At 62.4% G+C, this 57671-nt stretch carries 48 protein-coding genes (1 of these 48 running past the window's edge); 27 read left to right on the top strand and 21 right to left on the bottom strand.

The window, feature by feature from the left end:
• Positions 1 to 393 carry the 5' portion of a hypothetical protein gene (locus BTW08_RS14770; RefSeq protein ID WP_075563291.1) on the bottom strand. It extends 15 nt beyond the left edge of the window, so 393 of the gene's 408 nt are visible here — the first part of the coding sequence; the start codon lies at positions 391 to 393; the stop codon falls past the left edge of the window.
• Between the two features lie 359 nt (positions 394 to 752).
• Between BTW08_RS14770 and fabV the strand changes: the two genes are divergently transcribed.
• The 9 genes from fabV (at position 753) to BTW08_RS14725 (ending at position 12347) form a co-directional block, all read left to right on the top strand.
• Positions 753 to 1952, top strand: a complete 1200-nt coding sequence (gene fabV / locus BTW08_RS14765; protein ID WP_075563290.1) for an enoyl-ACP reductase FabV — start codon at positions 753 to 755, stop codon at positions 1950 to 1952.
• A 33-nt stretch (positions 1953 to 1985) separates the two neighbouring features.
• Positions 1986 to 2972 (top strand): GlxA family transcriptional regulator, encoded by a 987-nt coding sequence (locus BTW08_RS14760; RefSeq protein ID WP_210403258.1) that lies wholly within the window; start codon positions 1986 to 1988, stop codon positions 2970 to 2972.
• On the top strand, positions 2969 to 3580 hold the full coding sequence (gene ampD / locus BTW08_RS14755; RefSeq protein ID WP_075563289.1) for a 1,6-anhydro-N-acetylmuramyl-L-alanine amidase AmpD: 612 nt from the start codon (positions 2969 to 2971) through the stop codon (positions 3578 to 3580). The genes BTW08_RS14760 and ampD overlap by 4 nt, the downstream gene beginning before the upstream one ends.
• Before the next feature lie 382 nt (positions 3581 to 3962).
• Positions 3963 to 6653, top strand: coding sequence for a pyruvate dehydrogenase (acetyl-transferring), homodimeric type (aceE, locus tag BTW08_RS14750; RefSeq protein ID WP_075563288.1), 2691 nt, complete (start codon positions 3963 to 3965; stop codon positions 6651 to 6653).
• 112 nt (positions 6654 to 6765) lie between these two features.
• A complete protein-coding gene (gene aceF / locus BTW08_RS14745; RefSeq protein ID WP_075563287.1) occupies positions 6766 to 8931 on the top strand; it encodes a dihydrolipoyllysine-residue acetyltransferase in 2166 nt (721 codons plus the stop codon).
• 242 nt (positions 8932 to 9173) lie between these two features.
• On the top strand, positions 9174 to 9830 hold the full coding sequence (gene adk / locus BTW08_RS14740; protein WP_075563286.1) for an adenylate kinase: 657 nt from the start codon (positions 9174 to 9176) through the stop codon (positions 9828 to 9830).
• A gap of 193 nt (positions 9831 to 10023) precedes the next feature.
• Entirely contained in the window at positions 10024 to 10713 is a 690-nt protein-coding gene (tsaB, locus tag BTW08_RS14735) for a tRNA (adenosine(37)-N6)-threonylcarbamoyltransferase complex dimerization subunit type 1 TsaB (protein WP_075563285.1), read from the top strand.
• Positions 10714 to 10764: 51 nt separating this feature from the next.
• Positions 10765 to 11562: an undecaprenyl-diphosphate phosphatase gene (locus BTW08_RS14730; RefSeq protein ID WP_075563284.1), complete on the top strand. Its 798-nt coding sequence runs from the start codon at positions 10765 to 10767 to the stop codon at positions 11560 to 11562.
• Positions 11550 to 12347 (top strand): class I SAM-dependent methyltransferase, encoded by a 798-nt coding sequence (locus BTW08_RS14725; protein WP_139313675.1) that lies wholly within the window; start codon positions 11550 to 11552, stop codon positions 12345 to 12347. Before BTW08_RS14730 ends, BTW08_RS14725 begins: the two co-directional genes overlap by 13 nt.
• A 58-nt stretch (positions 12348 to 12405) precedes the next feature.
• Here BTW08_RS14725 and BTW08_RS14720 read toward each other — a convergent pair whose 3' ends face one another.
• Positions 12406 to 12831: a copper resistance protein NlpE N-terminal domain-containing protein gene (locus tag BTW08_RS14720; RefSeq protein WP_075563283.1), complete on the bottom strand. Its 426-nt coding sequence runs from the start codon at positions 12829 to 12831 to the stop codon at positions 12406 to 12408.
• A 231-nt stretch (positions 12832 to 13062) separates the two neighbouring features.
• Positions 13063 to 13950: a DMT family transporter gene (locus BTW08_RS14715; RefSeq protein WP_075563282.1), complete on the bottom strand. Its 888-nt coding sequence runs from the start codon at positions 13948 to 13950 to the stop codon at positions 13063 to 13065.
• Between the two features lie 180 nt (positions 13951 to 14130).
• On the opposite strand from BTW08_RS14715, the gene BTW08_RS14710 reads away from it, so the two are divergent.
• The 4 genes from BTW08_RS14710 to nspC all read left to right on the top strand — a co-directional run bounded on the left by BTW08_RS14710 (position 14131) and on the right by nspC (position 17564).
• Positions 14131 to 14382, top strand: coding sequence for a CsbD family protein (locus BTW08_RS14710; RefSeq protein ID WP_075563281.1), 252 nt, complete (start codon positions 14131 to 14133; stop codon positions 14380 to 14382).
• Positions 14383 to 14542: 160 nt separating this feature from the next.
• On the top strand, positions 14543 to 14866 hold the full coding sequence (locus BTW08_RS14705; RefSeq protein WP_083627902.1) for a YnfA family protein: 324 nt from the start codon (positions 14543 to 14545) through the stop codon (positions 14864 to 14866).
• Positions 14867 to 15184: 318 nt separating this feature from the next.
• Entirely contained in the window at positions 15185 to 16384 is a 1200-nt protein-coding gene (locus BTW08_RS14700) for a saccharopine dehydrogenase family protein (protein ID WP_075563280.1), read from the top strand.
• A 7-nt stretch (positions 16385 to 16391) separates the two neighbouring features.
• The gene (gene nspC / locus BTW08_RS14695; protein ID WP_075563279.1) at positions 16392 to 17564 is read left to right on the top strand and encodes a carboxynorspermidine decarboxylase; all 1173 of its coding nucleotides are present in this window, start codon (positions 16392 to 16394) and stop codon (positions 17562 to 17564) included.
• 52 nt (positions 17565 to 17616) lie between these two features.
• Here nspC and BTW08_RS14690 read toward each other — a convergent pair whose 3' ends face one another.
• The 5 genes from BTW08_RS14690 to BTW08_RS14670 form a co-directional block, all read right to left on the bottom strand.
• Positions 17617 to 18558, bottom strand: coding sequence for a LysR family transcriptional regulator (locus BTW08_RS14690; RefSeq protein ID WP_075563278.1), 942 nt, complete (start codon positions 18556 to 18558; stop codon positions 17617 to 17619).
• 119 nt (positions 18559 to 18677) lie between these two features.
• Positions 18678 to 18947 (bottom strand): DksA/TraR family C4-type zinc finger protein, encoded by a 270-nt coding sequence (locus BTW08_RS14685; protein WP_075563277.1) that lies wholly within the window; start codon positions 18945 to 18947, stop codon positions 18678 to 18680.
• Positions 18948 to 19051: 104 nt separating this feature from the next.
• Positions 19052 to 19555, bottom strand: a complete 504-nt coding sequence (locus BTW08_RS14680; protein ID WP_075563276.1) for a universal stress protein — start codon at positions 19553 to 19555, stop codon at positions 19052 to 19054.
• Between the two features lie 188 nt (positions 19556 to 19743).
• Positions 19744 to 20850 (bottom strand): L,D-transpeptidase, encoded by a 1107-nt coding sequence (locus tag BTW08_RS14675; RefSeq protein ID WP_075563275.1) that lies wholly within the window; start codon positions 20848 to 20850, stop codon positions 19744 to 19746.
• A 183-nt stretch (positions 20851 to 21033) separates the two neighbouring features.
• The gene (locus BTW08_RS14670) at positions 21034 to 21750 is read right to left on the bottom strand and encodes a murein L,D-transpeptidase catalytic domain family protein (protein WP_210403257.1); all 717 of its coding nucleotides are present in this window, start codon (positions 21748 to 21750) and stop codon (positions 21034 to 21036) included.
• A gap of 316 nt (positions 21751 to 22066) precedes the next feature.
• Here BTW08_RS14670 and BTW08_RS14665 point away from each other — a divergent pair, with 316 nt between their 5' ends.
• The gene (locus tag BTW08_RS14665) at positions 22067 to 23563 is read left to right on the top strand and encodes a carbon starvation CstA family protein (RefSeq protein ID WP_075563274.1); all 1497 of its coding nucleotides are present in this window, start codon (positions 22067 to 22069) and stop codon (positions 23561 to 23563) included.
• A 123-nt stretch (positions 23564 to 23686) separates the two neighbouring features.
• Here BTW08_RS14665 and BTW08_RS14660 read toward each other — a convergent pair whose 3' ends face one another.
• From BTW08_RS14660 to BTW08_RS14650, 3 genes are all read right to left on the bottom strand, one after another.
• Positions 23687 to 25924, bottom strand: coding sequence for an NADP-dependent isocitrate dehydrogenase (locus BTW08_RS14660; RefSeq protein WP_075563273.1), 2238 nt, complete (start codon positions 25922 to 25924; stop codon positions 23687 to 23689).
• A 345-nt stretch (positions 25925 to 26269) separates the two neighbouring features.
• Entirely contained in the window at positions 26270 to 27343 is a 1074-nt protein-coding gene (locus BTW08_RS14655) for a beta-propeller fold lactonase family protein (protein ID WP_075563272.1), read from the bottom strand.
• Positions 27344 to 27586: 243 nt separating this feature from the next.
• Complete coding sequence (locus BTW08_RS14650) at positions 27587 to 28597, bottom strand: DNA topoisomerase IB (protein WP_075563271.1); 1011 nt, start codon at positions 28595 to 28597, stop codon at positions 27587 to 27589.
• A gap of 157 nt (positions 28598 to 28754) precedes the next feature.
• Here BTW08_RS14650 and BTW08_RS14645 point away from each other — a divergent pair, with 157 nt between their 5' ends.
• Positions 28755 to 29996 carry a DUF2254 domain-containing protein gene (locus BTW08_RS14645; protein ID WP_210403256.1) on the top strand — a complete coding sequence of 414 codons (1242 nt, stop codon included), beginning with the start codon at positions 28755 to 28757 and terminating at the stop codon, positions 29994 to 29996.
• A 142-nt stretch (positions 29997 to 30138) separates the two neighbouring features.
• Here the strand turns inward: BTW08_RS14645 and efeO (BTW08_RS14640) are convergent, their stop codons facing one another.
• The 4 genes from efeO (BTW08_RS14640) to efeU form a co-directional block, all read right to left on the bottom strand.
• A complete protein-coding gene (gene efeO / locus BTW08_RS14640; RefSeq protein ID WP_139313674.1) occupies positions 30139 to 30996 on the bottom strand; it encodes an iron uptake system protein EfeO in 858 nt (285 codons plus the stop codon).
• 95 nt (positions 30997 to 31091) lie between these two features.
• A complete protein-coding gene (gene efeB, locus BTW08_RS14635) occupies positions 31092 to 32390 on the bottom strand; it encodes an iron uptake transporter deferrochelatase/peroxidase subunit (protein ID WP_075563269.1) in 1299 nt (432 codons plus the stop codon).
• Positions 32391 to 32534: 144 nt separating this feature from the next.
• Positions 32535 to 33629 (bottom strand): iron uptake system protein EfeO, encoded by a 1095-nt coding sequence (gene efeO / locus BTW08_RS14630; protein ID WP_168170667.1) that lies wholly within the window; start codon positions 33627 to 33629, stop codon positions 32535 to 32537.
• Between the two features lie 64 nt (positions 33630 to 33693).
• Positions 33694 to 34539, bottom strand: a complete 846-nt coding sequence (gene efeU, locus BTW08_RS14625; RefSeq protein ID WP_075563267.1) for an iron uptake transporter permease EfeU — start codon at positions 34537 to 34539, stop codon at positions 33694 to 33696.
• A 427-nt stretch (positions 34540 to 34966) separates the two neighbouring features.
• Here efeU and BTW08_RS14620 point away from each other — a divergent pair, with 427 nt between their 5' ends.
• A complete protein-coding gene (locus BTW08_RS14620) occupies positions 34967 to 36088 on the top strand; it encodes a GlxA family transcriptional regulator (protein ID WP_075563266.1) in 1122 nt (373 codons plus the stop codon).
• A 137-nt stretch (positions 36089 to 36225) separates the two neighbouring features.
• On the opposite strand, the gene BTW08_RS14615 is transcribed toward BTW08_RS14620, so the two are convergent.
• Together BTW08_RS14615 and BTW08_RS14610 are read right to left on the bottom strand one after the other, a co-directional pair.
• Complete coding sequence (locus BTW08_RS14615) at positions 36226 to 36573, bottom strand: AzlD domain-containing protein (protein WP_075563265.1); 348 nt, start codon at positions 36571 to 36573, stop codon at positions 36226 to 36228.
• Positions 36570 to 37259 carry an AzlC family ABC transporter permease gene (locus tag BTW08_RS14610; protein WP_246837761.1) on the bottom strand — a complete coding sequence of 230 codons (690 nt, stop codon included), beginning with the start codon at positions 37257 to 37259 and terminating at the stop codon, positions 36570 to 36572. The genes BTW08_RS14615 and BTW08_RS14610 overlap by 4 nt, the downstream gene beginning before the upstream one ends.
• A 385-nt stretch (positions 37260 to 37644) precedes the next feature.
• On the opposite strand from BTW08_RS14610, the gene BTW08_RS14605 reads away from it, so the two are divergent.
• The 6 genes from BTW08_RS14605 to BTW08_RS14575 all read left to right on the top strand — a co-directional run bounded on the left by BTW08_RS14605 (position 37645) and on the right by BTW08_RS14575 (position 45838).
• The gene (locus BTW08_RS14605) at positions 37645 to 38622 is read left to right on the top strand and encodes a dipeptidase (RefSeq protein ID WP_075563263.1); all 978 of its coding nucleotides are present in this window, start codon (positions 37645 to 37647) and stop codon (positions 38620 to 38622) included.
• A gap of 38 nt (positions 38623 to 38660) precedes the next feature.
• Positions 38661 to 39191: a DUF5943 domain-containing protein gene (locus BTW08_RS14600; protein ID WP_075563262.1), complete on the top strand. Its 531-nt coding sequence runs from the start codon at positions 38661 to 38663 to the stop codon at positions 39189 to 39191.
• A 97-nt stretch (positions 39192 to 39288) separates the two neighbouring features.
• The gene (gene dgcA / locus BTW08_RS14595; protein ID WP_075563261.1) at positions 39289 to 41346 is read left to right on the top strand and encodes a dimethylglycine demethylation protein DgcA; all 2058 of its coding nucleotides are present in this window, start codon (positions 39289 to 39291) and stop codon (positions 41344 to 41346) included.
• A 277-nt stretch (positions 41347 to 41623) separates the two neighbouring features.
• Positions 41624 to 43633 (top strand): (Fe-S)-binding protein, encoded by a 2010-nt coding sequence (locus tag BTW08_RS14585; RefSeq protein WP_075563260.1) that lies wholly within the window; start codon positions 41624 to 41626, stop codon positions 43631 to 43633.
• Positions 43630 to 44967 carry an electron transfer flavoprotein subunit alpha/FixB family protein gene (locus tag BTW08_RS14580; RefSeq protein ID WP_075563259.1) on the top strand — a complete coding sequence of 446 codons (1338 nt, stop codon included), beginning with the start codon at positions 43630 to 43632 and terminating at the stop codon, positions 44965 to 44967. The genes BTW08_RS14585 and BTW08_RS14580 overlap by 4 nt, the downstream gene beginning before the upstream one ends.
• Positions 44954 to 45838 carry a hypothetical protein gene (locus BTW08_RS14575; RefSeq protein ID WP_075563258.1) on the top strand — a complete coding sequence of 295 codons (885 nt, stop codon included), beginning with the start codon at positions 44954 to 44956 and terminating at the stop codon, positions 45836 to 45838. The genes BTW08_RS14580 and BTW08_RS14575 overlap by 14 nt, the downstream gene beginning before the upstream one ends.
• On the opposite strand, the gene BTW08_RS14570 is transcribed toward BTW08_RS14575, so the two are convergent.
• Complete coding sequence (locus BTW08_RS14570) at positions 45832 to 46467, bottom strand: transglutaminase-like cysteine peptidase (protein ID WP_075563257.1); 636 nt, start codon at positions 46465 to 46467, stop codon at positions 45832 to 45834. The genes BTW08_RS14575 and BTW08_RS14570 overlap by 7 nt on opposite strands.
• 158 nt (positions 46468 to 46625) lie before the next feature.
• Between BTW08_RS14570 and BTW08_RS14565 the strand changes: the two genes are divergently transcribed.
• Positions 46626 to 46871: a hypothetical protein gene (locus BTW08_RS14565; RefSeq protein ID WP_075563256.1), complete on the top strand. Its 246-nt coding sequence runs from the start codon at positions 46626 to 46628 to the stop codon at positions 46869 to 46871.
• 166 nt (positions 46872 to 47037) lie between these two features.
• Here the strand turns inward: BTW08_RS14565 and fhuB are convergent, their stop codons facing one another.
• Positions 47038 to 49035, bottom strand: a complete 1998-nt coding sequence (fhuB, locus tag BTW08_RS14560; protein WP_139313673.1) for a Fe(3+)-hydroxamate ABC transporter permease FhuB — start codon at positions 49033 to 49035, stop codon at positions 47038 to 47040.
• Entirely contained in the window at positions 49032 to 49946 is a 915-nt protein-coding gene (locus tag BTW08_RS14555) for an ABC transporter substrate-binding protein (protein WP_139313672.1), read from the bottom strand. Before BTW08_RS14555 ends, fhuB begins: the two co-directional genes overlap by 4 nt.
• Before the next feature lie 270 nt (positions 49947 to 50216).
• On the opposite strand from BTW08_RS14555, the gene BTW08_RS14550 reads away from it, so the two are divergent.
• Both BTW08_RS14550 and BTW08_RS14545 read left to right on the top strand, forming a co-directional pair.
• Positions 50217 to 52241, top strand: coding sequence for a TonB-dependent siderophore receptor (locus BTW08_RS14550; RefSeq protein ID WP_075563255.1), 2025 nt, complete (start codon positions 50217 to 50219; stop codon positions 52239 to 52241).
• A 200-nt stretch (positions 52242 to 52441) separates the two neighbouring features.
• Complete coding sequence (locus tag BTW08_RS14545; protein ID WP_075563254.1) at positions 52442 to 54661, top strand: TonB-dependent siderophore receptor; 2220 nt, start codon at positions 52442 to 52444, stop codon at positions 54659 to 54661.
• Positions 54662 to 54772: 111 nt separating this feature from the next.
• Here the strand turns inward: BTW08_RS14545 and BTW08_RS14540 are convergent, their stop codons facing one another.
• Positions 54773 to 56062, bottom strand: coding sequence for an aromatic ring-hydroxylating dioxygenase subunit alpha (locus BTW08_RS14540; RefSeq protein WP_075563253.1), 1290 nt, complete (start codon positions 56060 to 56062; stop codon positions 54773 to 54775).
• Between the two features lie 73 nt (positions 56063 to 56135).
• On the opposite strand from BTW08_RS14540, the gene BTW08_RS19155 reads away from it, so the two are divergent.
• Positions 56136 to 56294, top strand: coding sequence for a hypothetical protein (locus BTW08_RS19155; protein ID WP_168170666.1), 159 nt, complete (start codon positions 56136 to 56138; stop codon positions 56292 to 56294).
• Between the two features lie 213 nt (positions 56295 to 56507).
• A complete protein-coding gene (locus BTW08_RS14535) occupies positions 56508 to 57614 on the top strand; it encodes a hybrid-cluster NAD(P)-dependent oxidoreductase (protein WP_075563252.1) in 1107 nt (368 codons plus the stop codon).
• Positions 57615 to 57671 lie beyond the last annotated feature (57 nt).

Here is a 57671-nt window from a genome sequence, read left to right as displayed (position 1 = left end):
TCGCTCGCCTCTGGCAACCATGACTCGCATCGCCAGTTCGTTGAACCGGGGGCGGCTCATCATCGTCGTCAGCCCGGAGAACAGCGACCAGCTCACCTTGCGCCAGCCGCCGAGCTTACGGTTATGGCGCACCAGGCGCGTCAGCAGTTCGGTCTCGTCGAACGCACGCCATTCGCCGGCCATGGAGAGCTGATTGCGCGCCATCACCGGTGACATCTCGAGACGATAGACCCACTCCAGCTGTTGCAGCGTCAGTTCACTGGCCTCGATCTCGCGGATCATGCGCGCATAGTCCGACTCGCGAGGATCGCGCTCGAGCCACAGCGGTGACAGCGCCAGCCACAGGGCGCCGCGCCTGACGACCAGCTCTTCGATCTCTTGCTCGTGATGCATGGGATTTTTCTGTCCTCAGGTCTGGCTCGGCTGGTGAGCCATCTTCGAATACCCGCCGCGTCGAGACAAGCCCGGGCTCAGGCAGGCCGGAATCCGTCGCGCAGGACGTCGAGCGTAGCGGGGATCAATCCAGGGCTCGAACGAGAACGGCCGCCCCCCCCGAGTTCCTATCCTTTTTGCCACTCGGTTTTGCCAACCTGTTTTGCCACCCCGTTTTGCCACCCTGCTAGAATGCGCCCAGACAGCGCTAGAGCTGATAACATTCGACCCACGCCATTTCCCGGCGATAGTTCCTCGCGAGAGTTCCTGGCGAGAGTCGTCGGGGCTTTCCGTTTCGGCCCAAGAAGACGAGGTTAGACGTGATCATCAAGCCCAAGGTTCGCGGTTTTATCTGCACCACGACGCATCCGCTCGGTTGCGAGCGCAACGTACTCGAACAGATCGAGACCACCCGTGCCAATCTGAGCGACCGCAAGGCCGGCCCGCGCAACGTGCTGGTCATCGGTGCGTCCAGCGGCTACGGCCTGGCGGCTCGCATCACCGCGGCCTTCGGCTACGGTGCCGATACGCTGGGGGTATTCTTCGAAAAGCCCGCGACCGAGACCAAGACGGGCACGGCAGGCTGGTACAACTCGGCTGCCTTCGACAAGTTCGCCAAGGCCGAAGGGCTCTTCAGCAAGTCGATCAACGGTGATGCGTTCTCGCACGAAGTCCGCGACAAGGCGATCGAGCTGATCCGACAAGACATGGGCCAGATCGACCTGGTGATCTACTCGCTGGCTTCCCCGGTGCGCAAGTTGCCGGATAGCGGCGAACTCAAGCGCTCGAGCCTGAAACCGATCGGCGAGACCTACACCGCGACCGCCATCGATACCAACAAGGACACCATCATCGAGGCTTCCGTCGAACCGGCCACCGAACAGGAAGTGGCCGACACCATCGAAGTGATGGGCGGCGAGGACTGGGAACTGTGGATGGATGCGCTGGACAAGGCCGGCGTGCTGGCCCCGGGCGCCAAATCGGTGGCGTTCAGCTACATCGGCACCGATATCACCTGGCCGATCTACTGGCACGGTGCACTGGGCAAGGCGAAGGAAGATCTCGACCGTGCAGCCGGCGAGATCGACGCACGCCTCAAGGCCAGCGGCGGCGGGGCCAACGTGGCCGTGCTCAAGTCCGTGGTCACTCAGGCCAGCGCTGCGATTCCGGTGATGCCGCTCTACATCTCGATGGTCTACAAGGTGATGAAGGAGCAGGGCGTTCACGAGGGCACCATCGATCAGCTCAACCGGCTGTTCGGCGAGCGTCTGTACGGCGACGGCGAATCCGAGGTGGACGAAGCCGGGCGCCTGCGCCTGGACGACTGGGAACTGCGCGACGACATTCAGCAGGCGTGCAAGGAGCTGTGGCCGCAGGTGACCAGCGACAATCTGTTCGCGCTCACCGATTATGCCGGCTACAAGCATGAATTCCTCAAGCTGTTCGGCTTCGAACGCGACGATGTGGATTACGACGCCGATGTCGACCCGCTGGTCGAATTCGACGTCGTCCGGGTTTGATCGCGTCGATCGCGGTCGCATGAAACATCAGCCATGAACGCCAGCGATACCCCGCGTCGAGTGGGGTTCGTGATGCTGCCGGGCTTTTCCCTGCTGGCCCAGGCCTGCGCCATCGAGCCGCTGATCGTCGCCAATACGCTAGCGGACCGGCGGCTCTATACGGCCACGACCTTCGGTATCGACGGTCGCCCGGTGAAGAGCGTGGCCGAGTTGGCGCTGTCGCCGGAAAGCGTGGCCGGCAGCGATGCGCGCCATCTCGACATGCTGTTCGTCTGCGCCCCCACGCCGGCCTGGCCGGTGGCCGCGGGCGACGACAGCGAGACGCTGATCCATTGGCTGCATCGCCTCGCAAGCCGGGGCGTGATGCTGGGGGGCATCGCCGGCGGTACCCATTGGCTGGCGAGAGCCGGCGTGCTGGACGGCTATCGGGCCTCGATCCCCTACGCCAGTGCCGATGGCTTTGCGCGGACGTTTCCCACGATTCATATTTCCCACCAGTTGTTCGAGATCGATCGCAACCGCCTCACCTGTGGTGGCGGTACCGCAGCGATGGACATGCTGATGACCCTGATCGGCCAGCAGCAGGGCACGGGGCTGGCGCAAAGGATCTCCGAACATTTCGTCTGCGAGCGGATTCGCATGGCCGACGAGCCGCAGCAGATTCCGCTGCGTTCGCGCCTGGGACATGTCCCGCAAAGCCTGATCGATGCGGTGGCGCTGATGGAGGCCAACATCGAGGAGCCGCTGACCACCCATGAACTGTCGGCGCATCTGGGACTATCGCGGCGTCAGCTGGAACGACTGTTCAAGAAGCATCTCCAGGCCGTGCCCAGTCGCTACTATCTCAATCTGCGTCTGCAGCAGGCGCGCAAGCTGCTGCGGGAAGGCGATCAGGCGGTGGGGGAGATCGCGCTGGCGCATGGATTTTCGTCGGGTGCGCATTTTTCCACCGCCTATCGCCACCATTTCGGCATCAGCCCAAGAGATGAGCGGCTGGGCCACGCTGGAGACGAGTCATGACAGCAGAAGTCGCGTTCGGAATCGACAGCGGCGGGGTGGCCGACGATCACTGGCTGCGCGCGGCGCGCCGGGTGGTATCGCCCAACGCCAACGACCGGCCGACGGACGAGATATCCGCGGTGGTGCTGCACGGCATCAGTCTGCCGCCGGGGGAGTTCGGCGGTGATGCCATCGAGAGGCTATTCACCAATACCCTGGAGCCGGACGCGCATCCGGCGTTCGCGGCAATTGCGTCGCTGCGAGTCTCGGCCCATCTGCTGATTCGGCGCGATGGCGAGTGCGTCCAGTTCCTGCCATTCGATCGGCGCGCCTGGCATGCCGGGAAGTCGCGCTGGCTCGATGACGAAAGACCAGATCAAGAACAGCTGCGCGAAGGGCTCAACGACTTTGCCATCGGCATCGAACTCGAGGGCACCGACGAGCGTGCCTATCGCGAGGTGCAATATCGCACGCTGGCGGCCGTACTGAGAGTGTTGATCGCGCGCTATCCGGCAATCACTGCCGAGCGAATCATCGGCCACGCCCATATCGCGCCACTGCGCAAGACCGACCCAGGGCCGGCGTTCGATTGGGCCTATCTACGTCGCTGCCTGACAGAGATCGTTTGAATGCTATGCTTGCCTGTAGCAGGCGTCCCGGCTGTCACCCATGCGCGCGAATTCGCGATGGCGGTAGATTGGCCGCCTAGTTCGATAAACGCTTGCGTTAATGTGGTTGAACGCTAAGCAATTGATTTTGATTGATTTGGGCGCAGATTTCAGCACCATCAATGCGTCCGTGAATTGGCAGATGCCAGCGTTTGCGGTATCTTCTTCGCCTGATTTCTCGCGTCACGCACGCCTGCTGTCATTTCATTACAGCCAATAAATGTCGGAAAGCGGCCCCAAAAGAGCCGCGCCCGCACCGAAGAGCGCATATTCCCAAGCCCCGCTGCGGCTACCCGCCATGGCCGGGCGAATGGCAAACCTTTTCCCATTCGGAGAGTTGTCTATGAGTCTGGAGACACGAGAAGACCTCGATCCGGTCGAAACCACGGAATGGTTGGATTCCCTGGCCTCGGTCGTCGAGCATGAGGGCGAAGAGCGCGCTCGGTACATCCTGACCCGGTTGGCGGACCGCCTGCGTCGTGACGGATCTTCACCGCCGTTTACCGGCACCACACCGCATCGCAACACCATTCCCGTGCACCGTGAAGCCAAGATGCCCGGCGACATGTTCATCGAGCGCAAGATCCGCTCGGCGATCCGCTGGAACGCCATGGTGCAGGTGCTGCGAGCCAACAAGAAGCACAAGGGCCTGGGCGGTCACATTGCCAGCTATCAGTCCAGCGCCACGCTTTATGAAGTCGGTTTCAACCACTTCTTCCGCGCCGACAACGGCGACCACAAGGGCGATCTGCTCTACATCCAGGGCCACGTCACGCCGGGCATCTACGCGCGCTCGTTCCTGGAAGGCCGGCTGACCCAGGAGCAGATGGATAACTTCCGTCAGGAAGTCGACGGTGAAGCTCTGCCGTCCTATCCACACCCCTATCTGATGCCGGACTACTGGCAGTTCCCGACCGTTTCCATGGGTCTGGGCCCGATCCAGTCGATCTATCAGGCCCACGTGATGAAGTACCTGCACTCGCGTGAGCTGGAAGACATGAAGGACCGCAAGGTCTGGGCGTTCCTGGGCGACGGCGAATGCGACGAGCCGGAATCGCTGGGCGCGCTGCACCTGGCCAGCCGCGAGAAGCTCGACAACTTGATCTTCGTCATCAACTGCAACCTGCAGCGTCTCGACGGTCCGGTACGCGGCAACTCGCGGGTCATCGACGAGCTCGAAGGCGTCTTCCGCGGTGCCGGCTGGAACGTGATCAAGGTGGTCTGGGGCGGCCTGTGGGATCCGCTGTTCGAACAGGACACCAAGGGCATGCTGCAGAAGCGCATGGACGAGGCGGTCGACGGCGAATACCAGAACTACAAGGCCCAGGGCGGCAAGTACACCCGCGACAACTTCTTCGGCAAGTACGAAGAGACCGCGGAGATGGTCAAGGACTACTCCGACGAGCAGGTCTTCCGGCTCAATCGCGGTGGCCACGATCCCCAGAAGGTCTACGCGGCGTACCACGAGGCGGTTCACAAGTCGAATGGTCGTCCCACCGTCATCCTGGCGCACACCGTCAAGGGTTACGGCATGGGCGGCGGTCACGGCGAAGCCGACATGGAAGCCCACCAGATCAAGTCGATGGACGTCGATGCGCTGAAGGCCTTCCGCGATCGCTTCGGCATTCCGGTTTCGGACAAGCAGATCGAAAGCGGCGACATCCCTTACTACAAGCCCGAAGACGACAGCCCGGAGATGAAGTACCTGCATCTCCAGCGCGAGAAGCTCGGCGGTTTTCTGCCGGCTCGCAAGGCGGACTTCGAGGCGATGGAGATCCCGGGACTCGACGACAAGATGTTCGCGGCGCAGCTGAAAGGGTCGGGCGATCGCGAGGTCTCGACCACCATGGCCTTCGTGCGCGTACTCAACGGCCTGGTCAAGCACAAGCAGCTGGGCTCCCGCGTGGTACCGATCATCCCCGACGAAGCTCGGACGTTCGGGATGGAAGGGATGTTCCGGCAGCTCGGGATCTACGCGGCCGAAGGCCAGAAGTACGAGCCCATGGATATGGGCCAGATCATGTACTACCGCGAGGACAAGAAGGGTCAGATCCTCGAGGAGGGCATTACCGAAGCGGGTTCGATGTCGGCCTGGATCGCCGCGGCGACCTCCTACGCCAACCATCATCTGCCGCTGCTGCCGTTCTACGTCTATTACTCGATGTTCGGCTATCAGCGTATCGGCGATCTGGTCTGGGCCGCCGGCGATCTGCAGGCGCGTGGCTTCATGGTCGGCGGTACCGCCGGTCGGACCACCATCAATGGCGAGGGTCTGCAGCACCAGGATGGCCACAGCCATATCCTGATGTCGACGGTGCCGACCTGCCGTGCCTACGACCCGTGCTACGGCCACGAGCTGGCGGTCATCGTGCAGGATGGTCTGAAGCGGATGTTCCAGGACAAGGAAAACTGCTTCTACTATCTGACCGTGATGAACGAAAACTACGCGCATCCGGAAATGGCGGAAGGTAGCGAAGAAGGCATCGTTCGCGGCATGTACCTGCTCAAGCCGGGCGAAGCTGGCGGCAAGAAGAAGCAGCCGCGCGTCCAGTTGATGGGTAGCGGCACGATCCTGCGCGAAGTCGAAGCGGCCGCCGTGATGCTGGCGGAAGAGCACGGCGTAAACGCCGACGTCTGGAGCGTGACCAGCTTCAACGAGCTGCGTCGCGAAGCGCTCGAGTACGATCGGCTGCAGTTCCTCGACTACGATGAGAAGCGGGAAAAGCCGTGGGTCGTGCAGCAGCTCGACGGGACCGAAGGTCCGGTCATCGCCTCGACCGACTACATGAAGCTTTACGCCGATCAGATCCGCGCCTGGGTACCGAGCGACTTCCACGTTCTCGGCACCGATGGCTACGGTCGCTCGGATACGCGCGAGCAGCTGCGCCGCTTCTTCGAGGTCGACCGCTACTACGTGACGATTCAGGCACTGCGTGCGCTGGCCAATCGCGGCGAGATCGACGCCAAGGTCGTCAACGATGCCATGAAAAAATACGGCATCGATCCCGCCAAGCCCAGCCCTCTGCTGTCCTGAGTGGGCGGATCACGTCAGGGTGTCGCCGCCGACGAAATGGCGGCGACCAGATTGCCTGAATTAGCCGGCTTGCCCGCTAGGCAGGCTGGTGGATGATTAAAGGAGCGCGACCTTGAGTAGCGAAATCATCAAAGTTCCCGACATCGGCGGCAGCGACGATGTCGAAATCATCGAGATCGCGGTGAGCGTCGGCGATGTCATTGCCGCCGAAGACACCATGATCACGCTGGAATCCGACAAGGCCAGCATGGATGTTCCTGCGCCCAAGGGCGGCAAGGTCGTCAAGATTCTGGTCAAGGAAGGCGACACCGTCTCCGAGGGCGACGATATTCTCGAGCTGGAAGCCGAGGATAGCGGCGACGACCAAGATGGCGATGATGCCGACGGCGAGCCGTCGCAGGACGAGAGCGAGTCATCGGACAAGCCCAAGGCGGACGATGGCGACGAGTCAGACGATAACGGCGGCGATGACGCCGAGCCCCAGAAGGCTGCATCGAAGAAGAAGTCCTCCGGTGGTGGCAAGCGTACCGTCGAAGTGAAAGTGCCGGATATCGGCGGTGGCGACGGCGTCGAGATCATCGAAGTCGCTGTCAGCGAAGGCGACGAGATCAGCGAAGAAGACACGTTGATCACGCTGGAGTCGGACAAGGCCTCGATGGATGTGCCGAGCCCGTACAGCGGCAAGATCGTCTCGCTCTCGATCAAGGAGGGCGACAGCGTCTCCGAAGGTGACCTGATCGGCACCATGGAGATCGCCGGCGAAGGCGATGATGAAGGCGAAGACGAAGAGGACGCTGATGAAGCGCCCGCGGAGTCTGCCGATAGCGCCGAGAATGAAGACGCCGATGACGACGAGGATGAAGGCGGCGAAGGCGAAGACGACGGCGAAGCTAGCCGTCAGGAAATTCGTGTTCCCGATATCGGCGGCGGCGAAGGTGTCGAAGTAATCGAAGTTGCCATCAGCGAAGGCGACGAGATCAACGAAGAAGACACCCTGATCACGCTGGAGTCCGACAAGGCCTCCATGGACGTGCCGAGTCCTTACAAGGGCAAGGTCGTCGAAGTCTCGGTCAAGGAAGGCGACAGCGTCTCGGAAGGCGATCTGATCGGCTATGTCGAGGTTGCGGGTGCCAAGAAGCCGGCGAAGAAGAAATCGTCCCCGAAGAAAAGCGACGAGTCGAAGCCGGCACCGGCCAAGTCCGACGCCGAAAAGACGTCCGACGCCGGAAAGACGTCCGACACCGGAAAGACGTCCAAGGCCGACAAGCGATCCGACGCTCAGGCGCAGAAGGACGTCAGCGGTGAGCCGAGCCCGGAAGCGCGCCACAAGCATGGTGACGACAAGACCGAAGGTGCCCACGTGCACGCCGGCCCGGCCGTACGCAAGCTGGCCCGCGAACTGGGCGTCGAGCTCGGCGAAGTCAAAGGTTCCGGCCCTAAGGGTCGTGTCCTGAAGGATGACGTCGACGGCTTCGTCAAGCAGGTGATGAAGGATCGCAAGAGTGGCGGCGGCGCGGCGAAGGCCGGGGCCACTGGCGGCGCGGGTATCCCTCAGGTGCCGGCGATCGATTTCAGCCAGTTCGGCGAGATCGAAGAGAAGCCGATGAGCCGCCTGATGAAGGCGGGCGCCAACAACCTGCATCGCAGCTGGCTCAACGTACCGCACGTCACTCAGTTCGACGAAGCGGACATTACCGAGCTCGAAGCGTTCCGCAAGTCGATGAAAGCCGAGGCGGAATCCCAGGGTGCCAAGCTGACGCCGCTGCCGTTCATGATCAAGGCGTGTGCCTATGCACTGCGCAAGTTCCCGCAGTTCAACGCAAGCCTGCATCCGGACGGCGACAAGCTGATCATCAAGCACTACGTGCATATCGGCGTGGCGGTCGATACGCCGGATGGCCTGATGGTGCCGGTGATCCGCGATGCCGACAAGAAATCCTTGATCGATCTGGCCAAGGAGTCGGTCGAGCTGGCCAAGAAGGCGCAGAACAAGAAGCTGTCCCGCGACGAGATGAGCGGTGCCAGCTTCACCATCTCGAGCCTCGGTTCCATCGGTGGTACGGCCTTCACGCCGATCGTCAATACTCCGGAAGTGGCCATTCTGGGTATTTCCAAGTCGTCGATGAAGCCGGTCTGGAATGGTAGCGAGTTCGCACCGCGGTTGATGTTGCCGCTGTCGCTCTCCTATGACCACCGGGCAGTCAACGGTGCCGATGCGGCGCGCTTCACCGCCTTCCTGGCGCAGGTGCTGACCGATATCCGTCGTATGCTGGTCTGATCCGACGGTCGATGCGATCGACGCCAACGGCCTCTACGGAGGCCGTTGGCGTTTTCGTCTCTACCACGCCAGCGTGGTAGAAACGAAAGGCCGGATCCCGCGGCGGCGTTAGCCCAAGCGAGTCTTGTGCGCTACCGGATCGGCAGGTATCGTCTTGAGCCATTGACGGTGTCTTCTGCATCCTGTTTTCCATGTCACCGACCATTCCAAGAACCGACATCATTCTTCAAGGAGCCGTATCGATGCGTTTGATCCTCTTGGGCGCCCCCGGCGCTGGCAAGGGTACCCAAGCCCAGTTCATCTGCGAGCATTTCCATATCCCGCAGATTTCCACCGGCGACATGCTGCGTGCCGCGGTAAAGGACGGTAGCGAGCTGGGAGTCAAGGTCAAGGAGACCATGAACAGTGGCGCTCTGGTATCGGACGATCTGATCATTGCGCTGGTCAAGGAGCGCATTGCGCAGGCCGACTGCGCCAACGGGTTCCTGTTCGACGGTTTTCCGCGCACGCTGCCGCAGGCGGATGCGATGAAGGAAGCCGGCATCAAGCTCGATCATGTGGTGGAAATAGCCGTCGACGACGAAGAGATCGTCAATCGACTTTCCGGACGTCGCGTGCATCCGGACTCCGGGCGTATCTATCACGTCGATTACAAGCCGCCCCAGGAAGAGGGCAAGGACGACGTCACCGGTGAGCCGCTGATTCATCGTGACGATGATAGCGAGAAGACCGTACGCCATCGTCTTTCTGTCTACCACGATCAGACCGAGCCGTTGGTCGGCTACTATCAGCAGTGGGCGGCGGAGGATGCCGACGCAGCGCCGGCGTACCACCGTATTGCCGGTATCGGCGGCGTCGACGAGATTCGCGAACAGGTTCTCGCCGCACTCGAGGCCTGAGCATCCGATTCCTTGCCAGCCCGACTCTTTGCTAGCCTGAAACGCCGCTAGCCTGAAACGCCGCTAGCCCGAAACGCCGCTAGTCCGAAAAGTCGTCTCGAAATAGGCTCCGCCTCGTGGCGGAGCGTTCGTTTTGGCGCCGCGATGGCGCTATACTCCCCCCTTCTTTTTGCCGCCATTCCCCGGGACACCGATGCCGACGTTGCTGGCGCTGGACGCCTCCTCTACCGCCTGTTCCTGTGCGCTGATTCAGGATCAATCCATCGTTCAGCGTTTCGAGATCGCCCCGCGCGAACATACCCGCCTGCTGCTGCCGATGATCGACGAGGTTCTGGCCGAGGCCGGTGTATCACTGGAGCAGCTCGATGCGATTGCCTACGGGCAAGGTCCCGGATCGTTTACCGGCTTGCGAATCGCGGCCGGGGTCGCCCAGGGGCTGGCCTATGGCGCCGATCTGCCGTTGATGGGAATCTCGACGCTGGACGCTCTGGCGCTGGCTGCCCATCGCCAATGGCACGCGCGATATGTGATCGCGGCGCTCGACGCGCGCATGGACGAGATCTATGTCGCCGCCTATCGCTGCCATGAGGGGACGCTGACTGCCCTCCTGGAGGAGCGGGTCATGCCGCCTTCGAAACTCTCGCTGCCGCAAGGCGATGACGAACTCGAGTGGCTGGGGATCGGCAGCGGCTGGCAACTTTTATCTGCCATGCCTGTCGATGTACAGGCTGCATTGGTGCAGACCCTCCCCGATGAACTCCCGGCGGCTGAGGATATTGCACGTCTGGCCGCTGCTTCGTGGCAGCGTGGCGCCCGCGGTGGCTCCCCCCATGAAGTTATCCCCGTCTATCTGCGTGACGAGGTGGCGTGGCGTAAGACGTGAAAGGTCGAGGCTAACGGTGGCGACCTCTTTACATAAGGATATTGAACGATAATGGATGTTTTTCAGCTGGCCGCGCTCGCCATCATCCAGGGCTTGACGGAATTTCTGCCCATCTCTTCTTCCGCGCATCTGATTCTACCTTCGCAGCTGTTTGGCTGGTCCGACCAGGGGCTGGCCTTCGATGTCGCCGTCCATATCGGCTCGCTGGGGGCCGTGCTGTTCGCGTTTCGCCACGAAGTCTGGCGCATCCTTCACGCCTGGTTTACCCAGTTCGGCGAGCGCGGGCCGACCCCGGAAAGCCGTCTGGGGTGGGCGATCATCATCGCCACCATCCCGGCGGTGATCGTCGGTCTGTTGATCGAAGGCTGGGTCGAGAGTGCGGGGCGCTCGGTGCTCGTCATTGCCACGACGACGATCCTGTTCGGGGTGCTGCTGGGCGTGGCCGACAAGCGCGGTAGCCGGGTCAAGCCGCTCGAAACTCTGAGCCTGAAGAGCGCGCTGCTGATCGGCCTGGCCCAAGCCATTGCCCTGATTCCCGGCACTTCGCGCTCGGGCATTACCATGACGGCGGCTTTGATGCTCGGCTTTAGCCGGCAGGCCTCGGCACGTTTCTCTTTCCTGCTGTCGATTCCGCTGATTCTGGCGGCAGGGTCGTTGAAAGGATTCGAGCTGGTTCAGTCGGGTACCGCAGCCCAGTGGCACGAGATTCTGCTGGGCGTGGCGCTGTCGTTCGTGGCGGCCTGGATCTGCATCAAGCTGTTTCTGGCAGCACTGGACAAGATCGGCATGATGCCGTTCGTGATCTATCGTCTGCTGCTGGGCGTGGCGCTGTTCGTATGGGCGACGTGAATCCCGGCTCTCGGATGGCAGCCAGCGAGCCGCTGACCGTGGTCGGCGACTCCCTGATCGATCTCGCCGCGCGCTATGGATTGCCCTGGGCTTCGTCGGCGCCCGTCGGCGGGCTCGTCTTGCAATGTGGCGAGAACGGACTGGAAATCGGCGGTGACGTCAGACTCTACGGTCATCCGATACGTGCGGATTTCGTGACCGGAGCCGCGGCGCATCGCCGGCGTCACGGCGGCGGGCGCAGGCAGCTCGTCGCCAGAGCCTGCGGCTTCGGTAAGGGTGTGGTGCCGCAGATCGTCGATGCCACCGCAGGCCTGGGTCGGGACGCTTTCGTGCTGGCCTCTCTGGGGGCCGAGGTGTTGATGGTCGAACGCGTGGCGGCGGTCCACGCGTTGCTGCAGGCGGCTCTGCGGCAGGCGTCGAGCGACGACGAGGTGGCACAGATCGTCGAACGCCTTTCACTGAGACACGCCGACAGCGCAACGGCACTGGCGAAAGCAGTCGGCGACTGGCCGCACCAGCCCCAGGTCGTGCATCTCGATCCTATGTTTCCGCATCGGGAGAAGTCCGCCATGGTCAAGAAGGAGATGCGGCTTTTCCGCGAGCTCGCGGGCGATGATATCGATGCCCCGAGCCTGCTGTCGGCGGCGCTGGATGTCGCCACGCACCGCGTCGTGGTCAAGCGCCCACGCAAGGCGCCGCCTATCGAGGGCCCCGCGCCCAAGCACGTTCTGGAAGGCAAGACCAGCCGATACGATCTGTATGTGCATCGTTCGCTGAAGACTTGAGCCCTTTAAACGAGCGAACCGGGCATGAGCCCGGTTCGTCGGTTGGTCCTGGCTGAACTTACTGACGTTTCAACGTCATGTCGGCGCCGGACTGGATCGTCTGCATGTGAGTATCGAGGACTTCGAGATCGCCGTTGTCGAGGGGGCGTAGATAGTAGATCGTATTGCCGCCGGCGCCCTTGAGCTCGTAGATCGTCGGAATCTGCTGCGGTCCGGCATCCTTGAGCACCAGGAAATTGCCCTTGGTGATCATCGGCTCATCGCTTCGTCCCTGGTAGAGGCTGTTGAGCGAATAGGCGCCACCGGTGTCATCCATGTTCATCATTTCCAGATCGACCTGGATGCCCGAGCAGTTCGCGCAGGGCAGGACGCCTTCGTATTCACCGGCCGCCTTCTCGTAAGGGGACGGCGGCGTCCCGGCACAACCTGCGAGTGTCAGAGTCAAACCCAGCAGCCCTGCACCCATCAAACCTGAAGTACGCATTGCTTATTCCTTTTTTAGCAGAATGCGTTTCTCAGTATAGTTCGAAAATCCAGAGGCGGGAGATTCGCTGATGCGCTCTCTCGCTGCAGGTCGGTGGATGATGTTCTGCCGGCGACGTCCGCTCGCCAAGGATCTGTTGCCGCTGTTCCATCACCAACGAGCTATCACCCACGAGCTATCGCCAACCAGCTATTGCCAACCAGCTATTGCCAAAGAGCTGTCGCTAAAGAGCTATCGCTGGCGCCTGAACAGAATCAGCCACAGGGCTCCCGCGATCAGCAGTCCGCCGACAGCGTGCGCCCAGGTGACCCGCTCGCCGAGGAACAGCGCGCCCCACAGCACGCCGAACAGGGGGACCAGCATGGTGACCGTTAGTGGTTTGATCGGACCGAGATCCTCGACCAACCGAAAGTAGAAGAGGTAGGCCACCGAGGTGCAGGCAAGGCCCAGTGCCAGCATTGCCCACCATACACCGAGGTCGTTCCATACCAGCGCGTGTGGCGCGAGTGCGACCTGCCCCAGCATGAAGGGCGCGAGTAACAAGGTCGCCCCCACCTGTGAGCCCATTGCGATCAGCCGCGAATCGAGCCCGCCGCGCTCGGCTATCCAGCGTCTGACGGCGAAGCCGCTCAATCCATAGCAGCCAGCGGCGACCAGGCAGGCGCCGGCACCGATCAGCAGACCCCGGCTTAACGCGACAGGGCCGGTCCCCACCAGCACGCTGACGCCCAGCACGCCCAGCGCCACGCCGATCAGACGATCCCGCGTAAGCCGTTCCTGGAAGAACGTGGCGCCGATCACCACGCCCATCAGTGGCGTCGAGGCGTTGAGCATGGCGGAGTAGCCGGCAGGCAGATACTGGGCCGCGATACAGAACATCGCGAACGGAATGCCGGAGTTGACCATGCCGATCGCCAGTGACGTCTTGAACTTGCCATCGAACTGCCAACGCACGCCCAGTACGGCGAGAATCGCCACCAGCCCCAGCGCGCCGAACAGCACGCGGAAAAACGCGGTGGGAAACGCCCCCAGTGCCGGAGTGGCAATTCGCATGAACAGGAAGCTGGCTCCCCAAAGCGCGGATAGCAGAAGCAGACGGAGCAGCGACGGTAGCGGCATGGCATTTATCCTTGGTCATGATCGCCACGCAGCGTAAACCGGTTCGGCGGCGATGTCCGGCAGTTTTCGGCGTTCGAGCTCGACCGAGATACGCGAATTTTGTCGAGAACGCGCAAGCCAACTATGCTCAAGGGCCAGTGGAGTGATTCTGCTGTAAAGTCAGTCATCAAGGAGATCGACATGTACGAAGATCAAGTGAAAGGACGCACCGAGGAACTCAAGGGTCGCACTCAGGAAGCCGTTGGCGCTTTCACCGAAGACGACGATCTGCGCAGCGAAGGCAAAGCGCGTCAGACAGTAGGCAAGGTACAGGCCAATTACGGCGAGAAGCTCGACGAAGTCCGTGAGGCAACGGTCAAGAATCCGATCAGCGCGCTGGCGATTGCAGGCGGTGTTGGTGTGTTTCTGGGTATTATTCTCGGCCGTCGTTGAAGTTCGTTCGAACTTCTCGGCCAAGAGCGTTTCTCGATCCCGGCTTCAGGCCGGGGTCGTTGTTTTGGCTCGTGGAGACGTCTTGATCGGTAGCGTTGGAATGGCGCCTGTCAGGTGAGGCGATACCTTCGGATCCTACGGTTTTAGACAGGCCCACATCTTGTTGACCCCCCTTATCTACCTCGCCGCCGCGCTGGCGGAAATAGCCGGTTGCTTCGCATTCTGGGCGTGGTGGCGACTGGACAAGTCTGCACTGTGGCTTGGCCCGGGCGTCGCCAGCCTGATGCTGTTCGCGTGGCTTCTGACGCTGGTCGACAGCGATTACGCAGGGCGTGCCTACGCTGCCTACGGCGGCGTCTACATCGTCACGTCGGTGGTATGGCTATGGCTGGTCGAGCAGCGCCTGCCGGATCGGTGGGACGTGATCGGCGCGACGATCTGTCTGATCGGCGCCGGTGTCATTCTGTTCGGGCCTCGGGGTTGAAGGGCGTCGAAAGAGGGAAAGACACTGGAGGGCGATGTTTAGTCTGATGGTAACGAATCTATCCTAAACTCGGCCGGAATTTGACGCGAAAAAGTCTTGAGGCCAGTCTCAGACGAGGTCATTATCTGCGGCCTCTCGCCGGTTCCCGGGTCGGTGCGAGACCAAGACCGGGGTGGCATCGGGTCGGGACGCGCTGAATCTTCTGAGAAGTTAGTTGCACACTCATTCGACAAGCCCTTGACCACTGATTTGACTCGCCTTGGCCACTAGCGATAAGACCTTATCACTGTTGACTTTTCCCGATCTGGAAGCGAATTCATGAGCAAAGTCCTGATTGTTGGCGCCGGTGGCGTCGGTGGTGTCGTTACTCACAAGTGCGCCCAGCATCCCGAGGTATTCAGCGAGATCTGTCTCGCCAGCCGTAACGAAGCCAAATGCAAGGCGATCGCCGAGCAGTTGCCGCGTCCGATCCAGACCGCCCAGGTCGATGCCGACAGCGTCGAGGCGCTGGTCGCGCTGATCGAGTCGTTCAAACCGGATATCCTGATCCATGTGGCACTGCCGTATCAGGATCTGACCATCATGGAAGCGTGCCTGCAGACCGGCGTGCCGTATCTCGACACCGCCAACTACGAGCACCCCGACGAAGCCAAGTTCGAGTACAAGGAACAGTGGGCGTTCCAGGATCGCTACGCCAAAGCCGGCGCGATGGCCACGCTGGGCTGTGGTTTCGATCCGGGCATGACCAATATCTACTGCGCCTATGGCCAGAAGAATCTGTTCGACGAGATTCACCGAATCGATATCCTCGATGCCAATGGCGGCGACCACGGCTATCCGTTTGCGACCAATTTCAATCCGGAAATCAACATTCGCGAGATCACTGCGAACGGTCGTTACTGGGAGAAGGGTGAGTGGGTCGAGACACCGCCCCTGGCCGAGAAGCGCAAGTTCGATTTCGACGGCATCGGCGAGAAAGATCTCTATCTGCTCTATCACGAAGAGCTGGAATCGCTGTCCCAAAACATCAAGGGGCTCGAGCGCATCCGTTTCTGGATGACCTTCTCCGAAAAGTACATCACCCACCTGAAGGTGCTCGAGAACGTGGGCATGACCCGCATCGATCCGATCCAGGTCAACGGCGTCGACATCTCGCCGCTGCAGTTCCTCAAGCAGGTCCTGCCGGATCCGGCTTCGCTCGGTCCGCGTACCAAGGGCAAGACCAACATCGGCGTCATCCTCGACGGCATCAAGGATGGCAAGCGTCGCAAGGTGTACATCTACAACATCTGCGATCACGAGAAGTGCTACGAGGAAGTCCAGTCCCAGGCGATCTCCTACACCACAGGCGTGCCGGCGGTGACCGGGGCGATGCTGATGCTGGAAGGCATCTGGAAGGGCGAGGGCGTCTACAACGTCGAGCAGCTCGATCCTAACCCGTTCATGGAGCGCATCGGCGAGATGGGCCTGCCGTGGCAGATGGTCGAGCTCGACCCCGATCAAGACCCGCTGGCCTGAGCAGGAGATGACGACTATCGCCTCTCCCATCGCCGACTATCCCTTCGACGTTCGGGCCTGTCCGTCGCCGGCCTACGTGGTCGACGACGCGCTGCTCAGGCGCAATCTGGAACTGCTGGGCAAGGTGCAGGCCGACAGCGGCGCGAGAATTCTGCTGGCGCTGAAAGGGTTCGCCATGTGGAATACCTTCCCGCTGGTCAGCCAGTATCTGGTTGGAACCACCGCCAGCGGTCAGGATGAAGCGCGTCTGGGTGCCGAGACCTTCGGTGGCGAGGTGCACGTCTACTCGCCGGCGTTCACCGCGCCTGAAATGGACGTGGTGCTGCGCTATGCGGACCACCTGAGCTTCAATTCCCCGCGGCAGTGGCGGCACTTTCGCGACACCGTGAAAGCGTCGCCGCGTGAAGTCTCCTGCGGGCTACGCGTCAACCCCGAGCACTCCACCGGCGAGGTGGCGCTGTACGACCCTTGCGCGCCGGGTTCACGGCTCGGCACCCGGGCTGCGGATCTGGCGCCGGAGGATCTCGAGGGGCTGGAGGGACTGCACTTTCACGCGCTCTGCGAGCAGAACAGCGACGCGCTGGAAGCGACTCTGGATGCCTTCGAGCGGAAGTTCGGCCAGTATCTGGCCAGCCTGCGCTGGGTCAACTTCGGCGGCGGTCACCACATCACGCGGGCCGACTACGATGTCGAACGGCTGGTGCGAGTGATCCGTGACTTCCGGTCGCGCCACCCGCATCTCGAGGTCTATCTCGAACCCGGCGAGGCGATTGCGCTGAATACCGGTTATCTCGTCTGCAGCGTGCTGGATATCGTCGAGAACGATGGCCCGATCGCGATTCTGGACACGTCCGCCACCGCGCACATGCCCGATGTACTGGAGATGCCGTATCGTCCGGAGATTCTCGGCGGCGCCAGGCCCGGCGAGAAGGCGTACACCTATCGACTGGGCGGCACGACGTGTCTGGCCGGTGACGTGATCGGCGATTACGCCTTCGATCGTCCGCTCGAGATCGGGGACCGTCTGGTGTTCACCGACATGGCGCACTACACCATGGTCAAGACCACCACCTTCAACGGCATCCGTCTGCCGTCGATCTGTCGAATCGACGAGACGAGCCGCGAAGTGCGCACGGTCAAGACCTTCGGGTACGAGGACTACGCCCAGCGCTTGAGTTGAGCCCGAGTTGGCAATAACCGAAACGATTACGCCCCGCCATGCGGGGCGTTTTTCATGGCGAAGCCGGTTCGTGGCGCTCCAGCGAGGGGCTCCGAGACGTCTGATGCTGGGTGATGATATCCAGCAGCTCCTGGCCAAAAGCGGGGAGGACATGATCTTCGCGGATCAGCACGCTGCGTTCCCGATATGCCCAGGCGTCGCTCAAATGGCGCACGCTCAACCGCATGTGATTCTGATAGCGCAAGGCGCAGGACTCCGGCAGGATGCCGACGCCGACGCCGGCTTCGATCATGCGACACGCCGATTCGAAACCGAAAACCTGAATTCTGACCGGCAATGGCTTGCCGAATTCCAGCGCCTTGCGCTCCAGATAGTGAAAGAGGGTGCTGCCTTCGTGAAGCGTCACGTGGGGATAATCCAGCGCATCTTCGTAGGTGATCTCTTCGCGTTCGGTCAGCGGATGATCGAGTGGCGTGGCCAGGACCAGCCTGTCCTGACTGAATGGCAGCGTCTTCAGTCGTGAAGGCACTTCGACGCCCACCATGATGCCGAGAATTCCCATATCGGCGGTGCCATCGAGAACGCCGCGAATGATATCGCTGGTGAGCCGCTCCTGAAGATCCACCGTGATGCCGGGCCGCGTGGCGAGGAAATCGGCCAGTACCTCGGGCATGAACTCGATGACGGCGGTGGTGTTGGCGAATATCCGCAAATGGCCGATGGCGTCACTGGCGTAACCGGAGAATTCATTCTTGACCCGCTCGACCTGGCGCAGGATGAGGCGTGCGTGCTGCAGCAGGCGCTCGCCGGCCGGCGTCAGCTCGACGCCCTGACTGCTACGGTAGAACAGCCGACTTTCCAGTTGCGCTTCGAGAGACTTGATTCGGCCGCTGACCGCAGCGGTGGAAAGATGCGCGCGCTGAGCCCCGGCTGTCAGGCTGCTCTCTTCGGCGACATGGACAAAGATGCGCAAGTCCGCGAGATCGAAATGCATGAGACCGGACTCCTTCAGCGCTCGGCAGGCTGTGACGACGCCATGATTCTAGCATTACCGGGCGCCGATGCCCGGCGCGGGATGACCGCCGATGAAGTTCGCTGTGGCGTATTTCGCCGCTAGCGCAGTTGGCTATCCTTGCTGCCGCGACGGTTGTAGTTGGCGCGATGGGTTTGATGACGATCCTCTTCCGCCTGACACGCGATACACAGGCGCACGCCAGGAACGGCCTGTCGCCGCGCCTCGGGAATCGGCGCCTCGCACTCTTCACAGATCATCAGGCTAGGGCCCTGATTCCGAAGCCGTTGGCGTGCTTCCTCGATACCGTCTTGGACGGTGCTGTCGATCTGCTCCTGCACTGCGCCATCTTTTGCCCAACCGCTGGCCATGATCTTTCTCCTCGAGACTTTGCCTCTCGGCACTGTTTCAACATGGTGGCGATCCCGCGGCCTTGCAAGGCGTGGGCCAGCTGCAAGCTACGGAGGTGGCCGCGTCAATCCACGTCGATGAACTCGTGAGGCGCCTGGGTTGCATGCCGATGCGGGGTCTCGTGTACGCAGATAACACGACAGTTGGCGACATGGGTCACCTTGTGCGACACGCTGCCGATCATCAGCCCTTTGAATTGCCCCATGCCACGACTGCCCATCACGATGGCATCGACGCCCAGCCGCTCGGCCTCGGAGACGATCATGCGTGCCGGCGAACCCTGCTTGACGAGCGTATCGAACTCCCCGTTATAACCGGGGAAGGAAGGTAGCGTATCAAGCGCGGCATCGAGAATGGCGTGACCCTCGTGATCGGCGGTATCCACCGAAGCCGCCTTGATCGCCGCTTCGACACTGAGCAATTCGCCTTTATGCAGTTGTGGGTAAGGGTCGCGAACGTTGAGCAGATACAGCTTGCCCTGAACCGGTGCTGCCAACTGACAGGCAACGTTGAGCGCGATATGGGAGTCCTCGGAACCATCGATCGGGATTAGCAGAGACTTGAACATAAACACCTCGCCACCGTGAAAGCATCGAACGGAAGCGCTCGGGTACCGCCTGGTTGCTGATTACCTGTCGCTGCGGCGAGCCGAGTCGCCTTGCGACTCTCAACATAGGTTACCCGCGAGGAATGTCATAGCGGATAAATGTCGCACAGTGTGACGCACCCCAGGCTGAGCGGGGATGCATGCCGACGTTAGCGGTCCGTGCCGGGATGGAGCAGCGTCATGACATCATCGAGCCAGGTACGGGGGCCAACGCTATCGATCACCCGGATGGACTCACCACTATTTTCCGCGGTGAGATGGGCATCGGTTGCGACCAGCACGGTGCCGGGTTCCAGCAGGGGCAGCACCTTCCGCTTGAAACCATCGGGTACGACCACCTGATTGACCAGGTTGGTCGAGACCAGTTGGCCGGCAGTGCTTTCGTAACCGGGTACGCCAATTGCGATCCAGGTCGGCATGGAAAGAGTACGCAGGGGCACTTCATCGCTCTCTCTAGCCGGCGGTGGATGGAAATGGCCTTCGACGATATAGGCGCGCGTACCCGTCACCCTGTCGGGGCTGCCGATCTCGACGCGTGAACGGCCAATTTCGACGCCATTGCGATAGACCACGATCAGGCGATCGCTGCGGCTGAGAACCATCGAGACCGGGCCTTCGGAAGGAGGGTCCATGGCCCAGCGCCAGCTGCTGCCACTGGCCAACAGAGGAATCTCGACACCACTGCCAGTATGGGCATCGATGGGGCTCAATGGTCCCGGATGAACCACGGAGATCGGCGCCTGGCCCGCCTCCGCCACGACCACCGTCATGCCCAGGTTGGATGCATCGAACAACAGACGAGCAAATTCGGTCGGCAAGTGGACGCAGCCGTGGGATTCCGGGTAACCGGGCAGCCCGCCGGCATGCAGCGCCACGCCGTCCCAGGTCAGGCGTTGCTGATACGGCATCGGTGCATTGCCGTAGAGGTTGGAGTAGTGGTCCTTGTCCTTCTGGAGCACGGTAAAGACGCCGGTCGGCGTCTCGTAACCCTCGCGACCGGTACTGATGCTCGTCACGCCAATGAGGATCCCGTTGCGATAGACGTAGGCGCGCTGCTCGGTGAGGCTGACGACGACGGCCATCGGGCCGGCATGCCTGTCATCGCCACCCCAGATCCAGGCGCCGGGAGGAAGCTGGTCGATCGGCGTATCGACAGGGCTTGACTGTTTCTCGCCCCAGTAGGGCACGGCGAAGCTCGCTGGCGAAACCAGCAGGGTGACGATCAATAGCAGCAGTGTAATTCCCGTACGTGACATGCTGACTCCCTCGAACGACGCGCCGAAGAACGACGCATTCTCGATTCACGTCGTGCGCACTACCGGGATCGGTGGCTGCTGTAGGTGGGGCGGCCGCCAATGATGGGATGACCGCCATGAACAGGGTACTCGCTATCGACGTCGTGCGCGCCCCCGCGTGCACTCGATAAAGGCGATGCTTGATCAGCGTGTGCCGAGGAAATACTCGCCGGTGTCCTGTTGCTCGACGCGGGCCTGAGCGCACTGCGCCAGCGCCGAATTCATCAGCCATTCCCGTTCAGGATAGTAGGAGAAGATGAACTGGCCTTCCTTGAGCACGTCGATGACATCCCCAGCGACGCCGGGACGCAGAGCGGGGCATCCCCAGCTACGTCCGAGTCGTCCCTGACGCTCGGCAATGCCAGGATCGACGTAATCGGCGCCGTGCATCACGATCGCGCGGCTCATGGCGGCATCGTTGAAGCCGGGCTCGAGCCCATCCATACGCAACGAGTAGCCGTTCTTGCCCTCGTAGGTCTGGCGCGTCACGAACAGACCCAGGCTCGAGGCGTGTGAGCCTTCCTGGTTGGAAAATCGATCGGGAACGTCACCCCCGGAACCTTGACCATGGGCCACGACTTCACGGTACAGCAGCTTGTTCCGGGCGAGATCGAAAACCCACAGGCGTGGTGTCAGCGAGGAGCGGCTGTAATCGATGATCGCCAGGCGCTGCGCAGCTTCGCCCACGCCGTGGCGCTGGGCGCACTGCATGGTGGCAAGACCCAGGGCGATGACGTCGGGATCGGCGTCCGGGGCGAGGTGCTCGAGGGATGTCACGGTGGGTTGATACACCACATCGGCACGAGCCGGAAGATCGTGAGAGTGCGGTGGTGTCGACGCGACCGCGGCAGAGATCGACATCGACAACACGATGGCAGCCGTTACGGCTCTCGAAGTCAGGGAGTCGATAAAAGGCGCTGAGAGTAAGGACGCATAGGTCTTGATCATCGAAGCAGGCTACCCGAGGTGACGGGAAAGGCGTCAGCATGCGGGACAAGGCGAGACCCGGCAAGCGCCTCGGCGCCGAGTCCGCCACTAAAGTCTAAATGTAATTATTTGACCTTGTTCGTAAATTGGCGCGGATAACCATACTGCGACCGCCGTTGGCCCGCCAACATCCCTATCAAGGTACCTGCCGGATGCTCACAAGGCATTCTCTTCGCTTCAGGGGCACTAAATGATTACATTCATTGGATCGATCCTGCTATTGATAGCGGGCTACTTCACGTACGGAAAGTTCGTGGAGCGAGTGTTCGTCACCGATCGCAAGCGGCGTACGCCCGCTTTCACCATGCGCGACAACATCGATTACGTGCCGATGAACACGACGCGTAACTCGCTGATCCAACTTCTCAATATTGCCGGCGTCGGACCCATCTTCGGGCCGATCCTGGGTGCGCTGTATGGTCCGGTGGCATTCGTCTGGATCGTGGTCGGCTGCATCTTTGCGGGCGCGGTACATGATTATCTCACCGGCATGATCTCGATCCGTAACCACGGTGCGCACCTGCCGCAGCTGGCGGGCAAGTTCCTGGGCAAGGCGATGAAGCACATCGTCAACGGCTTCGCCATCCTGCTGCTGCTGCTGGTCGGCACCGTTTTCGTCACCTCGCCGGCGGCGCTGCTGGCCAACATGACGCCGCTGTCGATCACGCTGATCACGATGGTAATCTTCGCCTACTATCTGCTGGCGACGTTGCTACCGATCGACAAGGTCATCGGCCGAATCTATCCCTATTTCGGTGCGCTGCTGGTGTTCAGCGCGCTGGGTATCGGTCTCGGCATGATCTTCACCGGTGCCCCGATCCCGGAGCTCTCGTTCCAGAACATGCATCCGCAGGGCGCGCCGATCTTCCCGCTGCTGTTTTTGACCATCTCCTGTGGCGCGCTCTCCGGCTTTCACGCCACCCAGACGCCGATCATTTCGCGCACCACCGAGAACGAAGGCAACGGCCGCAAGATTTTCTACGGCATGATGATCACCGAGGGCGTCATCGCGATGATCTGGGCCGCTGCGGCGATGAGTCTGTTCCATGGCGACCACACGCTGTCCGACGTTCTGGCTGCCGGCGGCCCGGCCGCGGTCGTCAGTGAAGTGTCGACCACCATGCTCGGCGCCATTGGCGGTACGCTGGCGATTCTCGGCGTGATCGTGTTGCCGATCACCTCCGGCGATACGGCTTTCCGCAGTGCGCGCATGATCATCGCCGACTATCTGAAGATCGATCAGCGGCCCATCGTCAAGCGTCTGCTCATCGCCGCGCCGCTGTTCGTGATCTCCTACGCGTTGACCCACATGGATTTCACGCTGCTGTGGCGCTACTTCTCCTGGGCCAACCAGACCACGGCGGTCATCGCTCTCTGGGTTGCGACGATGTATCTGGTGCTGGCGCGCAAGCCGCACCTGATCACTTCGATTCCGGCAGTATTCATGACCATGGCGACTTTTACCTATCTGGCCTACGCGCCGATCGGCTTCGGTCTGTCGCTGCAGATGAGCTACGTGGTGGCGGCAATCGGCACGCTGATCTGCATCGCGCTGTTCATGAAGCGCGTCCGCCGGCTGAGCGGCGGCATCTTTGCCGTCGACGAGCCGGAAGTACCGGTCTTCAAGAATGGTAAGGCCACCGGATTACTGGCAACGAGCCTATTGTCGATATCGCGTTTCTGGTAACGCCTACCCGCCCAAGCAAACGGGCCCGTGCCATTGGCACGGGCCCGTTTCTTTTTGGCTCCGTCGTTGCCGAAGCAGGACAGAAGAAGGGATACCGGCTCGGTAGCCCGAGCCGGTCGCCGATCAGGACGCCTGGTAGAGCTTGTTCAGCGCCGCGTTCAGCGTTTTGCTGGGACGCATGGCGTCACTCACCCGCTCGCGATCGGGATGGAAATAGCCCTTGATGTCCACCGGCTTGCCTTGCGCGGCATTGAGCTCGTCGACAATGGCCTTCTCGTTGTCGCCGAGGGTCTTGGCGATCTCCTCGAACAGCGACTTGAGTTCGCCGTCTTCGGTCTGAGCGGCCAGCTCTTTCGCCCAGTAGAGCGCCAAGTAGAAGTGGCTACCGCGGTTGTCGAGCTCGCCGACCTTACGCTTGGGCGACTTGTCGGCGTCGAGGAATTCACCGTTGGCGCGGTCCAGCGTGGACGCCAGGATCTTGGCGCGAGCGTTGTCGAAGGTGCTGCCAAGATGTTCGAGAGACGCCGCCAGGGCGAGAAATTCACCCAGCGAATCCCAGCGCAGGTGGTTCTCTTCCAGCAGCTGCTGAACGTGCTTGGGTGCGCTGCCGCCGGCACCGGTCTCGAACAGGCCACCACCGTTCATCAGCGGCACGATCGAGAGCATCTTGGCGCTGGTGCCGAGTTCCATGATCGGAAACAGGTCGGTCAGGTAGTCACGTAGCACGTTGCCGGTGACCGAGATGGTGTCCTCGCCCTTGCGGATACGCTCGAGAGAGACTTTCATCGCTTCCACCGGCGCCAGGATGCGGATATCCAGGCCGTCGGTATCGTGATCCTTGAGATAGGTCTCGACCTTCTCGATCAGCTTGGCGTCGTGGGCACGGTCGGCGTCGAGCCAGAAGATCGCCGGGGCGCCGCTTTCACGGGCGCGAGTGACGGCCAGCTTGACCCAATCCTTGATCGGCGCGTCCTTGGTCTGGCACATGCGCCAGATATCACCGGCTTCGACGTCGTGGCTGAACAGTGTCTGACCGTTCTCGTCGGTGACGATCACGGTGCCGTCCGCCGGGATATGGAAAGTCTTGTCGTGGGAGCCGTACTCTTCGGCTTTCTGCGCCATCAGACCGACGTTGGGCACGCTACCCATGGTGGTGGGATCGAAGGCGCCGTGCTTCTTGCAGTCCTCGATCACGGTCTGATAGATCGTCGCGTAGCAGCGATCGGGGATCACCGCCTTGGTGTCGTGCAGCGCGTCGTCGGTGCCCCACATCTTGCCGGAGTCACGGATCATCGCCGGCATCGAGGCGTCGATGATCACGTCACTCGGCACGTGCAGATTGGTGATGCCTTTGTGGGAGTCGACCATCGCCATCGGCGGACGCTCCTTGTAGAGCGCGTCGATATCGCTCTTGATCGCGTCCTGCTGTTCGCTGGGCAGCGATTCGATCGAGCTGTAGAGATCGCCGATGCCGCTGTTGGCGTTGAAGCCCGCGAGTTTGAGCGCCTCGGCGTGCTTGTCGAGCACGTCCTTGTAGAACTCCTCGACCACGATACCGAACATGATCGGGTCGGAAACCTTCATCATGGTCGCCTTCAAGTGCAGCGAGAACAGCACGTTGCGCTTCTTGGCATCCTTGATTTCGCTGTCGATGAAGTTGCGCAGGCGACGGCTGCTCATGCGCGAAGCGTCGACGACTTCGCCTTCCTTGACCGCGAGGCCGTCCTTCAGGGCGATGTGGGTGCCATCTTTCTGCTGCAGTTCGATCTTGAGCTTGCCGGCCTTGGCGATCACGGCGGACTGTTCGCTGCCGTAGAAGTCGCCTTCGCTCATGTGGGCGACGTGAGACTGGGAATCGCCGCTCCATTCGCCCATGCGATGCGGGTATTTGCGGACGTAGTTCTTGACCGATTTCGGCGCGCGACGGTCGGAGTTGCCTTCGCGCAGCACCGGGTTGACCGCGCTGCCTTTAGCCTTGTCGTAACTCGCCTTGATGGCTTTCTCTTCGTCGCTCGAAGGTTCGTCCGGGTAGTTCGGCAGCGGGTAGCCCTGGCCCTGCAGCTCCTTGATCGTCGCCTTGAGCTGCGGACCGGCAGCGCTGATGTTGGGCAGCTTGATGATGTTGGCTTCCGGCGTCGTCGCCAGCTGGCCAAGTTCGGCCAGGTCATCGCTGACGCGCTGCTCGTCGTTCAGTAGGTCCGGAAACTGGGAAAGCACGCGGGCGGCCAGCGAAATATCGCGAGTCTCGACCGTGATACCGGCCGTACCGGTAAACGCCTCGATGATCGGCAGCAGAGAGTAGGTGGCCAGTGCAGGCGCTTCGTCGGTCAGGGTGTAGATGATCTTCGGGGTATTGGACATGTCTATTCGTTAACCTCTCTTTGGCAATGGCACGAGTATCGCGTGCTTGACAGCAATTCGAATACGCTTCGCGCCAGTGGTGCGATGAAGACGCTGGCGATCGATACGTCGGACGGGCGTCACCGGTTGATATCGTCCGTCATCACCGGTTCGCCCGCAGGACGCCATGCAGCACGGCGCCGGTTCCCCTTTGACTGAAGCAACCGTGGGTCAACCGGCAGCGTGGTCCTGAAAGCGGTCGTGACGGCTGTGAATTGAAGTTGTCGACAACCTGCGGTCGCGACAGAGTATACCAGCGCCACGTGACCAACGCATTCACGCGGCGCGCCCGCGACAGCGCCTCGACTAGCCGAACGACACGATCTCCACCCAGTTGGTCTTGCGACCGACCGGGGCGTCGCTTAAATAGGTCAGCTCACCGCTGGCGGAGTCGATGCGGTAGAGCGACAGGTGATCGCTCAGCTCGCCGGCGGCGACCAGATAGCGTCCGGCAGGATCGATCTCGAAACCTCGGGGCTGCTTCACCGTGGGCTGATTGGCGACGTACTGCGGCTTGCCACTCTGCGGATCGACACGCAGCGTACTCAGCGTGCTGCTGGTACGCTCGGAAAGATAAAGATAGCGACCGTCCGGAGTAATGTGCAGATCGGCTGCCCAGATGCGTGGCGTATCGTCACCGGCCGGGATCTCCTCGCGGGGCATGCCTGGCGCCAGTTCCAGCGTATCCGGCAGGCCCCGACACACGCTGACCTGGGACAACGTGCCGTTGTCGGCATTCAGTGCAAAGGTCGTTACCGTCGCGTCGAACTCGCCCAGCACATAGACGAAGCGGCCGTCGGGTGAGAACACGAAGTGACGCGGCCCGGCCCCGGCGGCGGTCTCGGCAGCGGGCGGATCGTTGGGGGCGAGCGCACCGTCCGCGAAATAGAACTGGGCCAGCCTATCGTCTCCCAGATTGGTGGCGAAGACGTGATGGTTCTCCGGCGTGGTCAGGATCGCGTGGGCGCGGCTGCCGGTTTCCAGGGTCTGGGTGGCATCGCCGGCCACGCCGTTGCCGTCGATGGGGCTGACGCTGACCAGGTTGCCGCCGTAGGAAGCCGCCAGCAGGTAACGCCCGGATCGATCGGTGGCGATATAGGCCATGCTGCCGTAGAGCGCGCCGCTGCCCAGTGGCGTCAATCCACCGGTGTTCGAGTCAATGCGATAGCTCAGTACCCGCAATGGATCACTGCGAATGGCGGCGTAAAGGAACTGCTTGTCCGGGCTGACGGCCAACGGCATGACGTTCTCCGCCGCCTCGGTGGTGGCTAGCGGGATCAGCTTTTCGGTCTGACGGTCCAGGCGATAGCTGCCAATGGTCCCATCTCCTGAGCTGGCGACGTAGACGACAGTATCGATGGAGGGCTCGACTGGGTTCATGCGCTTTCCTTGACGGTGGGAGGAACAGATCGAGATATCCGCCGCCGCGGCCTCGTGCATGAAATGTCATGCACGAGGCGGGCGATGCGGAACGGTCGATGGACAAACCTTCTTTTTAGCATTGAGCGTCTGGCAGCGTCGATTGTCGATAGGTCGACAAGGCGATGGCCCGCATCGGTCGCTCGTGCCGATAGCGCATAGCGAAAACCGGCTGGGTAGCGGGTTCCATCCAGCGGTGGGACGTCAGTTCGCCGATTCCAGCCGGCTTCTCAACAACCTGAGAATGGCGCGTTCGTCCGGGCCGGTCAGCTTGTCGTCCGCCTCCAGTTCGGTCTCCACCAGTTTGCGGAAATGATCCAGCGTCCGGCCATCGAGATAGCTTTCTACGACCCGCGGATCGATATAGCTCGCCTTGGCGATACTCGGCGTGTTGCCCAGCGTCTTGGCGACGCGCTCGACCGCCTGGCGGACGTTGCCTTGGCTGATCTTGTCGTTGTCCCCCGGGCCGAGCTCTTCCAGCGCCAGTGCGGCAATCGACGTGCCGGCCCAGGTGCGGAAATCCTTGGCGCTGAAGCGTTCGCCCATGACCTCATGGATGTAGTCGTTGAGATCGTGACTGTCGACTCTCACCTTGCGGCCGTCGTCGTCGAAATACTTGAAGATCTCGTAGCCGGGAATGTCGTCGAGCTCGCCGACGATCCTGGCCAGGCGCTCATCCTCGACCACGCGATGCTGATGCTGGCCACTCTTGCCCTGGTAGTCGAATATCAGCTCGTCACCGTCGATGGTCAGGTGTTTCGAACGCATGGTGGTCAAGCCGTAGGACTCGTTCTCCTCCCGGTAGCGCTCGCTCCCCGGTCGAAAGTAGGCGCTGTCGATCAGCCGCACCATGCAGGCGAGCACCTTCTGCCGGGGCATTCCTTCGAGCGTGAGATGCTGGCCGGTGACGCGACGCATGGGCGTCAGCCGTAAAGCAAATTCGACGATGCGGTCGAATTTCAGCACTTCACGCTTTTCGCGCCACTCGGCGTTGTAGACGTACTGCTTGCGGCCGGCGCTGTCGCGGCCGGTAGCGTGGATATGGTGACGTTTGTCGAGCACGATCTCGACATCGCGCCAGGCCGGCGGGATCGCCAGCGACCGGATCCAGTCGCGCCACGCCTTGTCGTTCAGCGTCCTGCCGTTCGGTGTGCGATAGGTGAAGCCCTTGCCGCAGCGATGGCGGGTCACCCGCCTTGCGGGGGTCGTGGTCATGGCAAGCTCCTTTTGCCCGAACCGATGGTCGATGCTGTCCGTCATCGTGATGGACAGGTTCGAGATCAGAATAGACCAGCATCGGCAAAAGGCTCGTCGATAGCCCGTTTGGCGTAGACTGAGCGTGATTCAATCCAGGGATGGGAACCGTATGTTAATGGGGCGCTTTCAATGGGTGTGGCGTCAGCTACGCCGCTCTTTGTGGTACCGCGCAACGCTCTTTTCGTTGGGCGGCGTGGTCACGGCGTTGGTCGCCTGGCTGGTGACGCCCTGGCTGGACGTGCCATCGGTGGTCAGCATCGGGGCTAGAGCCGTAGACAGCATTCTCAATATCATCGCCTCGAGCATGCTGGCGGTGACCACGTTTTCGCTCGGCGCGATGGTGACTGCCTACGGTTCGGCGACCAGTAACGTCAGCCCGCGGGCCAATCTTCTGCTGATCGAGGACCGCGTGACGCAGAACACGCTGGCAACCTTCATCGGCGCCTTCCTGTTCAGTCTGGTCGGGATCATTGCGCTGGCGGCCGGCATCTACGACGAGGATGGCCGGACACTGCTGTTCGCGGCGACGCTCGTCGTCATCGTGATGATGGTCTACCAGTTGATCAAGTGGGCCGGTTATCTGACTCGGCTGGGTCGGGTGCGAGACACCATCGACAAAGTGGAAACGGCGGCCAGGAAAGCGCTCGAAGGGCGCATGGATCAGCCCTATCTGGGTGGTCAGGCGATGCCTGCCACGGTGCCGGAAGGGCTCGAGCCGGTTCGCGCCGGCAAGGTGGGCTATCTTCAGCACATCGACATGCCGCTGCTGGACTCGCTGGCCGAGGATCTGGGCCATGCTATCTACGTGCAGGCCTTGCCGGGAACGTTCCTCGACATGACCAGAGTGCTGGCGTCGACGCCCACGCTGGATGATGCACGTGCCGAGAAAATTGCCGAGGCCTTCACGATCAGCCCGTCGCGGCGTTTCGAGGAGGATCCGCGATTCGGCATCATCGTGCTGGCGGAGGTGGCGTCGAGAGCGTTGTCGCCGGGAATCAACGACCCCGGTACGGCAATCGACGTGATCGGCTGCGGCGTTCGGGTGCTGACGCCATGGGTGCGTCATGCCGAGGGCGGTATCGACGAGTCGGACCAGCCGGTCCGGCATGTGTATGTCGAGGCGTTACAGACGAAAGACCTTTTCGAGGACTTCTTCACTCCCATCGCTCGCGACGGCGCCGCGACGGTAGAGGTCGGCATTCGCTTGCAGAAGGCGCTGAGTGCGTTAGGCGCCATCGGAGACAACCGCGTCAAGCGCCTCGTCGACGAACATCGTGAACGGCTTATCAATCGCTTCGATATCGGACTGACGCTGGAAGAGGACCGTCAGCGTGTGAAAGCGGCGCGGCGGGCATGAACCGATTCCGAAGCAATGTCGGGAAGCCTTCGACCCGCGGCCCCGAACGAACAAGGCCGGCGATCAGCCGGCCTGTTGAAGAAGTGCGTTTCGCCCCGTCAAGACGCCTATTTCGGGCTTCGGCACGTTATCACCTGATGATTCAGTTCAAGCCGAGCACCCCGCGCAGCGTCGACAGATCCTCGGCGAGCACCGTCACCGGCCCGGTCAGCGCGCGGCGATCGGCATCGCTGACCTCGTCGTAGGATTCGAAGCCAGCATTCGGGTCGTCGGCGTCCAGGCGATAGTCGGCCAGGGTCGCTTCCACGTCGTCGAAATTGTCCTGTACTCGAGCGACGAAGTCGGCGTCCTCCTTGGCTGCCAGCGGCTTGAACAGATCGAAAATTTCGCGGGCGCCGTCGACGTTGCCCTGAAAATCCCACAGGTCGGTGCGGCTGTAACGATCCTCTTCGCCGGAAACCTTGGTTGCCGCGACCTCTTCCATCAGCGCGGCAGCGCCGCCAACGACCGTTTGGGGCGGAAAGGTCAGGTCCTGAACGCGGCTGTCCAGATCGTTGACGTCGTCCATCAACCCCTGAGCATAGGTCTCCATGCCTTGGGTGCTGTTGTCGTGGAACAGGGCGTACTCGAGACGGTGGAAACCGGTGAAATCGGGATCCTCGACGCCTTTCTCGTAGTCGTCTTCGCGCGCGTCGATGCTGGCATCGAGATCGGCGAAAAGCTCGGCGATCGGCTCGATGCGCTCGTAGTAGACCCGCGTCGGCGCGTAGAGCGCCTGGGCCTTGTCCACGTCACCGGCCTGAACGGCGGCGGTGAAATCCTCGGTATGCGAGACCAGCTGTTCCAGGTTGTCGAGCACATAGAGCTTGTAGTCGGCGACCGGGCCCACCAGCGCCGCCGGCGCGACATCGGCGTGAGCGGTGGTGGTCAGCGTCATGGTTGACGAGACAAGGCCGAGTGCACCGGCGGCGAGCCACGTCTTGGGTATGATCGTCTTCATTGTGTGTCTCCATTGAATGATCCGGGTGCCAGTCGGCGGTCATGAACCATCGGCTCGTCGTCGCGAGCGGTGTTGTCTTCCAGAATCGAATTGGCTCAAGCGGTCGCGGCCAGCAGGCTGCGACCCAGAAAATCGGTATCGTCTTGCGCGCCGGGCAGTACGAAGAAGTAGCCACCGCCCACCGGCTTGATGTACTCCTCCAGCGGTTCGCCGTCGAGACGCTGCTGAACGGTAATGAAGCCGGCCTCCAGATCGGCCTGAAAGCAGAGGAACAGCAGCCCCATATCGAGCTGGCCATTGGCCTCGACGCCGTTGGAGTAATTGAACGGTCGGCGCAGAATGCGATTCCCCGCCGTTTCCGGCGTGCGCGGATTGGCCAGACGGATATGGGCATCGAGCGGCGTGATCTCGCCCTCCGGGTCCGATGAGTAATCGGGAACGTCCTGCTCCTTTCCCTCCAGGCCGTCGTCGGAAAGCGGCGCGCCGCTCATCTTGCGACGACCGAAGATCATCTCCTGCTCGTGCAGCGGGGTACGGTCCCAGCGCTCGACGAAGTTGCGAATGATGCGCGCTGCCAGATAGCTGCCGCCGTTGGCCCAGGCCGGCTCGTCGTGGTGCTGGCCGACCCACACCAGTTCGTCCATCAGCGCTTCGTCGTCGCCCTCGGGGTTGGCGGAACCGTCGCGAAAGCCGAGGAAGTTGCGGGCACTGCCATCGACATCGCCCGGCGCGGGCGGTAGCAGCGGCACGGTGCCTTCCTGCTTCCAGCGGACCATCAAAAGCCCCGGCGTGTTCTTGATGATGTCGCGCAGGGCGTGGTAGCCGGTATCCAGCGTGTTGGCGCAGATCTGCAGTGCCAGGTCGCCATGACAGCGCGCGGCCTCCAGCGCGTCGTTGGGAAAGCCCTGCATACGCTGCAGATGCTTCGGGCGAGCCTCGCTCAGGCCGTATCGGTCATCGAACAGCGAGTCGCCGAGCGCGACCGTCATAGTCAAACCATCCGGCGCGATCACGGGGCCCAGAATGCCGGAATCCGGCGGCGGGAACAGCGGATCGCGCTCGGGGATCCTGCCGCCCTGGGTGAGAAAGGCGATGCGCTCGGTGAGGATCTTCAGCAATGTCTCCAGATCATCCCGATCCCGCGCCAGCACGTCGAAGGCAACCAGCATTCCGCTGGCCGGGCGGGGCGTGACGACCCCCTGCTGATGGAGGCCGTGGAACGGGTAGCGCAGCTGCGAATCCTGTTGCTGCGGTGCGCTGGTCACGTCCTGACCATGGCCGGTGGCGGCCAGCGCCCGGGCGGGACAGGCGCTGCCCAGCGCGAGACCGCCGAGTGCGACGCCAAGCCCGGACATTCCCGCACCTTTGAGAAACCGGCGGCGTTCGAGTTTCATCGAGACGTCGATTGCCTTCGATTCAGAAGCCTCGGCTCCGCGAGGCTCGTTCTCACGAGGCTTGTTCTCACGAGAGGGGGGCTTGAGTGAAAAAGGGCAGCGTGATGAACGATCGGACTGACTCATAAGCGATAAACCGGGTCGTTAACCTTCCAGAGTGAGTGCAGGGTTGATGCCGGTAAGTGACCTGGCCAGCGCCCGGGTTGCCTGCAGCAGGTCGGCATCGTCGGCGGCGCTTCGGGACGCGGACGAATCGGCATCCGCCTGAAGGTCCCGCTGCAGGGCGGCAAGATTGGCCTCGAGTGTATGGAGAGTTGCCGGAGACTGGCTTTCCAGTAGCGGCGACAGCAGCGAGACGATCTTGTCGGCGCCTTCCGTCAGGGCGACCAGATCGGCGAGATCGCGCTGCCCGATGGCGTCGTCGCGATGATGATCGAGCCATGTCTCGAGAACACGTGAGCTGCCGTTGGCCAGCTGCGCGGGTGGAATCGAGGCGCTCTTGAGCCGGGCGGTCAGCGTATCCACGTCCGCCACCAGCTGTTCGGCCGCGCCGTTCAGACCGGCCGTGCTCTGCTGCTCGAACAGGCCGCCGGCGAGGCGCTGGAAACCGACGAAAGCGGGGTCGTTCTCGCGCTGTTCGAAATCGGCGGCATGGGCGTTGAGACGCTGGTCGAGATCACTGAACAGACCGATCGGCATGGCCAGATGCAGATCGACACGACGCGCGTCCCGATAGGCCTGCTGCGCCGCCTCGAGATCGCCGGCAGCGATGGCGTCACGGAGTTCCGCGGCGCTGCGGTGGAGCTTTCGCAGCTGCAGAGTGGTATAGACACGATACTCGGCCAGCGGCCCGACGAAGGCCGTGGTGGAAAGCGCGGGCGTCTCGGCATCTGATTCGCCGGCGACGACGTGCAGGGTGCCGTGGGGATTGCTGAGCAGGCCGCAGGTCATCGCATAGTCGCCGGCTTTGAGCGTGGCAGTCAGCGGCTGGCGCAGGCCGGGGGCGATGTTTTCGCGCTCCGCGAGCACCATGACGCCGTCGACGATCTCCCACTCGATGGCTCGATCCGATCGATTGACCACGGTGAAGGTTCGTTGACCGGCGGGGACTTCCAGACGATTCGGCTCACAGCCACTGGCGGTGACGTCGACCCAATAACTATCGTTGTTCGGCGATCTGACTGCCTCGAGCGACAGGATGAATACGCCCAGGGCAAACAGCATCAGCAAGAACGACATGACGAGCCCGAGGCGCATTGCGCGAGGTGACGGCGGGACAAGTTCAGTGTTGCGAGTCATGGGGTCACGCTCGCTCTGGCCGGGCGTGCGCTGCCGGCGTCACACGGGAGGCCGGACGCGGCCGCAACAGCCATAGCGCAATGAGCAGATAGCCGACATAGGCCGTCACTTCACTGACCGTGGGGGCCGGCTGGTAGCCGAAGATTCCCGAGAACAGCGAGCCCAAAGGGGTGTCCAGCGGCAATAGGTCACTGAGGTCGAAGACCACCTGCTGGGCATGATTCCACAGCCCGGCTTCATGTAGCGCACGCACCGATCCGGCAAACAGGCCGGCGGCTACTAGCAGGATGAACAATCCGGTAGCCCGGAAGAAGTGGCCCAGCGGCAAGCGCAGGCTACCGCGATAGAGTGCCAGCCCCAGAACGACGGCCACGCCCAGGCCCAGTAGTGCCCCCAGTGGCGCATGGGCATTCCGGCTCTGCTGAAAGACAGCCAGCAGAAAGAAGATCGATTCCAGCCCCTCGCGCGCCACGGCGAGAAACACCATCGCGATCAGCGCGTAGGTGTGCCGCCGACCGGCGCGGAACGCCTGGTCGAGCGCCTGATTCAGCTCGTGGCGCATGCCTCTGGCGGCACGACGCATCCATAGCACCATCCAGGTCAACACACCGACGGCGAGAAAGCCAACCACGGCCTCGAACAGCTCCTGTTGACGCTGCGGAAATTCCGCGCTGGCAAATTGCAGACCTGCGCCAAGCAACAGGGCGAGAGCGGCAGCGAGAAAAATGCCGATCCAGACGGCGGGCATCCACGCGCCACGCCCGGTCTGACGAAGATAACTGGCGATGATGCCGACGATGAGGGCCGCTTCCAGGCCTTCCCGCAGCATGATGAGAAACGGTACCAACATGGCAGAAATCCAGTGACGAGTCGCGATGACCGATGAAGAGTCGTACAAAGGTTAAGGATTGGCGTGAATGATACTTGTTATCAACTGCAGCGGGTAATATTTTTCGCCCTTTCGACGCCAACGTGTAAAGCACGTCATGGAGGACGTCACTGGGAAGGGCGGCAGCGGGGCGAAACAGGCCGATCTGTTCTGAAAACGACATTGAGCTATCCAGAGACGGTGTCGCTGTCGCTGAGAGATAAAAACGCATGCGTCGTGTCGTCACAGGGATTACAGTCGAATCAGGTCGTCAAGGCACTGGAAAAGTCGCCTGACGGTCGCTGTCACGAGTCGTCCGACGCCGATGAAATCGCCATGGATCGAGACCGACAGACGCCAGGGAACCCCGATAACAATAATCGTCCTATATCCTTGGAGGAGACGTGAAATGGCAATCCATCCCGTGCGGGGCCCCGGCCGCGCCAATGCCGTCCCGGAGCCGCAGACACTCGGTTTTCTGCTGCTGGAAGACTTCACCCTGATCTCGCTGGCGTCGGCGATCGAGCCGCTGCGCATGGCCAATCAACTGGCCGGTCGCGAGCTGTACCGCTGGTACGTGATGACCATGGACGGTGCCCCCGTGCGGGCCAGCGACGGCATGCAGGTGACGCCGGACGCCAGCGCCTACTCGCCGCTTCGGCTCGATTGGCTGGTGGTCTGCGGTGGCGTAGCACCGCAGCGTTCCGTCACGCCCGCGTTGCTGACCTGGCTACAGAGCCGCCACCGCCAGTTGAGGCGAGTCGGTTCGGTCTGCACCGGCAGCTGGGCGCTGGCCCAGGCGGGACTGCTAAACGGATACGACGCCAGCATTCACTGGGAGTGTCTGGCCGCGATTCAGGAAGCCTATCCACGTACGGCCTGGAGCACCCGGTTGTTCTCGATCGATCGCGACCGTTTTACCGCTTCCGGGGGTACCGCGCCGCTGGACATGATGCTCAACCTGATCGGCCGCGATCATGGCCGCGAGCTGTCGGCGGCCATTTCCGAAATGTTCATCTACGAACGGGTTCGCGGCGAGGAGGATCAGCAGCGAGTGCCGCTCAAGCACGTGCTGGGGACCACGCAGCCGAAGCTTCTCGAGATCGTGGCGTTGATGGAAGCCAACATCGAGGAGCCGATCGAGCTCGACGAACTGGCAAGTTACGTCGATGTTTCCCGGCGTCAGCTCGAACGACTGTTCCAGCGTCATCTGCACTGTTCGCCATCGCGCTACTATCTAAAGCTTCGCCTGACGCGGGCGCGGCAGCTACTCAAGCAGACCCCGCTACCGATCATCGAGATCGCTTCGGCCTGCGGTTTTGTCTCCACGCCTCACTTCTCGAAGTGCTACCGCGAGTTCTTCGGCACGCCTCCGCGGGAAGATCGCGGCGAGACGTTGAAGATTCAACGTCTGGAGCCGGCATTCGTGCCGCTGGCGGGAAGCGACCCGTTGATGCAGTCCAGCAGCGCGACCGTGGCGTTGAGTCACGCTCGCGGAGAACCGACCTACGCCAGTATCGCGCTGAGCTGAAAGGCACGATTTTCGTTCATGGATCGGGCGGCCGCGTGCCGCCCGATGTCGTTTTTTGCCGCCTGCTGCTTGCCGCTTTGCCGCTCGCCGCCGGGTGTCTTGACAGGGGTCTTGGCAAAATGTCTTGACGCCGACGGCTACAGGACGACTCTGGCCAGAATCACCACGGCCCCGAAAGTGGCGACACCGGCAACGACCGGCCAACCCAATGAGCGCGTACGACGCCAGACGACGAGCGTCACCCCCAGACCGATAATCGTCGCCAGCCAGCCGGCGATGTCGGGCGTGCGCGGCACCAGCGAGACGCCCAGTACTGCGGCGATCATCATCGGCCCCAGAATCACCAGCCATTTGGGCAGGGCATCGACGGCGCCGTTCGGGTCGCTGCGTTTCAGGCGTTTCTGCATCCATAGCAACGGCAGCAGCCGCATCAGATACGTCCCCAGCGCGGCGATCACCATGCCTATCCAGAGTGAGAGGCTCATGAGTGACCTCCTTTTCTCGGGGCGATCGTCTCCGGCAGGCGGACGAGATAAAAGCAGAGCGCCCCGCAGGCAGCGGCCAGAGGAATGCCGATATTGGTCAATCCGGTCAACGTGCAGAGCAGGGCGATCGCGATACTGACACCCAGCGCTGCGGCCCAGCGCCGGGACGTGAAGCGCGGCACGATCAGTACCACGAACAGTGCCGGCAGCGCGAAAGGCATGACCTCGCCCAGCAGCGGCCAGCGGCTCGTCAGCCACTCTCCTCCCACCGCGCCCAGCAACGAACCCGCGATCCAGCTGAACCAGGCCAGTAATGCCGCGCCCAGGAACCAACCGACACGCTGGTGCTCGGGCAGCTGCGGTAGCCGGCTATGGGCGAGAGCAAAGACCTGATCGGTAAGACCGTGCATCAGCCACGGCCACCAGCGGCTTTTCGGTAGCCACGGTGCGATGTTGGGGGCGTAGACGACATGGCGCACGTTGATCAGCAGGGTCATCGCCACGGTCAGCCAGAGTGGCGAGCCGCTGGCGATCATGCCGACGAACAGGAACTGCGAAGCGCCGGCATAGATCAGGGTCGAGATCGCCAGCGTTTCGATCGTGCTGAAGCCGGCCTGGGCGGAGATCAGACCGAACGAGATCGCCACCGGGATATAGCCGCCCAGCAGCGGAATCGCTTCACGCATTCCTGTCAGCCAACCTTGGGGCCGACGTGATATCCCGATGTCAGACATTCGATACCGCTTCCTTGGCTCGACGAAACCTTCATGAAGAGAGTAGCCGGCGGCGGTGCGGCCATGTCGTGCAGACGACAGTCCTGAGCCGGATCGACTGTTCTATCCAACGCGCTCTCGCGCGTCAATCGCGTCTCGCCTGATCGCCACCGTCGGATCCCACTGTCGCAGACAGACAAACGGGCGTGACGCTATCGGAACACTGGGATTCGCTTTCGGTCGCCGGGGCGCGCGGGCGCAGGGATATGCTGCTGCGAACGCTCGTCTTCGGGCATTCGACGAAGCACCCCGGCGCCGCGACGGTCCGAAAGACGCACAAACCCAGGAGGAGTTCCGCATGCCGAGGTCAACGCTCCACGACGACGCCATCATCATCGACGGCCTGATCATCGCCAAGTGGGATCGTGCGCTGTTCGAGGATATGCGCAAGGGCGGCCTGACCGCCGCCAACTGCACGGTATCGGTGTGGGAGGACTTCGAGGCGACCGTCGATAATATCGTCGCCGTCAACCAGCTGATGCGCGACAACGCCGAGCTGGTGCGCCCGGTACACACCACCCGCGATATCACTCGCGCCAAGGAAGAGGGCAAGACCGGCATCATCCTCGGCTTCCAGAACGCCTACGCCTTCGAGGACAAGCTGGGCTACATCGAGATATTCAAGAAGCTCGGCGTGGGCATCACCCAGCTCTGCTACAACACCCAGAATCTGGTCGGCACCGGCTGCTACGAGCGCGACGGGGGCCTCTCCGGATACGGGCGCGAGGTGATCGCCGAAATGAACCGGGTCGGCATGATGTGCGATCTCTCCCACGTCGGCTCCAAGACCTCGGAGGAGGTCATCCTCGAGTCGCAAAAGCCGGTCTGCTACTCCCACTGCCTGCCCACCGGGCTCAAGGAACACCCTCGCAACAAGTCCGACGATGAGCTCAAGTTCATTGCCGATCACGGCGGCTTCGTCGGCGTCACCATGTTCACGCCGTTCCTGCGGGCCGGTGTCAACGCCACCATCGAGGATTACGTCGAAGCGATCGTCTACATCATGAATATCGTCGGCGAAGACGCCATCGGCATCGGCACCGACTTCACCCAAGGCCAGGACGAAGCGTTCTTCGAGTGGCTGACCCACGACAAGGGTTACGCCCGCCGCCTGACCCGCTTTGGCGAGATCATCAATCCCAAGGGCATCCGCACCATCGGCGAGTTTCCCAACCTGACTCAGGCGCTGCTGGATCACGGCCTTGCCGAACCGGTCGTCAGGAAAATCATGGGGGAGAACTGGGTGCGGACCTTGAAGGACGTCTGGGGCGAATAAAGCTCGAAGCTCAAAGAACAAATTCAGAGGTAACCGATATGACCCTGACGGCCCCCGAACTGCCGATCGACGTGGACAGCGACACCGGCGTCTGGACCACCGATGCGCTGCCGATGCTCTACGTGCCGCGCCACTTTTTCATCAACAACCATGTGGCGATCGAGGCGGCGCTGGGCGTCGAAGCCTATGCAAAGATCCTCTACGACGCCGGCTACAAGTCGGCCTGGTTCTGGTGCGAGAAGGAAGCCGAGCTGCACGGCATCGAAGGTGCGGCGGTATTCGAGCACTACATGAACCGGCTGTCACAGCGGGGGTGGGGGAAGTTCACCACCGAGTCGATCGATCTGGATGCGGGTACCGCCAGGGTATGTCTGGAACACTCCTGCTTCGTCTACCAGCTCGGCAAGACCGGCAAGCGCGAGGAGTACATGTTCACCGGCTGGTTTGCCGGCGCCATCGATCAGATTCTCGAAGCGCGCGGCAGCGACGTGCGGACTCGCGCCGAGCAGACCCAGAGTGGCGCCGAAGAGGGCTGTGACGTCGGCTACTTCGAGGTCCAGCCGCGCTGATTACGCCTTTTGGCAATTCGCAATTCTGTGTACCAGAACGCTCGAAGCGGCACATTTTTCACAACGATGCCGTCCGGGTCCGAGGAGATGACTGGCAATGGCCCACGAAGCCCTGTTCAAGCCGATCCAGATCGGCAAGCTGACGATCCGTAATCGGGTGGTCAGCACGGCGCATGCCGAGGTCTACGCCACCGACGGCGGCATGACCACGGATCGCTACGTGAAGTACTACGAAGAGAAATCCAAGGGCGGCTGCGGGCTCTGCATCTGCGGCGGGTCGTCGCCGGTCTCCATCGACAGCCCCCAGCAGTGGTGGAGTTCGGTCAACGTCGCCACAGATCGCATCATTCCGCATTTCCACAATCTCGCCGATGCCGTTCACAAGCATGGCGGCAAGATCATGATCCAGATCACGCATATGGGTCGCCGCTCACGCTGGGACGGCCATCACTGGTCGACACTGATGTCACCGTCCGGCATCCGCGAGCCGGTCCACCGCGCCACCTGCAAGACCATCGAGGAAGAGGAAATCTGGCGGGTGATTTCGGATTTCGCCCAGGGCGCCCGGCGGGTGAAAGAGGGTGGGCTGGACGGCTGCGAACTCTCCGCGGTCCACCAGCACCTGATCGATCAGTTCTGGAGCCCGCGGGTCAACAAGCGCACCGATCAGTGGGGCGGCAGCTTCGAGAATCGCATGCGCTTCGGCATGGAAGTGCTCAAGGCCGTTCGGGCCGAGGTCGGCGAGGACTTCTGCGTCGGCATGCGCATCTGCGGCGACGAGTTCCATCCCGATGGCCTGTCCCAGGACGACATGAAGCAGATCGCCGCCTACTACGACGCCACCGGCATGGTCGACTTCTTCGGCGTCGTCGGTTCCGGCTGCGATACCCACGATACGCTGGCCAACGTGATTCCCAACATGTCCTATCCGCCGGAGCCGTTTCTGCATCTGGCGGCGGGCATCAAGGAGGTGGTCTCGGTCCCCGTCATCCATGCCCAGAACATCAAGGACCCGACCCAGGCCGAACGTATTCTGGAAGGCGGCTACGTCGATCTGGTGGGGATGACTCGTGCGCATATCGCCGATCCCCACATCATCGCCAAGATCAAGGCGGGGCAGACCGATCAGATCCGCCAGTGCGTGGGGGCCAACTACTGCATCGATCGCCAGTACCAGGGGCTCGACGTGCTCTGCATCCAGAACGCGGCGACCTCGCGGGAATACATGGGCCTGCCACACATCATCGAGAAGTCCACCGGACCGAAACGGAAAGTCGTCGTGGTCGGCGGTGGCCCCGGTGGGATGGAGGCGGCCCGCGTGGCGGCGGAGCGCGGCCACGACGTCACCCTATTCGAAGCCCAGCCCCAGCTCGGCGGCCAGATCACGCTTGCGGCCAAGGCGCCGCAGCGCGACCAGATCGCCGGCATCACCCGCTGGTACGAGATGGAGCTCGCGCGCCTTGGCGTGGAGATCAAACTCGAGAGTCGCGCCGACGACTCGACGATCCGCGATCTGCAGCCGGACGTCGTGGTGCTCGCCAACGGTGGCCATCCGTTCCTCGAACAGGTGCCGGAGTGGGGCGCTGAAGACGGCCTGGTGATCAGCAGCTGGGACATCCTGTCCGGCAAGGTCGAGCCGGGCAAGAACGTACTCATTTATGACACGATGTGCGAGTTCAGCGGCATGTCGACGGCAGATTACTGCGCCAGCAAGGGTGCAACGGTGGAGATCGTCACCGACGACACCAAGCCCGGCGTGGCGATCGGCGGTACCACATTCCCGACCTATTACCGCAGCCTCTACCAGAAGGCGGTGGTGATGACCGGCGATCTGGCCCTGCACAAGGTCTATCGCGAGGGCGACAAGCGGGTAGCGCTGCTCGAGAACGAATATACCGGCGAGCAGGAAGAGCGGGTGGTCGATCAGGTGATCGTCGAGAACGGCGTGCGACCGGACGAATCGCTCTATTACGCGCTCAAGGAGCGTTCGCGCAACCGCGGTCAGATCGATATTGAAGCGCTCTATGCGGTTCAGCCGCAGCCGACGCTTGCCGAGAGTGGCGAATTCGCGCTGTTCCGGTTGGGCGACTGCGTGGCGCCGAGGAATACGCATGCGGCGATTTACGATGCGCTTCGCCTCTGCATGCACTTCTGAGCCACGAGCCACGAGCCACGAGCCACGAGCCACGAGCCACGAGCCACGAGCCACGAGCCACGAGCACTGCTCTAGCGCCGACTGCGGTGATTAGTTGCTAAAAAACAGAGCAATGAGTTCGCAGAATCAGTGGGGATTGCGCGGCCCAGCCGCGTTCACAATCTGAGCTCGAAGCTCGAAGCTCGAAGCTCGAAGCTCGAAGCTCGAAGCTCGAAGCTCGAAGCTCGAAGCTCGAAGCTCGAAGCTCGAAGCCTGCGGCTAAACCAAGGAGCGAACCATGCTCAATTCTTTACTGCCGCTGTTGATCTTCGCGGCGCTGGCGGTGGGCGTGATCGGCGCGCTGCGTCGCGCACGGCTATGGCGTCAGGGGCGGCAAACGCCGGTCGTGTGGGCCCACCTTTTTCTGATGCCGAAGCGCTATCTCAACGATCTGCATCATGTTGTCGCCCGCGACAAGGCGATGGCGCACACCCACGTGGCAACCGCCGGGGGCTTCGTCGCCGCCATGGCGCTGGCGCTGGTGGTCCACGGGCTCCAGTGGCGCAACCCGATTCTCGGTGGGCTACTGCTGGCGGCAAGTGCAGTGATGTTCCTCGGTGCGCTGGCGGTCAATCACCGCCGTCTCAACCCCCCGGAAAAACTATCCAGTGGGCCTTGGCAGCGGCTGTCGAAGAGCCTGTTGGCGTACTCGGTCGGGATGTTTTTGATCAGCTTGCCGCTGGTGGGTGTGGCGCCGACCGTGCTGGGTGGCGGCGTGCTGGCGCTGATCCTGCTGGCACTGGTCGCCTGGGGCCTGGCCGAGATGCTGATCGGCATGGGCTGGGGCGGGCCGATGAAACACGCTTTCGCCGGCTCGCTGCATCTGGCGTTTCATCGCCGACCCGAGCGTTTCGACGATCAGCATCGTGATCCGAATTCGAGCGAGCGTCATGACGCTCATCGAGGCAGCCGTTCCACCGCGCTGTTTCCGCTCGATCTGACCGCGAAGGTGCTCGGCGTGGAGAAGCCCGCTGATTTCCAATGGCAGCAACTGCTCGGGTTCGATGCCTGCGTACAGTGCGGCCGCTGTCAGTCGGTGTGCCCGGCCTACGCCGCCGGCCAGCCGCTCAACCCCAAAAAGCTGATCCAGGACATGGTCGTGGGCATGGCCGGCGGTTCGGACGCTCGTTACGCCGGTAGTGGTCATCCCGGATTGGACGTCGGTCGCCATCATGGTGCGTCGAATCAGGCCATCGTGCCGCGGCTGGTCGAGGCCGAGACGCTATGGGCCTGCACGACGTGCCGCGCCTGCGTCGAGGAGTGCCCGATGATGATCGAGCACGTCGACGCCATCGTCGACATGCGGCGTTTCCTGACGCTGGAGCGCGGCGAGACGCCGGAGAAAGGCGCCGCGGCGATCGACAACCTGATCGCTACGGACAATCCCGGCGGGCTCGACAACGCGTCGCGGCTCGACTGGGCGGCGGATCTGGAGATCCCGCGTATTCAGGATCGGCCCGCAGGCGTCGACGTGCTGTTGTGGCTGGGTGATGGCGCCTTCGACATGCGCAACCAGCGCACCTTGCGCGCGCTGGTCAAGATTCTGCGCGCTGGCGGCGTCGATTTCGCCGTGCTCGGCGAGGAAGAGCGCGACAGCGGCGACGTGGCCCGACGGCTGGGGGATGAAGCGACCTTCCAGCGCCTGGCCGAGCGCAATATCGCTACGCTCTCTCGCTATCGCTTTCAGCGCATCGTCACCGCCGACCCGCACAGCTTCCACGTGCTGGGCCGCGAATACGGCGACTTTGGCGGGAATTATCACGTGCTCCACCACTCGACCTTTATCGCCGAGCTGTTCGACGCCGGCCGCATCAGCGTGGCAGCTCCGGCCCAGGCTGAAACCGTCACCTACCACGATCCCTGTTACCTGGGCCGTTACAACGGCGAGTTCGCCGCGCCTCGACAGGTGCTCGCCGCGCTGGGGCTGGAAGTCGCTGAGATGGCGCGCTCCGGCTACCGTTCACGCTGCTGTGGCGGCGGCGGCGGGGCGGCGCTCTCCGACGTGCCCGCCGATTTACCCGGTCGCGCGCGCATCCCCGACATGCGCATTGAGGACGTGCGCGAGACCGGCGCGACCACGGTCGCGGTAGCCTGTCCGCAATGCACCGCGATGCTCGAGGGCGTGGTCGAGCCGCGCCCGCGGATCAAGGATCTGGCCGAGCTGGTTGCCGACGCGCTGGTGGAGCCCGTTAGGGCGACGAACGCTACCAGCGCGCCAAGCCAAAGCCGCGAGGAGGAACCGGCATGAGTGTCAGACGACTCGACCCGCACGCCGAACGTATCCGTCGCAACCGGCTGCATCCGCGCCATCTTGAATTTGCCCGCCCGGCGTGGCGCTGGGTCAGTCGTGAAGGCGTCGTCCGCATCGATCCGCATGCCCTCGGCGCGATCGGGCCCAACGGACTCAAGCGCATCGATCGCAGCGGCGCTGCGGTGGAGGCGAGCCCGGCGGCGGCTGCCTCGACGAGCGCGGAGCCGGGGCGGCGCCAGGTCGTCATCGATCAGCCGGTGGGCCATGTCGTGGTGGTGCCGGAGCTGCCGGAAGGGCGGCTCAACGACCACGACCGCGACCTGTTCGGCCTCGCCCGGCAGCTCGCCGACGGCCATGACCTGGCGGTGACGGCGGTGACCTTCCTGAGCGGTGTCTCCGGTTTCGAGGACGCCGGTGCGGACCGCGTCGTCGATCTCTCCGCCAAGGTCGGTGACGGCTACGGCCCGGTGTCGCGCCTGGCCGCACTCGTCGATGTAGAAGCGGCGCTCTCGCCCCAACACTGGATCTTCGCCGATTCGTTGCCGGATGGCGGCGATCTCGGGCGGCGGCTGGCCGCGCGTCTCTCTCTTCAAAACGCGAGTCAGAGCGCGAGTCAGACCGCGGGTCAGGGCGCTAGCGCGGTCGATGCCCGTCCGGCGACGCGGGTCTGGCAGCTCAGTGATGGCCAGACGCTCTCCCGCGCGGGGGACCGCCAGGACATTTTGCGTGACGTGCCTCGGGTGATGCTGGCGCTGCCGGAGTGCGCCGAACCGGTCAGCGAAACATGCCACGAGGCGCGGGTCATCGAGCTGGCGACGATGGCTGGGGATATCTCGTCGGCAGCAAACGAAGCGCCGGCGTCCGGGGTCATCGACCGTGGCCGCGTCGCCGTCGACCCCCAGGAGATCCCGCTGGCCCAGGCGCCGTTCATTCTCTCTGCCGGCCGCGGCGTTCGCGACTGGGAGGGCTATCATCACGCCGCCCGCGTGCTGGGGGCCAGCGAAGGCGCCTCGCGGGTTGCCGTGGACGACGGCAACATGCCACGCGCCCGGCAGGTCGGTGCGACGGGCACGTTCGTTTCCGCCAGCTGCTACATCGCCGTGGGGATCTCCGGCGCGGTTCAGCACTTGCAGGGCATCGCCAGGTGTCAGCGGGTGATCGCGATCAACAACGACCCGAGCTGCGATATGGTCAAGCGTGCCGACCTGGCGCTGATCGCCGACGGCGACGCGGTGCTCGCTGCCGTCTGCGAGCGTCTCGGCCAGCCGCGAGACCAGACCGGTTCGGACGGGTCTTGGAAGGACGAGGAGTCGCAACATGCCGCAGCCTGAACCCCAAGCCACAGCGACAAGACCTCATGGCGTGAAGACTGCGGCGCTGGTATCGAGCGGCCGCCACCCGGTCTCCGGACGCGCCGGGCGCGCGCGAGAGGATGCCCGAGCCGTCGAGATGGGCCTGGCGCTGGTCGGCGCCGATTTGTCGCTGGTGCACGCAGGCGACCCGGAGCAGGCTTCGCTGCGGGAGTCTCTCGAAGGATATCTGGGGATGTACCACGGCCTCGACGGCGGGCGTCCTGATGATGAACGCGACGGGCAGGTGTCGCTCCTGCCGCTGCGTGCCGGCGAGGATGCGGTAGCGCCGCTTGCAGCGTGGCTCGAGCGCAGTGGCGTGAGATTGGCCTTGACCGGCCAGCGCGCCGAGTGCGGCGAGGGCTCGGGCATGGTGGGATATCTGCTCGCCGAGCGGCTGGGCTGGGCGATCGCCACCGGCGTTGCCGCTATCGAACGTTGCGACGAGGAGAGCGTGACGGTGCTGCAGGCGCTGCCCCAAGGCCAGCGTCGGCGCCTCGAAGTCCGCCTGCCGTGTCTGATCGCGGTGGACGCTGCTGCCGAGGCGCCACGTCAGAGCGCATTCGGCCCGGCGCGACGCGGACGCATCGAGACCGTCGACGATCTGCTGCCCGCGGACGAATCGCGCCTCGACACCGGCAGCGCCGACTGGCGCTGGCAGCCGGCCCGCGTGCGGCCCAAGCGTCTCAAGGTGGTCAAGTCCACCAATGCGCGAGATCGTTTCAAGGCCGCCGCGGCCAAGTCCTCCGCGACCGGTGGTCAGGTGCTGACCGATCTCTCTCCGGAGGAGGCCGCCGAGAAGCTGATCGATTATCTGCGGGCGGAAAAGCTCCTCGCGCAGGACGATCAGTAATCCATCAGCTTCGGCAGCCGTTCCGATAACCGCTGGCCGCCGAGCACGACGCGCGCTGGATCGACGGGGTGAAATGCGCCGTCGCGGTAGATTCGGGCCTTCTCGCGGTCGAACGTCACGATCGGCGCCAGATCGGTGCGACGCGATTCCGGCAGCATCATCAGGGTCAGATTATCCAGAATCAGATGGCTGCCGTCGTCTCGTCGATAACGTAGCACGGCGTGGTACGTCGGTGTCAGCTTGTCATCGGCGGCGAGAAAGTCGAGCCGATCCGCCGGCGTGCCGGCATCGATCAGGATCTGGTATTTGGCGATGGCGAAATCCTCGCAGTCGCCATATTGATCTTTGGCTAACCGGTCGAAACCCTTCCAGGTATCGATTTTCTCGAACTGCTGGCGAGCGGCGTTATTGACCACGCGATTGACGTAAGCGAGCCTCGCTTCGCCCCGATAATCGTTTGCCTTGTCGACGAACTGCGCCCGGGTGAGCGTGACGGCCGAAGCCGTGGGGTCGTCCCAGTAGACGAAACTCGCCGAGTGCGCCGCCGCGGCATGCAGCCCGATCAGGCACAGTGCCAAGACGCGAACCAGTTCGCGAGGTACGCAACGTAATGAGTGCGACGAAGACATGGCGCTCCATGAGTGACTTCCATTATCTCGAAACCGACAGATCGACGATTCGCGTATCGACGTCGTCCCACCGTTTGAGATAAAGATTGGCGTTGCGAGGCTTATTTTAGCGGTGTGATGCGTGGTGAACGCCAACAACGTCGAGCGGGAGGTGGAATATGATGATCGTCGATCTCATCGATGGCGAGGATTTTCGTCAACGACTGGTGTCTCTAGGCGTACGCATTCCGGAGGAGGCCTGCCCGGAAACCTGCGCGCGGCTGGCCGCGGGCTGCCATCGCGCCAGAGGGGTCGAGGGGCTGGAACCGGCCATTCGCGAGCTAATGCAACGCACTGACGTGATGCTGCCATCCGTCCGGGAGGCGATAGAGCGCCATCTGCTGCCGGTCTTTAGCGCTGACTGATCATCGGATCCTAAACTATCCGGCTAGGCTTTGTACGAAAAGTCGGCGAGCGATGACTAGACAAGGAAAAAATCAACGAAAAAGCGGAGTTTACGGGTTGTAAATGAGCATTTTGAGGCGATTTTTAACGCCGTATTGTCGAGCGCAGGCAGTTTTCGTACAAAGCCTAGAGGCGGCGCAATCCCCACATGAAATAGACGCCGCCGATCAGCGCGGCGATCAGGCCTGCCGGCAACTGATAGGGGAAGAACAGGTTCCTGCCCAGCCAGTCGGCGGTGACCATCACCAGCATGCCCAATAGCCCCGCGCCGATCAGCTGATGGCGCGCGCCGTGGAAGCCCATCAGCCGGGCCATGTGCGGGGCCATCAGGCCGATGAACGAGAGCGGGCCGATCACCAGCGTTGCGGCGACGGTCAGTAGTGCCACCAGCGCGAGCAGCAGCAGGCGGCTACGATCCACGTCCACCCCCAGCGCTTTGGCGGTGGGAGCACCCAGCGGCAGCAGTGTCAGCCAGCGCTGCAGCGGCAGCGTCAACAGGGTGAGCACCAGCGCGATCACCACGATCCAGGCGGTCGACGTCAGGCTGGCGTAATAGGTCGAGCCGCCCAGCCACGAAAGCAGCTGCTGTGCGCGGGGATCTTCGCTGGCCAGCACGATGGCGCGCATCGCATCCAGCAGCGACGAGATGGCGATGCCGGTCAACAGCAGACGCTCTGGCGCGAAACCGCTGCGACGATTGCAGACGATCAACACTAGTAAGGCGACGACCGCGCCGCTGAATCCCATCACCGAGCCGCTGAGCGGGGCGATGCCCAGCGGCAGCAGCATCAGCGCGATCACCCCGATCGCCACGCCGGCGCTGATCCCCAGCACTTCCGGGCTGGCCATCGGGTTGCCGGTCATCCGCTGCAGCAGCGTGCCGGCCAGGGCCAGCATCAACCCGGCAGCCGCAGCCGTGGCCACTCTCGGCAGACGCCAATCGGCGATCAGTGTCAGATCGTCGAGCCCCGCCAGGCTGGGAACTTTCGCATGGGCGTCGAGCCTGAAGCCGACGACGAGTGCCAGCACACAGGCGACGATCGTCAATCCTGTCAGAATCCATAGCCGCCGCTGCGGGCGCGATTCGCGAGGCAGGGTCAACCCCGTGCTGGGTGTCGGTCGCGTGCCGCCGACTTTGAGTCGTGGCAGCAGCCACAGCAATAGCGGCGCCCCTAGCGCTGCCGTCATGGCGCCCGTCGGCAGCAGTGAAGCGGTGAATGGCGCCAGTTGTTGCACGGCCAGATCCGTCACCAGCAGCAGCAGAGCCCCCACGATCATCGACCAGACCAGGCGCTGGGGTAGCGTACGCGCGCCGGAAAGCCGCGCGATGGCAGGAGCGGCCAGACCAATGAAACCGATCAGGCCGATAGCGCTGACCACGCAGGCGGTCATGAAAACGCCGAGCCCCAGACCGGCGAAACGTAGCTTGCGCAGCGAAATCCCCAGGCTCCTGGCACCGTCCTCCTCGAGATCGAGAAGTGACAGCGGGCGTAACAGCAGCAGCGCCAATACCACCACGATGGCCAGACGCAGGATCAGAAACCGGGTGTCATCCCAGTTGTCCTGGGACAGCGCGCCGGAGCCCCAGATGAACAGTCCCGACAGGCTCTCCTGATGGAACAGCAGTAGCGCACTGTTGATGGCACTGAAATAGAGACTGACCACCATCCCGGAGAGCACCACTACCATCGGCGCCAGGCGGCGCTTCCAGGAGAGCGCGAAGACCAGCAGCGTCGCCACGATGCCACCCAGCAGCGCGATCCATTCCTTGCCGGCCAGCATCCAGCTGGGCGCCCACAGTGTGGCGATCACCAGCGCCAGCTGGGCACCGCTGGTCACGCCCAAGGTGGCCGGCGACGCCAGGGGGTTGCGCAGTACCTGCTGCATCAGACACCCGGCCAGCGCCAGTGCCGCCCCGCCCAACATCGCTACCAATAGCCGTGGAACGAAGGTGTAGTGCATCACGATCTGGCGAATCTGCCCGTCGTCTGGAGCGACGATGGCTTGCCACCAGCGCCCCGAGAGATCGGCGAACTGGGTCTCGAGAGTGATATAGCCGAGGATCAGCGCCAGCAGGGCCAAGCAGGCCGCGAACCAGACCGGCGTTCTCGCTCGCAGCATCATGGGCGGCCTTCCGTCGCCGCGGGGCTCGGAGTGCTGACCGCAACCAGCGAACGAGCCAACCGTTGCAACGAGATCAATCCGCCGTAGGGCCAGACGGGGTCGATGTAGCTCACGCGGCCCTCGCGCACGGCCGGCAGGTGCTGCCAGATCTGGTTGTTGTCGAGCTCGTCACCGACGCCGCGCGGGTAGGGTTTGATGATGACGATGCGCGCCTCGGGGTGCTCCGCGAGCCGATCGATCGGAATGCTGGCATAGCCCCAGGCGTTGGTCGGGCCGGTCCAGGCATTGGTCAGGGCCGTGCGCGAGAAAAGGGTTCCAATCATGTTGCCCTGGCCGAAGACGCGAACGTGCTGGGCATCGCTGAACTGGACGATATAGAGAGGCGTCGCTGCATCCTCCAGGTCATGCGCCGCCTGCTCCAGAACCTGGTTCGTCTCGGCGATCAGGGCTTCTGCCTGGGGTTGGCGACCGGTCAAGCTGGCGACCTCGCGGGTCATCGCCAGGGTCGCTTCGTAATAGGGCTGATCGGTATAGAAGTTGTCGATCACCTTGACCGGCATCAGCCGCTCGAGACGCGCGTTGTCGCGAGAAAACAGCGCGCTGGTCATCAGCAGGTCCGGCGGATTCTGGGCCAGTAGCTCGAGATTGGGCTCGTTGCGCAGCCCCATGTCCAGCGTCGATTCGGGGATCGCAGGCGCCTTGACCCATTCGTCGTAATTGGGAATGTCGGAGACGGCATACGGCTCGACACCGAGCGCGACCAGCGTCTCTGCCACGGTCCAGTTGGAGGCGGCGATTCGTCCTGACGATGAGTCGTCTCCAGCTTGCGCACCCATCGACACGACGGCCAATCCCGACATCAGGATCAGGACGATCGTGGAGAGAACGGTGGAAGGGCGGGCACGCGACAAAGCGACGAATTCCTGATGACGGACGGTAAAGACTCGGGCGCCCTCCGATTCGAAACGCGGGCGGCGGAAGTCGCTGCGGGCGATGATGGTAGATCGAATGACAATCGTTATCAATCAGCGCTGGTGATCGCACGCTAATCGTTAATACACATAAGACTGATTGTCATTTAGAATTACCCGCAGAACAATATCCGGCAGCTCGCTGCCGGCTCCTACAACGTCATACAACGGGCATTCGATCCGATGAAACCAGGGAACACTCTAGCCGCCATGAGCGGTGCGTTGCTGTCTGTCTATGCGGCGGCGGCCACGGCGCAGGATGCCAGCGTGACCAATGACACGGTAGTGGTCACGGGAACGGCACTCAAGGTCGATACGCCACTGCTGGAGACGCCGCGTGCCACTTCCGTCGTCAATGACACGGAGCTGGAAAAGCGGGCGGTCAATCGATACGACCATGTGTTGCGTTACCGCGCCGGTGCGCTATCGGCGCCGTATGGCAATGATGCCAAGGCGGACTGGTTTTTCTTTCGAGGGTTCTCGGGTGAGGATTCGACCTATCAGGATGGCTTGCGCCTGTTTCGCGAGGCGGGTTACCTGTGGTGGAAAACCGAGCCTTTCGGTCTAGAACGGGTCGATTTCCTGAAAGGGCCGGCGTCGATTCTCTACGGTGAGGCGCCTCCCGGTGGCATCATCAATGCTGTCAGCAAGCGCCCGACCGAAGACGCGCAGGGGTTGTTCGAGATCCAGGCCGGCAACAAGGGGCATCGTCAGGTCGGCATCGACACGTCCGGTCCTGTCACCGACAGCGGTGACGTGCGCTATCGTTTCGTCGGTCTATTCCGGGACCAGGATGGCGAGCTCGACGGCACCGATAACGAACGGGTCTACTTCGCGCCGAGCCTGGCGGTGGATCTTTCCGATCGAACGACGCTGACGCTGCTCGCCAGCTACCAACGCGATCACGGCACGCCCGCCAACGTGTTCTATCTCCCTTACGGTTCCGTCGACGATACGCCGTTCGGCAAGGTGGACCGTGATACCGACCTGGGCGACAACGACAACGACCGGCTCGAGCATGAGCAGATTGCCGTCGGCTACGAACTCGAACATACCTTCGACGATACCTGGAAATTTCAGCAGAACGCACGGTTCGCGTCCCTGGATCTCTTTCTGCGTACGGCTTATCCCTCGTACATGCTCGATGATCGTAACGCTCAGCGGGGTCTGACCTACCGCGACGGCAGCTATGACGCTTTCACCGTCGATAACCGCATGATCGGCACCTGGTACACCGACAACACCGAGAACACGCTGTTGGTGGGGCTGGATTATCAGCACCTGGATGCCGACTATCTCAGTCGTGATAACTTTGCCTACGACCAGATCGATATCTTTGATCCACGGGATAGCGGCGCGGGTGTACCTGGCAATTCGGCCTACTACGATCAGGGCAAGGAGCAGATCGGCGTTTACGTCCAGGATCAGTTACGCCTGTACGATCGCTGGATTCTGCTGGCGGGTGCGCGCCATGATAGCGTCGACGTGACCAACAAGCAGGATGGCGGCGACGATCAGAGCTACGACGACACCCAGATGTCCTATACCGGCGGCGTCATGTACCTCGGTGATTACGGCCTCTCGCCGTACCTGAGCTACAGCGAATCGTTCACACCCAATATCGGCAACGATCTCGACGGAGATGCTTACCAGCCCAGCGAAGGCAAACAGTGGGAGCTAGGGCTGAAGTACGCGCCGAATTGGCTGGATGGATACGTGACGGCCGCTGTTTTCGACTTGAAGGAGAGCGACACGCTCTTTCCCAGCGGCGGCGCTTCCAGTAACCAAGGTGGAGAGCGCCATTCGCGCGGTTTCGAGCTGGAAGGCGTGGGTTACGTGACCGACAATCTCCAGGTCACCGCAGCGTACACCTACACCGATGTGACGGTGGATGTCAGCGATACCCAGAAGGAGCTCCGGGCCGGGTTGATACCGCGTCATCAGGCGTCGCTATGGCTGGACTATGATTTCACGCGGGGTGCGCTGGATGGACTGGGCCTGGGTGCCGGGGCGCGTTACATCGGTACCAGTGTGGACTCGCCTCAGTACAGCGATACCCAAGTGGAGGCCTATACCGTTTATGACGCGATGGCGAGCTACGACATCGATTCGCACTGGACCGCGCAGGTCAACGTCACCAATCTGACGGATAAAGAGTACGTCAGCGGTTGTGACTACTGGTGCTATTACGGCGAGTCACGCAGCGTCATCGGCAGTCTGAAATACCGTTGGTAAACAATTTCTGCACTGAACCTCTGCCATGAATAGAAGCCCGGCCAATGCCGGGCTTTTTGTTGGATGACGCCTGGCTTGCGACATCTGGCGTCATGCGCAATTCAATAATGATTCTCGTTTCTATTCATATTGATCTCGGGACGCTATAGAATGGGCCCGCTTTTTACTCCGCCCGCCCCATATCGATAGGTCCAAGGCTAATGAACTCAGGTATCGCGTCTCCCGAGAACAGACGTCTCTTCGGCAGGTTGGCTTTTGTTGCGGTGACGATGGGCGCGCCGCCTTTCATCAATGCGAGCTGGGCGCAGAGCGCCTCCGGCGAGAGCCAGTCTCTCGAGACGGTCACGGTCACGAGCCAGGCGATTCTCACGCAAGGCGATACACCGCCGCCGGCTTATGCGGGCGGGCAGGTCGCTGCCGGCGGACGGATCGGCGTTCTGGGCGAACAGGACACGATGGATGTGCCTTTCAACGTCATCAGCTATACCCGCGAGCTGATCGAGAACCAGCAGTCGGATACGCTGGGCGACGTGCTGCAGAACGACGCCTCGGTGACGGTCGGCAGGGGATTCGGCAACTACTCGGAATCGTTCAAGGTTCGTGGCTTCGATCTCTACGGTGACGATATTTCCTACGGCGGGCTCTACGGGGTACTGCCGCGCCAGTTGATCAACACCAGCATGATGGGGCGCGTCGAGCTGTTCAAAGGATCGAGTGCCTTCGCCAACGGCGTGCCGGCGGGGGGAACCGGTGTCGGGGGCGCGGTCAACATCGAACCCAAGCGGGCGACCGACGAGCCGATCACGCGGGTCGGCACCGGGTATCGCTCGGACAGCTACGGCGAGACGCAGCTCGATGTCGGACGTCGCTTCGGCGCCCAGAATGAGTACGGGGTGCGGGCCAGCGTCAATCGAGGTCGTGGGGACACGGCCATCGATGACGAGAGTCGCAAGAATACCTCGGCGATCGTTGGGCTGGACTATCGCGGCGATCGCGCTCGGGCATCGCTGGATGTCGGTCACCAGAAATCGGTCATCGATGGCGGGCGGCTGAACGTGAACCTGACCAACTACACGGGTGATTCCGTGCCCTCGGTGCCCGATGCCGACAGCAATTACACGCCGAGCTGGAATCGCGCGAGCCTGGAAACCAATTTCGCCATGCTGCGCGGTGAGTATGACTTCAGCGACGCCTGGACCGGCTATGCGGCCATCGGCGGTAATCGCACGCATGAACGGAGTCTGGCCGGGTCGCCAAGCGTCATTAACGACGATGGCGATGCCACGGTTTCACAGCTCGATACGGCTTATCAGTCGGAGACCTTCGCCAGTCAGGTCGGGCTGCGCGGGCAACTGGATACCGGCCCCGTTTCGCATCAGCTGAATCTGGGTTATTCCAGCGTCTACTTCCGGAAAGACGTGGCGTTCGATGGCATCTTCACCGGGGCGCCGACCAATATCTACGACCCGGCCGATGTTCCCGTGCGTGAGCCCAACTACCCCAGCGGCGATTTGAGCGACCCCACGACGACCGGGCGTACCTATAACAACGGCGTTTCTCTGTCGGACACGCTAGGTTTCTTCGATGATCGTGTGTTGCTGACGCTGGGCGGGCGATATCAGGAGATCGAGGTCAACAACTACGACGGCAACACGGGGGCCCGCGATAGCCGTTTTAGCGAGTCGCGCGTGACACCTGTCTACGGGATCGTCTACAAGCCGACCGCCGCCATTTCGCTTTACGCCAATCATATCGAGGCCCTTCAGCAGGGCGAGTCGGCGCCGGCGCAAATCGGGGGGGCGCTGGCCAGCAACGCGGGTGAAATACTGGGCATCGTGCGCTCCAAGCAGGACGAGATCGGCGCCAAGTTCGATTACGGCAAGCTCGGCGGCGGCATCAGCCTGTTCCAGATCGAACAGCCGCAGGTCAGCATCCAGGACAATACCGCCGGCTACAACGGCGAGCAGCGCAACCGCGGCATCGAATTGAGTGGCTACGGCGTGCCGCTGGATGGCGTACGCGTATTGGCGAGTGCGACCTTCATGGACCCGGAACTCCGCAATACCACCAATGGCGAAAACGATGGCAACGACGCGCCGGGCGTGCCGACCTATCGCTATGTGCTGGGCGGTGAGTGGGATATCCCGCACATGGACCGGCTGACGGCGACCGGCCGAATCATTCGGACCGGCTCGCAGTACGTCGACGAGGCCAACAACCTTGAAGTCGATCCCTGGAATCGTCTCGATCTGGGTTTCCGCTACACCATGCCGCTCAACGAGGCCAGCCTGATCTGGCGCGCGGGTGTGGATAACGTTACCGACGAGGATTACTGGGAATCGGCCGCAACGACGGGCAACCAGACACTGGTTCAAGGCGAGTCACGGACGCTCAAGCTGTCGGCGACGGTCGAGTTCTGAGACGCAGAAACACGGACCGAAACAGGAAAAAGGCGCTCCCGAAGCGGGGCGCCTTTTTCGTTATCGCTGATCGGATGGCTCGTCGGCCGGAGGATGGTTACCGCGTAAGTGTTACCGGGCGGCGACCTGCAGCGTTGCGGGCTGATCGACCCCGAGGTTGGCTCGCAGCGTCTCGCTGTACCAGTCGACGAAGTCGATCACGCCGAATTCGTAGGTCGTCGAGTAGGGGCCGGGCTGGTAGGCGAGCGAGTTGATGCCGAGCTGGTTCTCCTCGGCTAGACGGCGGTCCTGGTCATTGGTGGCATCCCAGACCTGGCGCAACCGCTCGGGATCGTAGTCGACACCTTCGACGGCATCCTTGTGGACCAGCCATTTGGTGGTGACCAGCGTCTCCTGCGGGCCCAGCGGCAGCACGCGGAAGACTACGGCGTGGTCGCCCATGAAGTGGTTCCACGAATTGGGCAGATGCAGGATGCGCAGCGAGCCCATGTCGGCGTTGGGCATGTGGCCCATCAGCTTGTTGCAGCCGGGCTTGCCGTCCATGGTCATGGAGACGATGCCGTCGATCAGCGGCGTGCGGGTGAGTCGGTTGCGCTTGCCGAAGCGGGCCAGCTGCCACGGCACTTCGCAGGCGGTCCAGTCGGCCTGCTTGCGGGCGACCAGATCGCGATATTCGCCGGTGGAGCGCGGATCGTCGGTATCGTCGAATTCGATCAGCGAGTTGAGCAGTTCGGGGTGGGCGCCGTTGCAGTGATAGCACTCGCGGTTGTTCTCGATCACCAGCTTCCAGTTGGCGCGCTCGACGATGTTCGACTCCACCGCGACCTTGACGTTGTCCATCTCGTAGGGCGAGAGATAGTGCTCGAGCGAGACGAGGAAGTCGTCGATCGGCTCCGGGTCGTCGCTCAGGTTGATGAACACGAAACCGCCCGCGCTCTTCACCGCCACGGGCTTGAGACCGTAGGCACTCATGTCGAAGTCGGTACCCATATCGCTGCCGGCGAACAGTAATCGGCCATCCAGTTCGTAAGTCCACTGGTGGTAGGGACAGACCAGCTTGGCGACCTTCCCCTTGTCCTTGAGACACAACCGCGAACCGCGGTGACGGCAGACGTTATGGAACGCCTGGATGCGGTTCTCGGCACCGCGCACCACGATGATCGAGTTGCTGCCGATCTCCAGCTTGAAGAAATTTCCCTTGGCGGGAATCTCGCAGCTCATGCCGGCGAACACCCACTGCTTTTCGAACACGTGATGCATGTCCAATGCGAACAGACGCGAATCATTGTAGAACGGCTGTGGCAGCGAGAAGTGGGGGTTTCGCTGGTCCAACATGTCGGCCACGGCTTGACGGGTATCGGCGAGCGAATCCTCCAGGCTGTCGCGTGGAAGTGCAGACATGAACGCATCCTCATCGGGGTGTAGCGTCGCCTCCGCATGGCGGCGGGAGCGATCGGATCATTGACGTGTGACAGTGGCGGCGACTTCATCCTTCGAGCTGTCCTTCGAGAGAAGTGTCGCCCAGGTGCTGGCGATGAAATTGTCCGCCTGCGACATTCGTCGCGTCGAGGGCGACCGACAGGTAAAAATCGCGGGCATCGCTCTGAAAATCGACGAAGGAACCGGCGAGTGAAGCGCGCGCCATCGGGAGATCGTCAGCGCAGCAGATAAGCGGGTGCGCGCCGACCGATTATCATCGCTTTGGGTACGGTTGGCATGCCCGTGTCGTTGACGGGCAAGTCGATCAGCGCGGGCGTGTCCAGAATCCGCTCATGAGAGTCATTCACTGGAAACGGCGGCGCGGGGCGATATCAGTTCGCCGAAGCCATTTCCCTGATCGAGCGCGGTGGCGATGGAATTCTTCAATCCGGTCAATACGCAAACCTGGACCAACGGCCGGCATCAGGTGCGATGCGTCAAGGTCATTCAGGAAACCTGGAACGTGCGGACGTTCTGTTTCATGGCCGACCAGCCGGTGATGTTCTTCTTCAAGCCGGGGCAGTTCGTCACGCTGGAGCTGGAGATCGCCGGACAACCGGTGATGCGGTCCTATACGATCTCGAGCTCGCCGTCGATTCCCTACAGTTTCTCGATCACCGTCAAACGCCTGCCCGGCGGCCGGGTCTCCAACTGGCTCCACGACAACCTCAAGGTCGGTGAGCCGATGGTCGTGCATGGGCCGGTGGGCGATTTCAACGTCATCGATCATCCGGCGGAAAAGGTGCTGATGCTCTCGGGCGGCGTCGGTATCACGCCGCTGATGTCGATGACGCGCTGGTTTTTCGATACCAACGCCGCCGTTGACCTGGAGTTCATCCACTGCGCCCAGGCGCCCAACGACATCATCTATCACCGCGAGCTGGTGCACATGTTCTCGCGGCTGCCGGAGTTCCGGCTGCATATCGTCTGCGAGCGCAGTGACGAGCTCAGCCAGGCCTGGTCCGGGTTCCGCGGCTACCTGACACGTCAGATGCTGACGCTGATGGCAGCCGACTACCTGGATCGAGAAGTGTTCTGCTGCGGCCCCGCGCCCTTCATGAACGCGATCCGTCAGGTGCTGTTGGAAGATGGTTTCGACATGTCGCGCTATCACCAGGAGTCCTTCGGGGCGACGCCGCTGAGCGTTCAGGAGGATGTGCTGGAACTCGCCGAGCAGGCCGAAGCCGATGCCGAAGAGGTGGATACCGCCGACCTGGTCCCGGTCGAGTTCACCGGGAGCGGCAAGAGTATCCGCGTCAGCGAGAATGACACCATTCATTCGGCCGCCGCCAAGCTTGGCCTGCATATTCCCAAGGCCTGCGGGATGGGGATCTGCGGCACCTGCCGGGTGATGAAGCTGGAAGGCGAGGTCGAGATGGAGCACAACGGCGGCATCACCGAAGAGGACGAAGCCGAAGGATTCATCCTGTCGTGCTGTTCGAAGCCGCGGGGCAAAGTCGTTATCGATTTCTGAGCTACGAGCTACGAGCTACGAGCTACGAGCTACGAGCTACGAGCTACGAGCTACGAG

Origin of the sequence: Salinicola sp. MH3R3-1 (assembly GCF_001937155.1) — a bacterium.
In the GTDB taxonomy this organism is placed as follows: Bacteria; Pseudomonadota; Gammaproteobacteria; order Pseudomonadales; family Halomonadaceae; genus Salinicola; species Salinicola halophyticus.
Note: the sequence above shows the minus strand (reverse complement) of the source record. Positions and strands in the feature narration are given on the sequence as shown.

What these genes read in the sequence shown, in the direction of transcription:
- fhuB (WP_139313673.1), bottom strand. Translation starts at nt 49,035, where the DNA reads ATGATGCTGCGAGCGAGAACGCCGGTCTGGTTCGCGGCCTGCTTGGCC.
- dgcA (WP_075563261.1), top strand. Translation starts at nt 39,289, where the DNA reads ATGGCCCACGAAGCCCTGTTCAAGCCGATCCAGATCGGCAAGCTGACG.
- BTW08_RS14600 (WP_075563262.1), top strand. Translation starts at nt 38,661, where the DNA reads ATGACCCTGACGGCCCCCGAACTGCCGATCGACGTGGACAGCGACACC.
- adk (WP_075563286.1), top strand. Translation starts at nt 9,174, where the DNA reads ATGCGTTTGATCCTCTTGGGCGCCCCCGGCGCTGGCAAGGGTACCCAA.
- BTW08_RS14645 (WP_210403256.1), top strand. Translation starts at nt 28,755, where the DNA reads ATGGGGCGCTTTCAATGGGTGTGGCGTCAGCTACGCCGCTCTTTGTGG.
- BTW08_RS14540 (WP_075563253.1), bottom strand. Translation starts at nt 56,062, where the DNA reads ATGTCTGCACTTCCACGCGACAGCCTGGAGGATTCGCTCGCCGATACC.
- nspC (WP_075563279.1), top strand. Translation starts at nt 16,392, where the DNA reads ATGACGACTATCGCCTCTCCCATCGCCGACTATCCCTTCGACGTTCGG.
- BTW08_RS14650 (WP_075563271.1), bottom strand. Translation starts at nt 28,597, where the DNA reads ATGACCACGACCCCCGCAAGGCGGGTGACCCGCCATCGCTGCGGCAAG.
- aceE (WP_075563288.1), top strand. Translation starts at nt 3,963, where the DNA reads ATGAGTCTGGAGACACGAGAAGACCTCGATCCGGTCGAAACCACGGAA.
- efeU (WP_075563267.1), bottom strand. Translation starts at nt 34,539, where the DNA reads ATGTTGGTACCGTTTCTCATCATGCTGCGGGAAGGCCTGGAAGCGGCC.
- BTW08_RS14700 (WP_075563280.1), top strand. Translation starts at nt 15,185, where the DNA reads ATGAGCAAAGTCCTGATTGTTGGCGCCGGTGGCGTCGGTGGTGTCGTT.
- BTW08_RS14680 (WP_075563276.1), bottom strand. Translation starts at nt 19,555, where the DNA reads ATGTTCAAGTCTCTGCTAATCCCGATCGATGGTTCCGAGGACTCCCAT.
- BTW08_RS14655 (WP_075563272.1), bottom strand. Translation starts at nt 27,343, where the DNA reads ATGAACCCAGTCGAGCCCTCCATCGATACTGTCGTCTACGTCGCCAGC.
- ampD (WP_075563289.1), top strand. Translation starts at nt 2,969, where the DNA reads ATGACAGCAGAAGTCGCGTTCGGAATCGACAGCGGCGGGGTGGCCGAC.
- BTW08_RS14725 (WP_139313675.1), top strand. Translation starts at nt 11,550, where the DNA reads ATGGGCGACGTGAATCCCGGCTCTCGGATGGCAGCCAGCGAGCCGCTG.
- BTW08_RS14575 (WP_075563258.1), top strand. Translation starts at nt 44,954, where the DNA reads ATGCCGCAGCCTGAACCCCAAGCCACAGCGACAAGACCTCATGGCGTG.
- BTW08_RS14570 (WP_075563257.1), bottom strand. Translation starts at nt 46,467, where the DNA reads ATGTCTTCGTCGCACTCATTACGTTGCGTACCTCGCGAACTGGTTCGC.
- tsaB (WP_075563285.1), top strand. Translation starts at nt 10,024, where the DNA reads ATGCCGACGTTGCTGGCGCTGGACGCCTCCTCTACCGCCTGTTCCTGT.
- BTW08_RS14665 (WP_075563274.1), top strand. Translation starts at nt 22,067, where the DNA reads ATGATTACATTCATTGGATCGATCCTGCTATTGATAGCGGGCTACTTC.
- BTW08_RS14605 (WP_075563263.1), top strand. Translation starts at nt 37,645, where the DNA reads ATGCCGAGGTCAACGCTCCACGACGACGCCATCATCATCGACGGCCTG.
- BTW08_RS14585 (WP_075563260.1), top strand. Translation starts at nt 41,624, where the DNA reads ATGCTCAATTCTTTACTGCCGCTGTTGATCTTCGCGGCGCTGGCGGTG.
- BTW08_RS14660 (WP_075563273.1), bottom strand. Translation starts at nt 25,924, where the DNA reads ATGTCCAATACCCCGAAGATCATCTACACCCTGACCGACGAAGCGCCT.
- BTW08_RS14615 (WP_075563265.1), bottom strand. Translation starts at nt 36,573, where the DNA reads ATGAGCCTCTCACTCTGGATAGGCATGGTGATCGCCGCGCTGGGGACG.
- BTW08_RS14730 (WP_075563284.1), top strand. Translation starts at nt 10,765, where the DNA reads ATGGATGTTTTTCAGCTGGCCGCGCTCGCCATCATCCAGGGCTTGACG.
- BTW08_RS14580 (WP_075563259.1), top strand. Translation starts at nt 43,630, where the DNA reads ATGAGTGTCAGACGACTCGACCCGCACGCCGAACGTATCCGTCGCAAC.
- BTW08_RS14720 (WP_075563283.1), bottom strand. Translation starts at nt 12,831, where the DNA reads ATGCGTACTTCAGGTTTGATGGGTGCAGGGCTGCTGGGTTTGACTCTG.
- BTW08_RS14685 (WP_075563277.1), bottom strand. Translation starts at nt 18,947, where the DNA reads ATGGCCAGCGGTTGGGCAAAAGATGGCGCAGTGCAGGAGCAGATCGAC.
- efeO (WP_168170667.1), bottom strand. Translation starts at nt 33,629, where the DNA reads ATGTCGTTCTTGCTGATGCTGTTTGCCCTGGGCGTATTCATCCTGTCG.
- BTW08_RS14675 (WP_075563275.1), bottom strand. Translation starts at nt 20,850, where the DNA reads ATGTCACGTACGGGAATTACACTGCTGCTATTGATCGTCACCCTGCTG.
- BTW08_RS14610 (WP_246837761.1), bottom strand. Translation starts at nt 37,259, where the DNA reads ATGCGTGAAGCGATTCCGCTGCTGGGCGGCTATATCCCGGTGGCGATC.
- BTW08_RS14670 (WP_210403257.1), bottom strand. Translation starts at nt 21,750, where the DNA reads ATGTCGATCTCTGCCGCGGTCGCGTCGACACCACCGCACTCTCACGAT.
- BTW08_RS14715 (WP_075563282.1), bottom strand. Translation starts at nt 13,950, where the DNA reads ATGCCGCTACCGTCGCTGCTCCGTCTGCTTCTGCTATCCGCGCTTTGG.
- BTW08_RS14690 (WP_075563278.1), bottom strand. Translation starts at nt 18,558, where the DNA reads ATGCATTTCGATCTCGCGGACTTGCGCATCTTTGTCCATGTCGCCGAA.
- BTW08_RS14550 (WP_075563255.1), top strand. Translation starts at nt 50,217, where the DNA reads ATGAGCGGTGCGTTGCTGTCTGTCTATGCGGCGGCGGCCACGGCGCAG.
- BTW08_RS14760 (WP_210403258.1), top strand. Translation starts at nt 1,986, where the DNA reads ATGAACGCCAGCGATACCCCGCGTCGAGTGGGGTTCGTGATGCTGCCG.
- efeB (WP_075563269.1), bottom strand. Translation starts at nt 32,390, where the DNA reads ATGAAACTCGAACGCCGCCGGTTTCTCAAAGGTGCGGGAATGTCCGGG.
- BTW08_RS14545 (WP_075563254.1), top strand. Translation starts at nt 52,442, where the DNA reads ATGAACTCAGGTATCGCGTCTCCCGAGAACAGACGTCTCTTCGGCAGG.
- BTW08_RS14620 (WP_075563266.1), top strand. Translation starts at nt 34,967, where the DNA reads ATGGCAATCCATCCCGTGCGGGGCCCCGGCCGCGCCAATGCCGTCCCG.
- BTW08_RS14565 (WP_075563256.1), top strand. Translation starts at nt 46,626, where the DNA reads ATGATGATCGTCGATCTCATCGATGGCGAGGATTTTCGTCAACGACTG.
- efeO (WP_139313674.1), bottom strand. Translation starts at nt 30,996, where the DNA reads ATGAAGACGATCATACCCAAGACGTGGCTCGCCGCCGGTGCACTCGGC.
- BTW08_RS14710 (WP_075563281.1), top strand. Translation starts at nt 14,131, where the DNA reads ATGTACGAAGATCAAGTGAAAGGACGCACCGAGGAACTCAAGGGTCGC.